Origin of the sequence: Acetobacter papayae (assembly GCF_047721125.1) — a bacterium.
Taxonomy (GTDB): domain Bacteria; phylum Pseudomonadota; class Alphaproteobacteria; order Acetobacterales; family Acetobacteraceae; genus Acetobacter; species Acetobacter papayae.
Genome location: NZ_JBDNWF010000004.1, coordinates 1 through 57,671, shown reverse-complemented (window position 1 = coordinate 57,671; position 57,671 = coordinate 1). Strand labels below are relative to the sequence as shown.

Sequence of the window (57,671 nt, the reverse complement as noted above, 5' to 3'; positions counted from 1 at the left end):
CGCCCTGTTGTGGCCGCCGCCTCACAAGGCCCGACAGAGCTGATCGAACACGGGAAAAACGGCCTTCTGGCCCCGGTGGAAGACGCCACGGCACTCGCAACTGCCCTGAACGAAGTGCTGGAAAACCCCACGCTGGCGCATAATCTGGCGCAGGCCGGACGCGCAACCTACGAAAGCACCTTTGCACCAGCCCCCGTCCTGCACGCATGGCAGGACTTTCTCAGCACGGTGGAGAACTGATCGATGTGCGGCATTGCCGGGCTGGCCCATGACGCCGCATCCCCCCCCTGCCCGCTACCTGTGCTGGACGCTCTGGCAGAAGCACTGAGCCACCGGGGGCCAGACGGCGCGCATATCCGCCGCGAAAGCGGGGCCGATCTTGTCCATACCCGCCTGTCCATCATCGACCTTGCGGGCGGCGACCAGCCACTGAGCAACTCTGCCGCAACACTCATCGCCAATGGCGAAATCTATAACGACCCGCAAATCCGCCACACCCTCGGCCCCGCCGCATTCACAACCGGCAGCGACTGCGAATCCGCTCTGGCCCTATTTACCCGCGAGGGGGTGGAGTATCCCCGCCACCTGCGCGGCATGTACGCCATAGCCCTGCACGATACCGGCACGGGCGAGGTGGTACTCTCACGCGATCCGTTTGGCATCAAACCGCTTTACATGGCTGAAACCGCCTATGGTCTGGCCTTTGCCTCAGAGCCCGCAGCTCTGCTCCGGGCCGGACTGGTGCAGCGCACCCTATGCCCCACAGCGCGTGAAACAATGCTGCAACTGCGTTTCGTGCCCGGTGAAAAAACCATTTTCCCCGGTATCCGGCGCGTTCTGCCCGGCGAAACCCTGCGTATCATCAATGGACATATAACCGCACGTTACCGCCAGCCCGCCCTACCTGTAACACACCGGAGCGACCTGCTGCCCCGCACCCAAGGCAGCACGACGGAAGACAGGGCTCTGGCCCTGCTCGATACCGCGCTGATGAACAGTGTGTCCGCGCATGAACGGGCCGATGTACCGTTCGGGCTTTTCCTGTCCGGCGGTATAGACAGTGCCTGCGTGCTGACCGCCATGAGCCGCCTGAAACGCGCCGCCACACACCCCACGCCCCCTTTGCATACATGGACCGCGAGTTTCGACGTGCCGGGGGCCGCCAACGAAGCCGAAGCCGCCCGCGCACTGGCACAGGCAGCAGGGGCCGAGCATGAAACACTTATGGTCACGCGCGCCATGGTGTGGCGGCACCTGCCTGAAATCGTCGCGTGTATGGACGACCCAGCAACCGATTACGCCATTATCCCCACATGGTTTCTGGCCCGCCGCGCCGCGCAAGATGTCCGGGTTATTCTTTCGGGTGAAGGCGGGGATGAACTGTTCTGCGGTTACGGGCGCTACCGTGCCGCCACCCGCCCGTGGTGGGCAGGCCGCAAACGCCCATGGCGGCGCGGCGTGTTTGACGGGCTCGACATCCTGCGGGCCGACCGCCCCGGTGCCGACACGGACTGGCGGGCGGGTATTGCAGCGGCTGAACAGGCTTGCGCCCACGCGGCCACGCCGCTGGCGCGAGCACAGGCCGTAGATATAGCTGAATGGCTGCCCAATGATCTGCTACTCAAGCTCGACCGCTGCCTGATGGCCCACGGGCTGGAAGGTCGTACCCCCCTGCTTGACCCGGTAGTGGCTGATGTAGCCCGCCGCCTGCCTGACAACCTGCGTGTGCACAATGGTCAGGGCAAATGGCTCCTGCGCCGCTGGCTGGCGCAACACGCCCCGGCGGCACGCCCTTTCGCCCCCAAGCAGGGGTTTACGGTGCCAATTGGCTCATGGATTGCACAGGACGGGCAGACACTGGGCGCACTGGTGGCCAAACAGGACTGCATTGCCGAAATCGCCCACCCCGAGCGGGTGCGGGCTCTCTTCATGGCGGCGGACAAAACCCGCGAGGGCACCGCCGCATGGGGGCTGCTGTTCTACGCCCTGTGGCATCGCGCACATGTGCGCGCGCAACCAGTTACAGGCGATGTCTTTGAAACATTGGCGGTTTGAAACCCCAGCCCGCAGGCTGTAGGGTGTTCTCCCATTCAGCCCAACCGCCCGGACAGGAGCGCCCCATGTCCTCCCCAGCACACAGCACACCGCAGAGCGCCAGACTGTCAGACAGAACGGTTATCCGTATCAGCGGGGCAGATCGTATCCGCTTTTTGCAAGGGCTGGTAACGGCGGATATTGCAGCCCTTGGCCCAAACGATGCCGCATGGGGTGCCTGCCTTACCCCTCAAGGCCGCTGGCAGGCAGATTTTTTCGTGCTGGCCCACCCTGAAGACGACTGCCTGCTGCTGGACTGCGCCGCCACACAGGCGGAAACCCTGCGCACCCAGTTGCTGCGCTTTCGCCTGCGCGCGGATGTAACGATAGACCTGACCGGCCTGAGCGTTCATGCCCTGTGGGGCGCTGCGACAGAAACGCTAGCCGGAGAAACCCTGCTGGAAAACGCACTGAGCTACCGCGACCCACGGCTTGAAAACGCAGGCTGGCGGCTGATTGATGCTCCCCCCGCCACCAAGGCCAACGCCACGGAACAGGATTACGCCCTGCACCGGCTAGCACTGGGCCTACCCGATGGTGCACAGGATTGCGAAACCGGGCGCACACTGGCAGCGGAAGCCAATATGGACCTGCTAGGTGGCATTGCCTGGAGTAAAGGCTGTTACATGGGGCAGGAAATAACAGCCCGAATGCACTACCGCGCACTAGTTAAGCGCAGGCTTGTGCCTGTTGCCGCCACTACCCCGCTGCCTGCCCCCGGCACGCCTATCGAGCAGAATGGGGTGGAAGTGGGCACACTGCGTTCCTCACAGGATCATCTGGGGTTGGCCATGCTCAAAACAGGCCTGCCCGCGGCCCCTCTGCTCTGTGCTGGCCATACCCTGACACCCCGCCCGCCAGCATGGCTGGCCGAGGCCCTGCAGCCACCCGTTTCCTCCAACTCCACGCCGGACTAAACCCCATGCCCTATACCGCCCCCGACACCACCACGCTGGACAGCATGCTGGACACGATGCGTTTTGATGCAGCCGGTCTTGTTGCCGCCATTGCCCAGCAGCATGACACGGGCGAGGTGCTGATGATCGCATGGATGAACCGCGAGGCCCTGCGTGAAACCCTGCAAACGGGCCGGGTGTGCTATTATTCGCGCAGCCGCAAGGGGCTGTGGCGCAAGGGCGAAACCTCCGGCCAGACCCAAACCCTGATCGAAGCGCGCATAGACTGCGATGCCGATGCCGTGCTGCTGCTGGTCGATCAGATAGGTGTAGCGTGCCATACCGGTCGCCGGAGTTGCTTCTACCGCGCGGCCACGTCCGAAGGTCTGATTGAGTTGACCAAGCCCGAAATCGACCCGGCAGAACTCTACCACACCCACGCCTGAACACGCCTGCCCTGCACCCTTCATGGGCAGCAGGGCTTCAGCGCCCTAAGCGGTTTCAGGCTGACGGGCGGCGGGCTAGCAAATCAAGAATGGCTTCCGCAGCCGCATCGGCTGGCTGGGTATCCCCCGGCCCTTCCAGCCCGTGCAGCACTTCGGCAAAAGCCTGTTTCTGCCCGGCGGCGTATGCCTTGTCCTCAAACAACCGGCATACTGCACGGGCCAGCACATCTGCCCGGCAGTTCTCCTGCAACAGTTCAGGCACAACTTCCCGCCCTGCCAACAGATTGACCATGGCGACATGCGGCACGCGGATCAGCCTGCGCGCAAAAAACGCCGTGATGGGGTTAACCCGGTACGTCACCGCCATAGGCACACCTGCCAGAGCCAGTTCCAGCGTGGAGGTGCCGGATTTTGTCAGCGCGGCTCCCGCTGCGGCAAAGGCATCGTGCTTGTCCTGCAGGCTGGTGACAATAACCGGCCGCACGGGCCAGCGGGCTGTAGCCTGCTCCACCACCGGAGCCACGACAGCGGATACAGGCACAACCGGCACAACATCAGGCAAAAGCGTGCGCAACTGGGCCAGCATGCTGCCAAAAACCGGCAGCAGACGCGGCACCTCGGAGCGGCGACTACCGGGCATAAGAATCAGCACCCGCGCACCTTGGGGCAGGTTATGCGTGCGGTAAAAGCGAGCAGCATCTCCCTGATCGGCTCCGGACTGCAACACCGGATGACCGACAAAACGGGCCGCCAGCCCGTGCTTACTGAAAAACGCTGGCTCAAATGGTAGCAGGCAGAGCAGTTCATCCCACAGGCCGGGGAATTCCCGCACCCGTTTCTGCCGCCATGCCCAGACCTGTGGCGCCACATAATGCACGCGCGCAATCCCCAGCCCGGCTATGCGGCGCAAAAGCCGCAGGGCAAAACCGGGGCTGTCGATCGTCACCACCAGATCTGGGCGGGTGGCGGTAATATCGGCCACGGCTTCATCCAGCCTACGTGAAAGCTGGCGCAGGCGGGGCAGAATTTCCACCAGCCCCATAACGGCCAGATCACGCAAAGGGAAAAGACTGTGCAACCCCTGCTCGGTCATGCGCTGCCCGCCCACACCGGCAAAACGCGCACCCGGCACCCGCGCGCGGATAGCCTGCATCAGACGTGCGCCCAGCACGTCACCACTGGCCTCACCAGCCAGAATCCAGATCAGGGGAGAGGTATTGGCAGCTACATCCATACTCCAAGCCATAAAGGGCGCAGGCGCGCGGCACAATCGCTCCCGCGCCGTCCTCGCTGACGGGGCGGTGTTTTCCCGGCACAGAAAAGCCTTTCATGCCGGGGCATGGCGGTTTATCCCGGCAACACGCCACCCTTTCCTTGAGACAGACACCGGAACCGCCAACCCGTGACAGTGCAGAACTACCTCCGCGAATGGACAGGCCAGCCTGTCCGCGACATCCTTTCGGGCATGGTGGGCACGTTCGCCCTTATTCCCGAGGTGATCGCCTTTTCCTATGTCGCGGGGGTAGCGCCCGAAGTCGGGCTGTTTGCGTCCTTTGTCATTAGTGTTGTGATTGCCATAACCGGCGGCAGACCGGGTATGATTTCAGGGGCTGCGGGTTCGGTGGCTCTGGTGGCGGCCAGTCTGGTACATACGCACGGGCTGCAATACCTGCTGCTGGCAACTCTGATGGCGGGCGGCATACAGATCGTGTTCGGGCTGCTGCGTCTGCAATCCATCATGTGCTTTGTCTCGCGGGAAGTGGAGACAGGCTTTGTCAACGCGCTGGCTATTCTGATTTTTTCAGCCCAGCTTCCGCAAATGCTGCATGTAAGCTGGCACACCTACGCCCTGATCGCGCTCGGGCTGGCCATTGTGTACCTTCTACCCCGGCTGAGTGCGGCCATTCCCTCCCCCCTTGTCTGTATCGTGGTGCTGACAGCTCTTTGCGCCGTCGTGCCCATGCCGGTGCGGGTTGTGGCGGATTTGGGCGCATTGCCCACGGGGCTGCCGCATTTTACGCTGCCTGCCGTGCCGCTGAGCACCGATGCGCTTCTGACCGTGCTGCCCTATGCCTTTGCCATGGCCATGGTGGGGCTGCTGGAATCCCTGATGACAGCGGCCGTGGTGGACGAAATGACCGACACCCATAGCAGCAAGCGCATGGAGTGCACCGGGCTGGGCCTGTCCAATATCATGGCCGGGCTGTTCGGCGGCATTGCGGGCTGCGGTATGATCGGGCAGACGGTTGGCAACCTGCGCTATGGCGGGCGCGGACGCCTGTCCACCTTTACCGCCGGGGCCTTTCTGCTCCTGCTGCTGGTGGCATTACACCCGCTGGTGGCACGCGTGCCGGTAGCCGCCCTTGTGGCAATCATGATCATGGTGTCCATCAGCACGTTTTCATGGTCTTCCCTACGTGATCTGCTGCGCCATCCGCGCCTGTCCTCCGCAGTCATGCTCGTAACTGTGGCCGTTGTGGTGGCCACGCATGATCTGGCGGCGGGCGTTGCCTGCGGTGTGCTGCTTAATGGCCTGTTTTTTTCCTTTCAGGTCATGCGGCTGGTTACGGTCAGCACACAGGACAGCGCCGATGGCCAGACCCGCACCTACCATGTCCGGGGAGAGCTTTTTTTCGCCTCCGCCTCGCTCTTGCCTGATGCCGTGGATTTTCAGGACAACGCGCCAGACGTGATCATTGATCTGGCCGATGCCCGGCTATGGGACCTGAGTGCCGCTGCCACACTGGAAAAAACCGTCAACCGCCTGCGCGCACGTCACAAGCAGGTGCGTATCCTCAATGCCGCATCACGCACTACCAGCCTGCTGACAAAACTGGGACACGAAAGCCTGCTCGGCTAAACCGATACCGCCTTAAACGCCCCGGCGTGGCGGTAGCCACCGCAGGGCCAGTATGGCCATGGTCACGCCAGCGTAAATAAACGCCTCCACATGCCATGTGCGAAACGCCAGACAGAAATGCACACTGGCCAGCACCGCCGCCACATAAACAAGCCTATGCAACCGCGCCCACCGCCACCCCATATGCCTGATGGCCCCACGGGTAGAGGTGACCGCCAGCACCGATAAAAGCAGCAGCGCCAGCAGCCCGAACACAAATAGCGGATGTGTCATAAAATCATGCCGCAACCGCTCGGTGTTCAGATGCGTTATGTCGACCAAGTAAAACGCCGCATGTATCAGGGCATATGTAAACGCCAGCAGCCCCAGAGGCCGCCGGTACACCATGAAATCCACCCGCGCAAAACGCCTGAGTGGCGAGACAAGCAGAGAGCTCAAGAGAAAGCGGAAGGCATAGAGCCCGAGCTTATGCTGCTGCTCCACCACCGCTCGGGCATGGTCGGGACTGTGTGCCATTTCCAGCAGGTCTGAAACAAGCGGCATCATGAACAGGGCGTAAAACAGCACCTGTTTCTGGAATGGCGACAATCTGGCTTTCCTGCGTGGCCTACCCGGTGCGGGTGGCTCCTTCACGCTCAGCATGCGTATGCTCCCTGCCGGTTTGCACCCCTTTGGTGGAATCGCTACGCTGTGTGACGCCATACGGGAAGACGCACATTTTTTCCGGCCTATGATAGCAGAAAAATTTCGGAGTCACGGAAAATCATGACAGCAGCACAGACCATCGGCTTTATCGGCCTGGGTGCCATGGCCAGCCGCATGGCGGTCAATCTAGGCAAAACAGGCTACAAGACCGTTGCCTACACGCCCTCCGGCAAGGGGGGAAATGGCGATACACCCTTTCTCGCCACGGCAGCCGAAGTCGCCCGCGCCGCAGATATCATTCTGGTATGCGTGCCCGATGATGAAGCCCTTGAAACCTGTATGTATGGTGAGCAGGGCACATTCGCGGGCATGAAATCCGGCGGGCTTGTGCTCAATACAAGCTCCGTTTCCCCCGAAGCTACGCAGGCACTGTTCGAAGCGGGACAAAGGCTCGGCATTACCGTGATTGACTGCCCGGTTTCAGGCAGCACGCCCGAAGCTGAGGCCGCAGCGCTGGTAGTGCTGGCTGGTGGCGACGACGCCGCCATGCAGCGCGCCAAGCCCGTTTTTGACGCTATCGGCCGGTTGACCTTACATGCAGGCCCGGCTGGCAGCGGTGCCCGGCTGAAGCTCGTTATCAACGCCATTATGGGGGCGGGTCTGGCTGCCGTGGCCGAGGCCATCGCTTACGGACTGGCTGCCGGGCTCGACCGCTCCATGCTTTTTGATGCACTGGATGAAATGGCCGTGATATCCCCCCATCACAAACGCAAGATCCGCATGGCCAAAACCGGTGATTTCGCGCCGCAGTTCCCTACCCGGCTGATGCAGAAAGACATGCGCCTGTTCATGGACGCGGCAGCCCGGCTGGCCGTGCCAGTACCTACACTGGCCGCCACCACACAGCAGCTTTCACTCACCCGCCGCGCGGCGGAAGATGCCGATTATTCGGCCCTGATCGGCATTATGGAAAAAATCGTCGCCAACGACGCCTGATTACGAAACTTGAGGCCGCGCGTGCTTTGATAGCCCACGCGCGGCTTTCCACCCGGCCAGCATGACGGCCAGCCTGTCGGCCACGCCGCGCGGCCGCCCGGCCTGTGCCGCTCCCTGCCCAGTTGAGGCATAACGGGCCAGATCGCGCCGGGCCAGCACCAACGGCAAAGCTGCCAAACGCCAGTCAGCCCCCTGCCCCCCCGCCTGCCGCCGGAATGCTTCGGCCTGTGCGGCCCATGCACTGCCTGCCTGATGCAACGCTGACAACGCACCGGGGAACAAAAAACGCCCACTGCCTTCCAGCACGCTCCAGTGCCGCAGCATAGCCCCTGCGCCATAGGCCATGCCGCACCATTCCAACGCCCGCAGGCTTTCGGCTTCCCCAACACCCAGAATTTCGCCCATGCCCACGCCCAGTGCCCCTGCGCCATCACGCAGCATCTGCTCCCATGTCTCAGGTGTTGCCACGCTGTCCGGGCTGGCCTGCCTGTCCAGCTCCATTTCCACTGACTGCACGAGCCTGAGCACTGTTTCCCGGCTGAGACGCTTATCCGCCACGGCCTGAAGCAGCACAGGGGCAAGGCCATGTTCTGGCGGGCGGGTGCCCTCCATTACCTCACGCCACCATTGCAGCCGCACCATGCCCGCCAGCGGCCCCGCAACCGCACTGGAGCGTGCGGGCTGGAGTGCACGCAAGAGTTCGTTATGGAAAGCCAGCAGGGTGCACGCCAGTTCACGTGCGGGCGGCGGCATGAAAGCCGCACACAGCATCCTGTCCGGATCACTGCCCGCCATGCCCATGATGGACGCCGTATCCGCTGCCTGTATGGGTGCCGTCATTATGTTTTCCGTAATCCCAAATGCGTGGGCCGCGTCCTGCCGGGTTGCAACGCGATCCTTTTTCATGCGTAATACCGCCACAGCATTCCTGACGGAATGCCTGACCACAAGCCCCCACCAGCAGGGCGTATTCCCTGCGCCTGAACCCGGTAAAGCTCCTGCACGCGCCTTTGTCATGGAGCGTTCCCTTGACGCATGGCGCATGTGCCCATAGCTGTTGCCGGATCAGGCGCCCCCTCACGCCCTGCACTTGATACGGAGTTGACCATGGCTTTCGAACTGCCATCCCTTCCCTACACCACCAATGCTCTTGCCGCGCGCGGCATGTGCCAGGAAACGCTTGAGTTCCATCATGGCAAGCACCATCAGGCTTATGTCACCACGCTGAACACCCTGCTGGAAGGCAAGCCGGAACTGGCTGGCAAGTCTCTGGAAGACATCATCCTCGCCGCGCATGGCAAGGCTGACCTGACCGGCCTGTTCAACAATGCTGGCCAGCATTGGAACCACTCCTTCTTCTGGAACAGCCTGTCCGCCACGGGTGGCGCCATGCCCGAAAAGCTGGGAGCCAAGATCACGGCTGATTTCGGCAGCATCGACACCTTCAAGGACGAGTTCCGCAAGGCCGCCATTTCGCAGTTCGGTTCAGGCTGGGCCTGGCTGGTTCTGGGCAAGGACGGCAAGCTGGCCATCGCCAAGACCCCCAACGGCACCAACCCGCTGGCCGAAGGCCAGGGCACCGCGCTGCTGACCGCCGATGTGTGGGAACACTCCTACTACATCGACTTCCGCAACCGTCGTCCTGACTACATCACCAACTTCCTCGACAAGCTGGCGAACTACGAATTTGCGGAAGCACAGCTCAACGCCGCGTAAGCCGCGCTGACAGCAACGCGAAACGGGGCGGAACCTTGCACAAGGTTCCGCCCTTTTTCTTTTTACAGGGGTTATTTGCATCGGCCCCAGCCTGCATGCCTGCTGCCCCCTTGACTGTCCGCCATGGCCTTCCAATCTTATGAAAAGAAACAAAAGACCCTGACCCGTTGCCTTGAACTAGGGACGGCAGCAGGGCCTTCGGTCGCCTCATTCAAAGGGACAAGAGGGCTATTATGGATATTGCAAAATTTACCGAACGTTCACGCGGTTTTCTTCAGGCAGCGCAAACGATCGCTCTGCGTGACTTCAATCAGCAACTCACACCTGAGCACCTGCTCAAAGCCATGCTGGATGACCCCGAAGGGGCTGCATCCTCGCTGATCCGTGCTGCGGGCGGCACCCCCGAAGCCGTCAAGGCTGCAACCGAGCAGGCGCTGGCCAAGCTGCCTAAGGTACAGGGCGGTGGCGCTGGCCAGCCTGCAGCAACCCCTGACCTTGTGCGTGCGCTCGACTTTGCCGAGCAGAGTGCGCAAAAAGCGGGTGACAGCTTTGTAGCGCAGGACCGCCTGCTGGCAGCGCTCGCAGCCTCCGACACGGCGGCTGGCAACGCACTGAAAAACAACGGTGCTTCCGTAGAAGCGCTGGAAAAAGCCATCACCACCATTCGCAAGGGCCGTACCGTCACCAGCGAAGGGGCGGAAGCCAATTTCGACGCGCTCAAGAAATATGCCCGTGATGTCACGGAAGTCGCACAGGCGGGCAAGCTTGATCCGGTTATCGGGCGTGATGAGGAAATTCGCCGGGCCATTCAGGTTCTGGCACGGCGCAGCAAGAACAACCCCGTCCTGATCGGTGAGCCGGGCGTGGGCAAGACCGCCATTGTGGAAGGACTGGCCCAGCGTATTGTCAATGGCGATGTGCCCGAAGCCCTGCGGAACAAAAAGCTGCTCTCGCTCGATATGGGCGCGCTGGTGGCGGGTGCGAAATATCGCGGTGAGTTCGAAGAACGTCTAAAAGCCGTGCTGAAAGAGATTGAATCCGCCGAAGGGCAGGTCATTCTCTTTATTGATGAAATGCACACGCTGGTTGGCGCGGGCCGGACAGATGGCGCGATGGATGCCTCCAACCTGATCAAGCCCGAACTGGCACGCGGCACGCTGCACTGCATTGGCGCGACCACGCTGGATGAATACCGCAAATACATCGAAAAAGATGCCGCTCTCGCCCGGCGTTTCCAGCCGGTTTTCGTGGGTGAACCCAGTGTTGCGGACACGATTTCGATCCTGCGTGGCATCAAGGAAAAATACGAACTGCACCATGGCGTGCGGATTACCGATGGGGCGCTGGTGGCTGCGGCCACGCTGTCCAACCGTTACATCACCGACCGCTTCCTGCCTGATAAAGCCATTGATCTGATTGACGAGGCGGCCAGCCGCCTGCGTATGCAGATCGACAGCAAGCCGGAGGAACTGGACGAACTCGACCGCCGGATCATCCAGCTCAAGATCGAGCGTGAAGCGCTCCGCAAGGAAGATGACACCGCCAGCAAGGACAGGTTGGAGGCGGTGGAAGTCGAGCTAGCGGAACTGGAAGAAAAATCCGACACGCTCAGTGCTGCCTGGCATGCGGAAAAAGACCGCGTGCACGCTACCCAGAAGTTGCAGGAGCAACTTGATCAGGCCCGTTCCGATGTGGAAGTGGCCCAGCGCCGGGGTGATCTGGGCCGTGCCTCCGAGTTGATGTATGGCGTGATCCCCAATCTGGAAAGCCAGATTGCCCAGACCCGCAAGACGGAAGAAGAACCCGCCAAGCAGAATGATCTGGTGTCAGAAGCCGTAACGGATCAGGGGGTTGCCGCCGTAGTCTCGCGCTGGACCGGTGTTCCGGTTGACCGCATGCTCGAAGGCGAACGCGCCAAACTGCTGCGCATGGAAGACGAACTGCGTCGCTCCGTTGTCGGGCAGGAACCCGCACTCAAGGCCGTGGCCAATGCGGTGCGCCGTGCGCGTGCGGGCCTGCAGGATCCCAATCGCCCGATTGGCTCCTTCCTGTTCCTTGGCCCGACGGGTGTTGGCAAGACCGAGCTGACCAAGGCTCTTGCCCGCTTCCTGTTCGATGATGACAAGGCCCTGCTGCGTATCGACATGAGCGAGTTCATGGAAAAGCACGCCGTGGCCCGCCTGATTGGCGCCCCTCCCGGTTATGTGGGGTATGAGGAAGGCGGTGTGCTGACCGAAGCCGTGCGGCGCAGGCCCTATCAGGTGATCCTGTTTGATGAAGTTGAAAAAGCCCATGAGGATGTCTTCAACATTCTTCTACAGGTGCTTGACGATGGCAGGCTGACGGATGGTCAGGGCAGGACGGTAGATTTCCGCAATACGCTCATTATCCTGACCAGCAACCTCGGTTCGGAATATCTGGCCAACCAGCCTGATGGCGAAACAACCGATATGGTGCAGGCACAGGTAATGAAGGTGGTGCGCGAACACTTCCGCCCTGAGTTCCTCAACCGTCTGGATGAAATTATCCTGTTCGCACGGCTGCAGAAAGCCGACATGAGCCAGATCGTGGATATCCAGATCAAACGCCTGCAAAAACTGCTGGATGACCGCAAGATCACCCTCACGCTGGATCCGCTGGCGGATTCTTGGCTGGCCAATGAAGGCTACGACCCGGTTTATGGCGCCCGCCCGCTCAAGAGGGTTATCCAGCGCAACCTGCAGAACCAGTTGGCGGAACTGCTGCTTGAAGGCCGTATCCACGATGGAGAGACCGTAACCGTCTCTGCCAATGGCGATGGTCTGCTGATAAACGGCACAACCACGGCCGAGACCGCGGATGCCAGTCTCTAAACCCGTCTGTCTGATGGGGTGTTTTTGACATAAAACAGAAACGGGAGGGCTAAGGCCTTCCCGTTTTTTGTGACACGCACACGGGAGAACACGCCATGGCAAACCCTGACTGGCTGATCTGGGCACGGGAAATACAGGCCATTGCCCAAACCGGCCTGCATTACGTCAAGGACCCGTTCGACCGCGAACGCTATGAGCAGCTTCAGACACTGGCCGCGCAGATCATGGCGACCGAAAGCCGGGCCGACAGCACCGTTATAGAAAACCTGTTCCGCCAGCAAAGCGGTTACGCCACCCCCAAGCTAGAAGTGCGCGTGGCCGCTTTTGATGAGCAGAACCGGCTCCTGATGGTGCGAGAAGTGCTGGATGAGGATCGCTGGACCCTGCCGGGTGGCTGGGCTGACGTGAACCTGACCCCGGCGGAAAACGCCGCCAAGGAGGTTCTGGAAGAAACTGGATATATCGTGCGGATTACCAAGCTGGCCATGGCGTTCGACCGTGACCATCAGGGCCATACCCCGCCGGAACCGTTTTCCATTACCAAGCTGTTTTTCACTGCCGATGTCATCGGCGGTGAGGCCAGAACCAGTGTAGAAACCAGTGCTGTCAGTTTTTTCGAGAGAAGCGCAATACCGGCTGACCTTTCAACCGGCCGCATACTCCCGCATGAAATAGACCTGCTTTTTGCCCACCGGGCTGACCCGAACCGTCCGGCTGAATTTGACTGACCCCCTCCCCCAGTTGGGGGAAGGGAATCACATCAGGCCAGAATGGCCGTTACATGCGTAAACTGGCGTTCAAACCGCGCGCGGTCTTCGGCGGCAAGGCGCACGGTAATATCGGTCTGTTCTTCCTCATCAGCACGGTGCAAAACCTCGCCGTGCTGATAAAGCCAGGCCGAAGCCGCGCCATCTGAGAGGGCCAACCGGTAGCGCACCATTTCCATGCCGGTGGTGATACGCTCATCAATCCGCGCCAGCAGGTTGCCCAGCCCATCGCCGGTTATGGCTGAAATTGCCACGGTATCATCCGTACCGGGCAGGGCATCCGCCCCACCCAGCAGGTCGACCTTGTTCAGCACTTCAACAACACGACCAGACCAATCTGGCTCCAGCATGTTGTCACGGGCCATGCCCTGCAACACACCCAGCACATCCTTTTTCTGCGCAGCACTATCGGGGTGGGCCACATCGCGCACATGCAGGATGATGTCGGCCTCCGCCACCTCTTCAAGCGTTGCACGGAAAGCGGCAATCAACTCAGTCGGCAACTCGCTGATGAACCCCACCGTATCGGACAGGATTACCTGCCGCCCGGATGGCAGGGTAATGGCCCGCATGGTGGGGTCGAGCGTTGCAAAAAGCTGATCCTGCGCATAGACGGTCGCCCCTGTCAGAGCATTGAACAGGGTGGACTTGCCCGCATTGGTATAGCCAACCAGCGCCACAACCGGAAACGGAACCCGCTTACGGGCCTGACGATGCAGCCCACGGGTACGGCGCACCTGTTCCAGATCCTTCTTGAGCCTGACAATCCGCTCGCTGATCATACGGCGGTCGGCTTCGATCTGGGTTTCACCGGGACCACCGAGGAAGCCAAACCCGCCGCGCTGGCGTTCAAGATGTGTCCACAGCCTTACAAGGCGCGAGCGCTGGTATTCCAGATGCGCAAGCTCAACCTGCAACGTACCTTCACGCGTGGCGGCACGGGCACCGAAGATATCGAGAATAAGGCCCGTACGGTCTATGACCTTGCAGCCCAGTTCCGTTTCAAGGTTACGCTGCTGAGCGGGTGTCAGGCGGGAATCCACCACCACCACGTCAACCCGATCGGCCTTAACGGCGGCGGCCAGCGCATCCACCTGCCCTTTGCCCAGCAAGGTTGCAGAGCGGCGCATGCGCAGCAGCACAACGGCCTTGCGGACAATAATCAGGCCGATAGAAGCGGTAAGCCCCACGGCTTCTTCCAGCCGGGCTTCGGCAGCGCGTACGTCCTGCCCATGTGCCGCGCGCTCCCACGGCAGGATAACAGCCGCGCGCGTGGCAACGACTTTTTTCTGTTCAGATAAACTCGTCGCCAAGACCGGTTTCCCTGTCGGCTGGCGAAGCAGCCCCTGCATTGTCGGAAAGATTGACGGCGATACTGGGCATCACTGTGCTTATGGCGTGCTTGTAAATAAGCTGGGTCTGATCATCCCGACGCAGCAACATGACCTGATCGTCAAACCAGGTGATAAACCCCTGCAGCTTGACGCCATTGACCAAAAATACGGTCACCGCCGCACGGGAGCGGCGAATCTGGTTTAGAAACGCTTCCTGTACATTCTGGACACTCTCTTTTTCCACAGTGTGAACCCTACTCATTCTCTTTATTGTTCTGCCATGCGCCGTGGTCGCGTATGACCCTTTTCATGTCTGACGCATCAGCCAGCACTTCGTTCCTCTGATGTTACACCAAGCTGCTTGAGTTTACGATGCAAAGCACTGCGTTCCATCCCCACAAACAGTGCGGTGCGGCTGATATTGCCGCCAAAACGCAAAAGCTGGGCTTGCAGATACTGGGTTTCAAACAGGTCACGGGCATCGCGCAGGGGCAGGCTCATGACATCGGTCGAGGCATCGAACTTCAGCAGGGCTGGAGCACTTTCGCCCACGGTGGAGGGCAGCATTTCGGCCCGAATGGGCTCATTGCTGCCACCGGGCTGCATAATCAGCACCCGTTCCATAAGGTTACGCAGTTCGCGCACGTTGCCCGGCCAGTCATAGGCCTGCAACACGGCCACCGCATCCGCCGAGAGTTCACGTGCGGGCAGGCCCGCCATTTCGGCGGCACGGCGCAGGAACAGGGCCGCAAGCCCCGGAATATCGTCACGCCGCTCCTTGAGCGCAGGCATGCGCAACGGCACCACAGCCAGCCGGTAGTACAGATCCTCACGGAACCGCCCGGCCATGATCTCGGCCTGAAGGTCGCGGTTGGTGGTGGCCAGCACGCGGATATCGACCTTCACCCGCGTATCTCCCCCCAGCCGCTCGAAGGTCTGGTCCTGCAGGGCGCGTACGATCTTGCCCTGCGTTTCCATGGGCATGTCGGCCACTTCATCCAGCAGCAGGGTGCCACCATGCGCACGCTCCAGCACGCCAGTGCGCCGCCCGGCCCCATCCGGCCCGCCTTCGATCCCGAACAGTTCTTCCTCAAAACGGTTGGGAGCCAGAATGGCGCAGTTGAGGGCCACAAACGGGCCATCTGCCCGGCGTGAGCGCGCATGCAGCGTGCGGGCAGCCACTTCCTTACCCGTACCCGGCCCTCCGCTGATCAGGACGCGAGAACCCGTAGGCGCTACCTTGTCGACCTGATTGCGGATGGCCGATATCTGCGCACTGGAGCCGAACAGCTCCATGTCCTGCCCCGCACGCAGGCGCAGTTCCTCATTCTCGCGCGCCAGACGCGAGGCCTCGAGCGCACGCCGCACCACCACAAGCAGGCGATCAGCCTGAAACGGCTTTTCGATAAAATCATATGCGCCGTGATGCAGCGCCGCGACGGCGGTTTCAATCGTGCCATGGCCCGAAATCATGACCACAGGCACGGAGGGTTCCTCCGCCTTCAGGGCCTGAAGAATTTCCAGACCGTCCATGCCTGAGCCCTGTAGCCAGACATCCAGAATGACAAGGGCCGGTCTACGCACCCGAAACGCCGCGAGAGCCGCCTCGGCACCATCAGCCGCCCGTGTCTCGTATCCCTCGTCGCTCAGAATGCCTTCTATCAGCAGCCTGATATCAGGTTCATCGTCAACAATCAGGATTTCATGCGCCATGATCGTCCTTTACCGGCAAAATCAGAATCGCCATGGTTCCCCTTTCTTCCGCCCGATCGTCCAGACGTAGGGTTCCACCATGATCTTCCATGATTTTTTTCACAATAGCCAATCCCAATCCGGTGCCCTTGACCTTATGCGTCACGTAAGGTTCCGTCAGCCGGTGCCGGTCATCGGCAGGTAGACCCACGCCGTTATCCGCCACGCTCAGCGCGATGGTGTGATCATCCTGTGTGATGCGGAGCATGACCTCCCCTTTCACCTCTGGTTGACCCTCAGCGCGACTGACCATGCCAATGGCATCCGCCGCGTTCTGCAAAAGATTGATCAGCGCCTGACTGATCAGCCTTCTGTCGCACCGCACAATCGGCCCTTCACCCTCAACCTCGAAATGATAATAAATTTCCGGGTGAGCATTCCGCTGGAGCACCAGCACCTCGCGCACGATACGCGAGAGAACCTCATCCTTCATAACCGGCTGGGGCATGCGCGCAAAGGCCGAAAACTCATCAACCATGCGCCCGATATCCCCCACCTGCCGCACGATCGTATCTGCACACTGGACGAAGGTTTCGGGGTCGGAGGTGATTTCCTTGAGAAAACGACGCTTCAGCCGCTCCGCAGCAAGCTGGATAGGGGTAAGTGGATTCTTGATCTCATGGGCGATACGCCGCGCCACATCCGCCCATGCGGCTTTGCGCTGAGCCTGCTGCAAGGCTGTTATGTCGTCAAAGGTCATCACATACCCCGCGACCTCACTGCCGCGCAGTTCCGCCCCGATACGCACCAGCAGTGTGCGCTGGCTCGTAACCGGGCCTGTCTGGACTTCCTGTGTCAGCACCTGATCAGGCGTTGCACGGGCGGCCATGAGCAGGCTGGCGAATTCCGGCACACGTTGTGCCAGCAACTCGCCCGTAGCATCCAGCAGGCTGGTCTGGAGCAGCACACTGGCCGCCCGGTTGGGCAGTTCGATACGCTGCTCCGCATCAAGCCCGATCACCCCGGCGGAAACGCCAGACAGCACAGCCTCGGTAAAACGACGGCGCTCATTGATCTGGCTGTACGCCGCCATCAGTTCCGTACGCTGGCTGGAGAGTTCCTCCGTCATGCTGTTAAAGGCGCGTGAGAGGGTGGCCACTTCGTCATCACGCTTGATGTCTGGCACATGCACATCCAGATCACCCTCGCTGACCCGCCGTGCCGCAACACTCAGCAGCCCCAGCGGCCGGGCGATCTGGTTGGCCAGCGCCAGGCCGATCAGCACCGCCGCCACCAGAACCAGCAGAGCCACCAGCACAAAAATCATGACGAAGGTGAGCTGGATCTTCGCCTTATTGCTGTTCAGGTGCCGGTAATCTGCCACCACATTTTCCGTGCGGTGCATGTGCTCGAGAATACCGGGGTCCACCAGCCGCGTGATCACAAGCATGAGAGCGGGGGTCTGGGACAGTTCCACCACCGCGCGCACGGTCCGCTCGTCTGGCGAGTCCAGAATGGCCACATCATTCGAACGGGCCATGACCGTGGCAGCAGGCGGTGGCAGTTCCTGAAGAAAATTGCCCGTACGGCTCATCAGCCCGCCCGCCGCCACCACCTTGTTGGTAATGGGGTCATAGACCAGCGCCTCGGTCAGCCCGCGCATGGTGGCCTGACTGTCGAGCATCTGGCTCAGGGCCTCATGGTCCTGAAACAGGTCCATACCACTGGCGGACAGTTCGTTCTGTGCCCCCATGATGTAGCTGGCCATGGAAAACGCATCGGTACGGATATTGGCGTTATGTTCGGTCAGATACCCGCGTGATGCCTCCAGCGCCTCGTTGAGCGCGGTATTCACCCGGTCGGAAAACCATATCTGGATACCAAAATGAAAAAACAGAGTTGCGAACACGCCCACAACCAGCGTGGGCGCCACCGCCACAATGCCAAACAGCGTCACCAGCCGCACATGTAGCCGGGCACCAACCAGCCCCTTGCGGTGTTCAACCAGCATGGGCCAAACCCTGATAACCAGCGCCAGCACAAGCAGGAGCAACACAAGCCCATTCAGAAACAGCACCAGAGGTTCGATCAGTGCATAACGCCCGAACGACATGCCTGCCGACAGCACGACAAAGGTTGCAAAACCCAGACACAGCGCGAGTGTAGCCAGCGTTATGGCCACACTGCGCCGCTCCAGCGCGCGCAGCAGCCAGCGTACGCGGGCCTTGGTAAACAAGCCCGGTTTTATGCCTGCACTCACCCTGCACCCCGCACGACCGGAATATCCAGCTCACGAATTTTCTTGCGTAACGTATTGCGGTTCAGCCCCAGCATGGCCGCAGCCTTGATCTGGTTGCCGCGTGTTTCCACCAGCGTCATCTGAATAAGCGGGCGCTCCACCTCGGCCACAAGCTGTGCATGCAGATCGTGTAGGGGCGTGCCTTCGCGGCCCGCGGCCAGATAGCGCGCGATATGGCGTGAAACGGCCTCCGACAGGGGCTCTCCGGCGTCTTCGCTGCTCTCTCCCTCATGCCAGACCGCACCGACCGAGGCTGTATCGAACAGTTCAGCCTCGATCAGCTCACGGGTGATCGTCTCCTGCGAATGTAGCGCCACCACACGGCGGATCAGGTTTTCGAGTTCGCGCACATTACCCGGCCAGCGCCATGCCTGAAGGCTGGTCAGGGCGGCCTCGTCTATCTGGCGCAGGCGTCCGTCTTCCTCGCGGCACTGGTTGAGGAAGTGCCGTGCCAGCAGGGGAATATCCTCCACCCGCTCGCGCAGGGGCGGCAAGCGTAAAGGCACCACGTTCAGGCGGTAATACAGGTCCTCACGAAAAGTCCCGGCCTGAATGGCCTGTCGCAGGTCACGATGCGTAGCCGCGACAATCCGCACATCTGCCCGCAGGGGCTGGTTGCCACCCACCGTGGTAAACTCGCCTTCCTGCAAAACGCGCAGCAGACGGGTCTGGGCTTCCTGCGGCATATCACCGATTTCATCGAGAAACAGCGTGCCGCCTGTGGCCTGCTCGAAGCGGCCCGGCATGCGCCCCTGTGCCCCCGTACGTTCGAAGCCGAACAGTTCGCTTTCAATCTGCTCGCGCGGCAGGGCCGCCATATTGACCGCTACAAACGGGCCGTTACGCCTGCGGCCATATTCATGCAGCGCACGGGCGACCAGCTCCTTGCCGGTGCCACTTTCCCCCGAGATCATGACCGTCAGGTCCGATGTCGTCAGGCGGGCGATGCTACGGTAAATCCCCTGCATGACCACGGACTGCCCGATCAGTGCCAGCCGTTCTTCCGGCAGGCCATCAGGGCTGTCTTTTTCCGCATCGGGGGCCGAGGCCGTAAGGGCGCGTGCAACAACCGCCAGCAGCGCCTTGAGGTCAAACGGTTTGGCCAGATATTCAAACGCGCCACGCTGGGTGGCTTTGACCGCCGTGGTCAAGGTGGACTGCGCGCTCATGACGATAATCCGCAGGTCAGGCCGTACCTGCTTGATGCGCGGAATAAGGTCGAGCCCGCTGCCATCGGGCATGATCACATCGGTAATGACCAGATCGCCCTCGCCTTCTTCCACCCACTGCCACAAGGTGGAGGCATACGGCGTGCTGCGCACCTGATAACCCGCGCGCCCCAGAGCCTGCCCCAGCACGGTACGGATGGAGCGGTCATCATCAGCAACAAGAATGGTGGGCGGTGGCGTCATGGCTGGGCGGTCTCCTGTCCGCCTTCGGCCTGCGTTTCCTGTGCTACAGGCAGATACAGGCTGATTTCTGTGCGCCCCGGGCGGCTTTCAACATCAATGGCGCCGCCGTGGTCATCCATGATCTTGCCCACCAGCGCAAGGCCCAGCCCGCGGCCATTGGCCTTGGTGGAAATAAACGGCTCGAACAGATGCGGCCTGACCGTATCATCAATACCCGGCCCCGTATCACGCACCGTCACTACCAGTGGCAGGTGCCGCCATTCATCCGTACCCGGAACCGCCACACGAATACCGGGGCGGTAGCGGGTAATCAGGCTGATCTGCCCTTCCCGCCCGCTTTCGCGCATGGCTTCGGCGGCGTTTTTCACCAGATTGATCAGAACCTGCACAAGCTGATCGCGGTCGCCCCACACGGGAGGCAATGACGGATCATAACGCTCGAGAATCTGCAAACCGCGCGCAAAGCCGTTCATGGCCAGCAGGCGGACATGCTCCAGAATCCGGTGGATATTGAAAGGCCGCAGGTCAAGCTGGGCCTCGCCAAACATACCCATGCGCTCCACCAGCGCATCGATCCGGTCAACCTCTTCACAGATCAGCGTTGCCAGTTCGCGGTCTCCGGCTGTCACAGCCTGTTCCAGCAGTTGCGCCGCTCCCTTGATGCCGGAAAGCGGGTTACGGATTTCATGCGCCAGCATGGCCGCCATGCCCGACACACTGCGCGCCGCCGAGCGATGTGCCATTTGCTGGTCCAGCGCGCGCGGGGCCGCCGTGACATGGAATGTCAGCAAGATAATACCGGGGTGATCAGGCACATCCGCAGCCTGAACACTCACGTTATCATGGTGAAACCGCGCCGAGCTGAATGCGACCCCATGCTCGGTCACGCTACCGCCGCGCTGGCGCAGATGTTCGAGCAGCACAAAAACCGGGTGGTCTGGCGGGGCCAGCCCTTTCAGGCCCGCATGCATCAACTGCTGGCGTGATGTAGCGAAAAACTCCTCCGCCGCGACATTGGCCGCCAGCACGCCATCATCCGCCCCGATTTCCAGAAACGGCACAGGCAGAAAGTCCAGCAGGCTTTCCGCCCCCGGCCCGGCTGGCCCGCCCTGTTCCGCCCTCTCGCTGCGCAGGGTCACGCAGCGTCCGCCTGAGCGGCGCTGTCATGTCGGGACTGGCGGGGGTCACGCACCGCGCCATGGGCGATCTGGGTATCGTAAAAAGCGGTAATGGCCGCGACTGCCTCATCCACCGTTTCAATACGGTTGAATGCCGCGCGAAACGCCGCGGATTCCCGCAATCCGGCGGAATACCAGGAGACATGTTTGCGCGCCAGACGCAGGCCCGGCCTTGGGCCGAAATGCTCCTGCATCATGCTGTAATGCTCCAGCACAATAGCTTTTTCGCTCTCAAGATCCGGGTCAGGCACCTCCGTGCCATGGCATAGAGCCTGCGCCACCTGTGCCAGAAACCACGGCCTGCCGTAACAGCCACGCCCGATCATGACCCCATCAGCCCCGGACTGGCTCAGAGCCATGCGCGCATCCGCCACGGTCAGGATATCGCCATTGACGATCACGGGCAGGTCCACCGCGTCCTTGACGGTTCTGACAAATGCCCAGTCTGCAATGCCATTATAAAACTGCTGGCGGGTACGGCCATGCACCGTAATCATGCGGATACCCACATCCTGCGCAATACGGGCCAGCACAGGCGCGTTCAGGTGCTGATGATCCCACCCCATACGCATCTTGAGCGTGACCGGCACAGGCACGGCTTCCACCACCGCCTTGAGCAGACGGGCTGCCCCGATTTCATCACGCATAAGGGCGGAACCGGCCATCTGCCCCACGGCGACCTTACGCACCGGGCAGCCGAAATTGATGTCGATCATGTCCGCGCCACGCCGGACGGCTATGCGCGCGGCCTCAGCCATGGCCTCCGGGTCGCACCCGGCAAGCTGGACAGCATTGGGGCCACCGGCATCGGCCACTTCGGCCATGCGCAGGGTGGTGTCGTTTTCACGCACCATGGCCCAGGAGGCAATCATTTCCGAGACAACAAGCCCCGCCCCCAGCCTGCGCGCCAGACGGCGGAAAGGAAGGTCCGTAACCCCCGACATGGGAGCAAGGATCACAGGGGTATCGAGAACGACACCGCCCAGATCAATCGGGCGCAGTGTAGATTGCGGTTGCACGGTCATGTCCATATGCCTACAGATTAGGCAGAAATAGCCACCCCGTGCACCCTGCGCAATCCTTTTAATCCACCCCCGGCTTTCCACCGGGAGAGCAATGGATCAGGGTACGAGCACGGATACGGTCGCGGCGCAGGCAATCCCTTCCTCACGCCCGGTAAAGCCCAGACGCTCGGATGTGGTGGCCTTGACCGAAATCCGCTCCACATCCACTTCCAGCAGCGCCGCCAGACGCTCGCGCATGGCCTGCGCATGCGGGCCAATCTTGGGGCGTTCGCAGATCAGGGTCAGGTCGGCATTGACCAGCATACCCCCACGCTCACGGATACGCTGCCCGGCATGCACCAGAAAGCGCGCACTATCGGCGTCTTTCCACTCGTTCTGGCTGGGGGGGAAATGACGGCCAATATCCCCTTCCGCCAGCGCGCCGTAAATGGCATCGCACAGGGCGTGGATACCCACATCGGCATCGGAATGACCAGCCAGCCCCAGCGTATGCGGCACCGTAATGCCACACAGGATCAGCGGGCGACCTTCCTCGAAGGCATGCACATCGTATCCGAGCCCCACGCGCGGCAGCAGTGTCGGGCCAATCAGCCTTTCCAGACGCACCAGATCATCCTCGTAAGTCAGCTTGATGTTATCGTCATCACCGGGCACCAGCGCCACGCTGAAACCGGCATCTTCCAGCAGTTTCGCATCATCCGTGGCGGATAGCGATGCACTGGCCCGGTGCAGTTCCAGAAACAGCGGAAAACGGAAGCCCTGCGGTGTCTGCGCGCGGTAAAGATGATCGCGCGACACGGTGCCATCGATCACACCATCCTTGCCACGCTTGAGCGTGTCGGCCACAGGCACAGCGGGAATGGCACCGGGGTGAGCGTCCAGCGCCTCCACCACGTTGCGGATCAGGGCAGGTGTCAGGTAAGGGCGCGCGCCATCATGCACCAGCACCAGATCCGGTTTCTGCTCAGGAGGCAGGCGATCAAGCGCCTCCAGCCCGGCACGGACACTGGCCTGACGGGTGTCACCCCCCGCTACCGGAGCCAGAACGGCAAGGCCATCCAGCGCTTCGGACAGGGAGAGGGTATCACCAACCGGCTGAATGCAGGCAACATGGGGCATCAGAGCCTCGGCCGCGTGACGGATCACGGGACGCCCGGCCAACAGCACATACTGCTTGGGAATGGGGGAGCCAGTTGTGGCGGCATAGCGGCTGCCTGTACCGGCAGCCAGAAGAATGGCAGCTACTCGCATGGGCAAGCAATGCGGTGGGGTGCGGGTGCCGTCAAGAGCGAAAATGCAGCCCGCCTACCCGGAACGCCTCAAGCCGCTCAGGGCTGAGAGAGCAGACACCGCACCGTATCAGCCGTCGAGGCCTGCCATTGTGGAAAACGGACACCGTGCAGGGCAGCCAGCCTGTCCGTTACAAGGCGTGAATTCGCCGGGCGGCGGGCGGGCGTGGGATATTCGCTCGCCGGGATATCGGTCACTTCGGCCCACGGCCCACCCAGCGCTTTGGACGCGGCAAAAATTTCACGCGCGAACCCCGCCCAACTGGTCTCCCCCGCACCAACGGCGTGGAAAATGCCCCGAAGGGCAACATCATCCGGCGCGGCCAGCAGGTTAGCCGCTACACGCAACACCGCATCGGCCAGATCAACCGCCGATGTCGGGTTACCAACCTGATCCCCCACCACACGCAATTGCGGACGATCACCCGCGAGCCGCAGCATGGTTTTGAGGAAATTGCCGCCAAAAGGCGAATAAACCCACGCCGTGCGCAAAATCGCATGGTTGGGCGTGGCCGCCGCAACCACATGCTCCCCTTCCAGCTTGGTGCTGCCATAAACACCAAGCGGGTCAGTCGGGTCTGTTTCCACGTAAGGTGTCGGCTTGGTGCCGTTAAAAACATAATCCGTGGAGATATGAATAACCGGCACACCCAGTTGCGCAGCACACTGCGCCACAATACCCGGCGCCACACCATTAATGGCCCGAGCCAGTTCTGGCTCGCTCTCCGCCTTGTCCACCGCAGTATAGGCCGCAGCGGACACGATAATATCCGGTTGGGTTGCGGCAAGAGCCGCTATACCGCTGGCCGCATCGGCCAGATCAAGTTCGGGGCGGCCGACAGGCACAACCTCGACGCCATGACCAGCGCCCCGTTCAATCAGCGCGCTTACCAGTTGCCCGGCGCGCCCGGTCACGGCCATCCGCATTAGACAGCCGCCGCAGGCTGCGCCTGTGTGGGGATAATACCCAGACGCTCGCCGCCATACTGCTTGCGCAGGGGCCGCCACCACCAGTCGTTATCCAGATACCACGCTACGGTTTTTTCAAGACCGCTTTCGAAATTCTCCTGCGCTTTCCAGCCCAGTTCCGTTTCCAGCTTAGTTGCATCGATCGCGTAGCGCGCATCATGACCCGGCCGGTCCGTAACAAAGCGGATCAGTTCATGCCTTGGCTGTTCAACGGGTACCAGCGCATCCAGCACGGTGCAGATACGGCGCACGACATCGATATTGGTGCGCTCATTCCCGCCCCCTACATTGTAGGTCTCTCCAATGCGTCCACGCTCGATAATGGTGTCGAGTGCGCGGGCGTGGTCTTCGACAAACAGCCAGTCACGAATGTTGTCGCCCTTGCCGTAAATCGGCAGGCTAACCCCATCAAGCGCATTGAGAATGGTCAGAGGGATGAGCTTTTCGGGGAAATGGTACGGCCCATAATTGTTGGAACAGTTGGACACCACCACAGGCAGCCCATAGGTGCGCGCCCATGCCTTGGCCAGATGATCCGACGCAGCCTTGGAAGCGGAATAGGGAGAACTGGGGTCATACGCCGTCTGCTCGGTAAACAGGCCGGTATCGCCCAGAGAGCCGTAAACCTCGTCCGTTGAAACATGCAGGAAACGGAAGTCTGCCTGCTCCTCAGGCGTCAGACCCGCATAATAGGCGCGCGCCACTTCCAGCAGGGTGAATGTGCCGATCACATTGGTCTGCACAAAGTCCTCGGCACCGCTGATCGAGCGATCGACATGGCTTTCAGCCGCCAGATGCATGATCCGCTGCGGGCGGAAGCTGGCAAATGCCTCGCTCATGGCACGGCGGTCGCAGATATCGGCATGCAGAAAACGATGGTTGGCGGAATTTTCAACCAGCTTGAGCGATGCCAGATTGCCGGCATAGGTCAGCTTGTCCACGGTCAGCACCTCGTAGCCTTTTTCAAGCACGAGGTAGCGCACCAGCGCCGAACCAATAAAACCTGCTCCGCCCGTTACAAGGACACGCATCTCAACCCCTCCGGTCCATACTTAGAAATAAGCGGGCAAATCCGCCAGTTTTGGCTGCACCTGATCCTTGGCAGACAGGCTCGCCGGATCGGCGATGTCGGGCCACTGGATACCAATCTGCGGATCGTTCCACAGCACGCCCTTGTCACTCGCCTTGTCGTAGTAGTTCGTAACCTTGTACGACACCTGCGTATCGGGCGTAAGCGTGCAAAAGCCGTGCAGAAAGCCCTCAGGAATCCAGAGCTGGTTGCCCTTCTCGGCTGTCAGGGTTGTTGCCACCCATTTGCCAAAGCTGGGGGACTCACGACGGATATCAACCGCCACATCGAAAATCGCACCGGCCACACACCGCACCAGCTTGCCCTGTGCAAAGGGGGCCGCCTGAAAATGCAGGCCACGCACCACGCCCACACTGCGGCTGAGCGACTGGTTTTCCTGCACGAAGGGAACATCGGCAACATTGGCCGCGAACCAGTCGCTGCGAAATGTCTCCGCAAAATAGCCGCGCTCATCCTGATGCCGTGTCGGCAGGATTTCGAACACGCCATCAATGGCCAGTTCTGTCAGTTGCATGCTTAAAATCCAGACTTATTGCGCCGTTACCGCATGTTCGCAGCATTACCTGCCGCGATAACACCAACCGCCTGCCAGAGCAATTGAGCGGCTTTGCCTACCCTCCTGCCAGCAACGTCTTGTAAACTTCTCCACACCGGGAAGGGCTGTACTGCGCAATGGTTTTACGGGCCGCGGCAATCTTGGCGGCGCGCATAACAGGATTATCCGCGCATTCCCGCAAGGCGCGCGCTGCAATGGCAATATCAGGCTCCATCCAGCGCTGCCCCGAATAAAAAGCATAATCACCGGCAAAAACCGGAACCATGTCTCCGCCCACCAGCCAGCTATTCTCTTCCGTCATGAAGTCCATATTGCCGGAATAAGCAGTGGCGATCACCGGTATGCCCAGCCCCATCGCTTCGGCCATCAACCGGCCAAACCCCTCGGCACGATGCAGCGAAATCACCGCATCACAGGCCTTGAGCAACTCGTAATAACGGGCGCGATCCATGACTTCGTTGCGAATAAGAATACGGGGATCGATCACCGCCTTACGCAGGCATTCATGCCACAACGAATCCGGCAGCGTATTCATGGCCTTGATAACCAACCGGGCCTGCGGGTGCTCATGGGCAGGAAAGGCACGCTGGAACGCCAAAATCGCCCCCAGCGGATTCTTGCGCGAAATCGAGGAGGCCCCGTCAAAGCTCGTAAAAACCACGAATCCGTCATCCGGGAGATCGAACTCGGCCCGATCGACCGAGCACACTTCCGGCACGGCAACCGGTAGCGGTACCTTGATAACCGGCTTGTCTGTAGCCTCACGGAAGGCCCGGGCAGAATGTTCCGAATGGCACCAGATTTCGTCCACCAGTTCCATGGCGACCTTGGCGGGTTCAGGAAAATGCTCCAGCTCCCACTGCCAGAACCCTATCCTGCGCCGCGCTGAAAACGCCCGCACACCCACCTTGGCCAGCAAAGTGGCCGTATCAAACGCAGGCATGACATAGAACATGACATCGGTGCCGAACTCGGCCAAAGCCGCCTCTATCGAAGGCTCATCCGCCCCTTGCCGCGCTATGATCGTCCATGGTGCCCGCACAACGGTGGGATTGAGCTCCACACTCTGCATCGAAGCACGCAGCAGGCGGATATCTTCCCCCAGCCCGAACTCCCCACGCGGATAACCGACCAGCGAAATTGCCAGATCGCTCTCTGCCTCTGCCGAGGCTACCCCGCCCTGCGGAGCAAGAGCAGACTTCTCCCCAACTGGCATGAGAACATCAGCCGGAATCGTACGGTATTTCGCCTTCCCCGCCCTGTTCCACCAGGCTTCCTGCGCTGGGGCATCATCCGCCCCCTGCACAACCGGATCTCCAGCGGCACGGGACAGGGCAAACAGCCATCCGATAGCGGGGATATCCAGCACCGCATGACTACCGGGCATAGGCCGGCCAAGTGCTACGCGTGGGCCAGCACCCAACGGGTCGGCCAGACGCGGATACTCCTGAATGGCAAATTGCAGATACCAGTCTATGAGCCCACGCAGGCCATCGGGCTGCGTCAGATCGAAGGCCTGAGCGATATCGGAGCGCACCATGTAAATGATCGCTGCAAAATCCGCGAACAGGGGCTCAAAGCCCTGAGCCGCCCCAAATTTCAACCCTGACGCCACCGAAGAATTGAAATACGGCATCCCATGATTTGGTAACCCCAGTGTTTCCGCATACTGAATGATTGCAGACCACAGAACTTTTGGGGAACAGACACCTCCTGTTCCAGACGCCGGCACAACATCAGCCACAACACTCATTAAAAGAGTTGGCAAGATCACTTTTGTCTCGCCAAATTTATTCCCCTCGCAGCAGTGCAGCCACCGCCCCTGAGCGCTAACAAGCCAATCAGGAGCTCCTAGATAGCTAACTTGCCCCTCAGTCAGCCACCACCACCACAACTTCTTGACATTGTACCCCCCCTCACCTTCCACAACCGCCAGCAAATCTGGCCGCCTCAGCAGGATAATACGCAACAAGGGGGTCACACCTAACACCCCGTCAGCAGCCATAGAAGGAAGCCACTTAAGATGCAGAATTTCCGCTAGAGTTCGCCTTGCTAAATCAGCAACTACGGGATAAAGGCGCCACCCACACACCAACCACCAGTAAACCAATTCTTCGCACCCAACTTGGGTGTGAATGTCGGGCAAACACAAATCAGGCCTCTGCTTCACAATCAGAGACAACAAAGGAATAAGGGTAGCATTATTCCCCTTCAAGGGCTCAAACAGCCACGCGAGGCATGCTAGGGAGTAATCCCAAAGGTCTGGATAAACAAACCCGTGCTGCACCCACCAGTGCATTAGGCCGTCAACACCATCCTTGTTTCCTATATCGAAGGCACACCTCAAATCCGCACGAACTGAATATACTAGAAGAACGGGAGTTGGAACTTGAGGGGAATGCAGGTTGGGCAGGAATGGCATCCCAGCGCGAGGAAGCGAAAAAATACCAGCCTCAGCAGTAAAAAAATGCTGCCAAAGAGCCTCTCGTCCCGCGAGCGTATCGAGAGATATGCGCGCATTAATATCTGTATTGTGAAGCCAGAGCAATTTTAATAGCGGCGTAATACTTAACCCATCATTTATATGCTCTAGGTCAATATCACACCTATGCAATATATCCAATTGCTCACACTCAAACCACTTAGGGGATTCTAAATATTCGCTCTGCCCATAATTCAGCCACCAAAACCAAAGTGCAGCAACTCCTTTTTCTGTCTGGGTATCAAACATATTTTTTAAATCAGATCGATTTTCCAATATCAAACCCAACAATGGCGTCACTAGCAAACCAATCTCACACCCATTATACTCCCGAAGATATTTAAAATGTAAATTTTCCAGAAAAATACGATCTATATACTCATCAATACTAGACAATTCAGAGCGGCCAACAGAAAGCCACCAATAGAAAAAATCGCTAAAAGATTTTTTTTCATATATATTGTAACTAAAAAAGATACCTATTTGCTCTTGCATAAACCACTTTGATTCTACTAGGTATTGAATCTGTCCATCTTTAAGCCACCAGCGCCAGAGAGCACAAACTCCATCTTGAGTCGAAATATCAAAAAAATCATGCAAATCGTTACGGTGGCGCATGATCAGTTGCAACAGAGGTGTAACCATCACCTCGCCGCAACCGGCACCATCTCGCAACAATTTTAAGTGCATTGATTCGAATAGTTCTCTATTTATATTATCAGATAGGCCTAAAAAAACTGATTGGCCTTCAGAAAGCCACCAGTATACAAGCCTATCCAAACCATCATCGGTTTTAAGGTCGTGAGATAACTGAAAGTCTGAACCACAAGCTAACCACACAGCGATTAGAGCCTTCGGAACATCGTAATTAAATTCAACGTTCCTACAGTACGAACCTGCGAGATTGTCCGCAAGACACTCCATTATCACCAAACCTCCGAAAAAAAACTCGCACATCTGACTAAAGAATTTCAATAAAATCTTTGAAATACTAAAGAATATTTCTATCCGTCGACTTCATTAGGCGTAGATTCTGCAAATTCGTACAATTTAGCTCCAGAAAAAATTAACTCTCCACTAACTTTATCAGACAACGCACCAACTTTAAGACCAATGCTCAACGCACTATAAGAAAATGCCCGCTCCATTGCATGAGCAAGCGTCCCATCTACCTCTCCATTTTCAGTTGAAAAATCATCTACACCAATACCCAATGCCACTATTGGCATTAGCGCTTCGACACGAGCAAGAAACATTGTTCCCGCTATAAAAGTATCTTCTTCTCGAATTTCATCAATCCCTAGACGCTGTGCAATTCGTTTTATTGCCCTAGCATTAGAACTGAAAAATGAGGACATAGACAATAAGTGCTTTTCTGGCCCAAGAATACCCAAACTATTATTACTATCAAACATAGAGAGCATTTCCGTTATTTTTAACGGATCAGTAAGATAGTGAACCAACTCATTCCTCCAAGAGGAACCATCTTCACGATGAAGGGATTTTTTAGTATGCAACTTAAGTACGTGACTATACTTTGAAAGCTCAATTGCTCTCATAACTTCGAGGAATGGCGCAACATCGCGTCCACGATTCTGAACTTCTAGAACCACCCCCTTTAGCCCCATGCCGCTAAGATGCTCCGTCACTTGCTCAACTTGATTAGAGCCTGTTGTCACAAAAAGATCGAACGGAACCGGCAACTGAACCAAACGCTGTGTAATTTCTGAAAGAATTTCTGGATAGAACGCATGAATAATTACAGCTACCTTACGTTCACTTGAAAAGTTTTTCCTTTTTAGCGCGGCCTTCAACATAGCAATACGGGTGGCCTCTAAAAAGGCATAACCATGCCTATTATCAGGCTCAAGATGAGCCCCTTCTGCCCATTCATTCCAAGCATTGATAAAAATCAATCTTTTATCCAATTGCTTCTCTCGCTCAAGCGTCTCCTCTATGACAATATTAAGAAACTCTTGGTAACGTGACGGACTAGAACCCAAAAATATAGTTCCTCGACCTGGACGACGAGCCTCATTATCCCACGACGGGCAAACACTCCTGAAAATTGTATAATCTGGAGGAATATAAGCAGCAGCCTTGTTAATCAGATCATCATATTCATATAAATTTCCTTGGTAGTCCGAATTAAACCAATTCAAATGCTCTTTATCCTCATTGGAAACTTGAGTTGGACGACAATCATTAGGAGAGAACTGGACTGCACCATCAAGACCATATGCAGCAGGGTCAACAGGTTCAAACGATTGCGTGCACGCTATAAAAATCTCACCGATACCGTTATCTCTACACCATTGACGCCATTTTTCAGCCGTCTCCGCCATATTAGGCAAAAGTGACGGCCTGTAAACTATCAGTAACGGCTTTCCATCAACCCTAAGATACTTCTTATTCGTCAGATATCTAGAGAGATAGGAAATAAATTCCACACCGTCCTGCTCGCTATAGTTTTGGGCTATAAGTATATCTTCATCCGCCCCATCCCAACGCCGCGTCCAGTTCTCATTTGCCCAGCAAAGACAAAATTCGAAATCAATCGCGTCATTCTCAGCAAAGCTTTTAATCGGGTCTTCTAGAAGACGAACCCCATTAAACCAATAAAAATAAAAACAAAAGGCTGACAACCCGGCAGCACGAGCTAAATCCACTTGCCGTTCCTGCACGCACGGAAGGCGAAGATCGTAAAAACCGAGCTCCCCCGGCAGATGCGGTTGGTAATGCCCCTCAAATTGAGGAACAGCACGCGTCACATTTCGCCACTCAGTAAACCCCTTCCCCCACCATCTGTCATTTTCAGGTATAGGATGGAACTGCGGAAGATAAAATGCCACAAGCTTTACATTAGGCTCAAGCATATCCAGAGCAGGAAGACACTTCACCGCGTCATTACACGCAACACCATATGAAAAATAGGCATCTTGAGCAGCATACTTCGATGAGAATTTATCAGACATTTTCTTGGTCACTTGACAGTGGGAGCTCAGAAATAGGTTTTGATCCTAAATTAGAACACTCGCAGACCGGATGTCAAGAACTATAAATATTACGCACCAATAAAAACCACACAAATAACAAATAAACCATTGAAAAAAATCTAATACAAAAAACTAAACACTCACCACTCAAGTATATCACCGCCCTCCACACAGATCTCCAACAAGTTCGAGCAACTGTTGCGTTGGTTTGGGCTGGACATGCAGCGCCTTCATGCGCTCGACCAGTTCCCCAGCGCCCTTTCCGGCGAGTGCCTGCTTCATGGCAGCACGGATTGCCTGCGGTGTGTCGCTTTCGACATAAACCGGAGCATTACCCAGCACTTCACGCGACCATGGGTGATCGTTCAACACCATAGGCCGCCCCGCCAGAGCCACCTCCAGCGACGAAAAGCCCGGATAGTCGAGCCCCAGTTCGATATAGGCATCGCAACTCTGCACGGCTGAGCGCAGTATCTCGGAATTGGGCTGCACATAGGGCAGAAAGCGCACATTTTCCCCGGCAGCGGCTCGGCAGCGATCATAATAAGCCTTGTCGCGATGGCCGCCGATAAACACCAGAGGGATATCACCATCCTGAAGGGCCTCAATGGCCCGCAACTGCTGTTTACCTTCCTCAATCTGCCCAACCCACAGGATAAACTGCTCAAGCCCATAGGCTGATTTGAACAGGTTTTCTTCCACAGGCCTGCCGAAAGCAGCCGAAATGCCCGCAGGCACCACGGCAGTCCGTTCAGGCGCAATAGCAAAATGCTCAACGCATAGTGCCCGCTCCTGCTCTGTACGCAGGATAACCAGATCCGCCAGATCAAGGTGCCGCTGCACAACCCCACGCGCGGTGTGCTGAAGATCAAAAAAATTGAAATTGGGCAGCAGAATGACAGGAGTTCCTGCAGCCTTGACCTCGGCCAGCAACTGCTCCCCCCCACCATGAGCGGAAAAATGGATCACCGCATCGTAAAAGCTGAGCCGCTTTGACGATGGACCATAGATATCGGCCCTAACCCCAAGATCGTTGATAAGTTCGGCCAACTGCCGCAGCTCGGTCTCGCCGCCGCCATGGGTCAGAAACGCCTGATGATAGGTCGTGAGGAGAAGTCGCAAGCGAACACCTATGATTTTACTGCCGCGTCCACACCAGAGGCTAGCACGGGCCCGTTCACCGGACCAGCGCGATCATGAAACCGGCAGAGGCCTCAACAGACGGAGTTAGTGACCACTCTGCCGATTATGCAGCAGGCCAAGCAGATATTTACCATAACCGCTTGCGACCAGCGGGTGCGCCAGTTGCTCTAGCTGCTCATCGTCAATAAAGCCCATGCGCCAGGCGATCTCTTCAATACACGCGATCTTCTGGCCCTGCCGTTTTTCAATAGTCTGCACGAACTGGCTGGATTCCAGCAGGCTGTCATGGGTTCCGGTGTCAAACCACGCATTGCCGCGGCCAAGCCGTTCAACATTGAGCTTACCTGCCTGTAGGTAAACCTCGTTCACAGTCGTGATTTCAAGCTCACCGCGCGCTGAAGGCTTGATACCCTTGGAAATCTCAATGACATCGTTGTCGTAGAAATACAGCCCGGTTACGGCATAATTGCTTTTGGGGTGCTTGGGCTTTTCCACGATCGAGACTGGGTTAACGTCATCGGCATCGAACTCGACAATACCATAACGCTCAGGGTCGCTAACGGTACAGGCAAAGACCGTTGCTCCTTCCCTACGCTCACCCGCACGGCGCACGCTATCGCCAACACCCGTCCCGTAAAAAATATTATCACCCAGCGCCAGAGCGGCATTGGATGAGCCGATGAAGCGCTCACCAATAATGAAGGCTTCCGCCAACCCACGCGCCTCAGCCTGAATGGCGTATTCAAACCGCATGCCAAGGTCTTCACCAGTGCGGAGCAGCTCCTGATAAAGCGGCAAGGCACTTGGCGTCGAAATGATCAGCACTTCAGTAATACCCGCCAGCATCAGCGTGCTCAGCGGGTAATAGACCATCGGCTTGTCATAAACCGGGAGCAACTGCTTGCTAATGGAAAGGGTCGCAGGGTAAAGGCGCGTCCCGCGTCCACCTGCCAATATTATGCCTTTGTATTTAGACTTGAGCATGTATCTGATAGCATTCCCAAATGCAGTTGCTGGCTGACAAACATCGACTGACGGCAAACAAGCGATTAACCAGTATCCCTCGCCCACGCAAGAAGACCGTGTTTTCCTGACACCTTTTAGGCTCAAATCAAAGACAAGAGCCCTGTTAGGTAGCAACTATGCCATGCACCAGATCGTCCGACAATCCAAGATGCAACAGGCTCAAAATCAAGCACATCCATCGGTCTTCAAGCTTTACACATTGCAACACAACCGACCGTCATTAGGATACTACCTGTCCTGCAAGCACACCTGCTATCAAAACCCAATGAATACTGCCAACTTTGATCAGTTTTTTAAGACAACCCTGCATATTCAAGAATGATTTTTCTCGAATTTTTATCTTTTCGAAATAATGTCAGCGATGCGTTTGGCACCAGAACATTCGGAAACATCGACAAGGGTATATTCAATAAATACTGGCTGATGACAGCAATGGGACCGGCATGGCAAACCGCCGCCAGAAGGCCGGGAGCATCCAAGCGGGCAAGAAACTCCTGCTCCAGCCAGTCAATGGAACGCGCAGCCAGTTCTAGATGCGATTCACCTTCACTATAGCGATCCGAGAGTTTTTCGCCGAATTGAGGGAATTTTACTTTAAAATCCTCGGCACGCCATGACGCAAATTTTCCGGGATCCGTTTCGCCCAGCCTCGCATCAATCGACCAGTTTTTCTGATCAGAAAAAATAATCTCGGTGGTCTGGAGAGCCCGTTTCCACGGACTGGAATACACAATATCAGGGATCAATCCGCGCTGCTGCATCAATCCACGCAGGCTTCCCGCTTGCTCCATTCCATGCTGCGTAAGTTCATCGTGCACTGTCGCATTCAACAAGCCTGCGACATTCCCATGTGACTGACCATGGCGGATAAGAAGAAGGTCCATGCTCAGCTTTAACCTTGCGAGATATTTTGCGGCAACGCGCGCAGAAACATTTTGGAAATATGCTCAACCGTAAAACGCTTATGCACATCTTCGAAGGCGTTTTTGCGTATCGTATTGCGCAATTGGGAACTGGTCAGCATTTCATCAAACGCCTGCGCCCATGCCTGCGCGTTATTCTGCGCAATATAACCGGTTACGCGGTGCGAAATGGTGCCGCGATATGTCGGGCAATCCGAATATATTGCCGGAATCCCTAGGCTCCCGTAATCAACATATTTGATGGCCGACTTGCATGAGTTGAAGAAAAACGTGTCCGGATCTTCTTCCGCACCGAGCGGAACAATCCCAAACAAATACCCTTCATCCCGAATGGCCTTCTTATATTCAATATTCGCAAGACTACCGCGATGAACAAGATTGGGAAGATCGTGCATTTCGGGAAAAGCATCGCCCCAAAAGTCAATTTTCAGCTGAGGGTTTTTCTCAACAACCTGCGACAGACCTGAAAAAAACTGAGCTCTGAAATTTATGAGCTTAACACCATCCAGATTGGAAAAAATTATTTTAGGCGGTGTCTTTTCCTGCCAATGCCCCGGCGACAGATCAAACGACTGATGATCAAAACCGTTAGGGACAATGACAACACTGGAGTGACGCAACTGCCGCATCTTCTCCTCCAGAATATGATTGGAGGCCGTGGCAACGCTCGCCTCGCGGATCATCGATGACACGTTGTCAACGAAGCCCGCGTTCATTTCGAGCACACTCCACGACGGCAGATCCAGCAGCCAGTCATCTAAATCGTAGATCGTGTGCAGCCCCAGCTCGTTTGCCAACCGCATGATACTGAGCGACTGGTTAGAGACATGCTTGTTAAACAGCACGGCATCAAAGCGCCTGAGCGAATCGCTATCAATAGCGGTTTCGGAAAGCTGCTCCCACACCAGAAGATTGTGTCTTTGCATATAGGTGAGCAACGGCACAAATCTGGCACCTATCGTGCGAGATTCCATGTGACCGTCCGTCATGGACTGCCGCTGCACGACCAACAAACGTGGAACTTTGGAAGTGTCTGGAATCCGCATCAATCACAATCTTAATCAGGCCATTCGCCGTAACAGCACAGTCATATGTTTCGCCTCACGGAAAATATAGCCACACCGGCGGCCTGCCTCAAGACACGCGCCCTGCCGCCCGTGCATTCCAGATCATAACACAGGCACACCTCTATACCGGCATCATGCTGCAACCAGAATGGCGTCAGAAATCTTACGAGACGGTATGGAACGCGAACCGCTGGATTATCTGGGGCAGGCAAAAACATCCAGTGAAGGCTGTCCAACAATGTGGACAAAGCTTAGCTTGCCGCGCCGACATACTCTGCACAGAGAGACAGAACGCCACAACCCATTAATTTTAAAAAGAAAATATGGCGCGCCCTGCTGGATTCGAACCAGCGACCCACAGCTTAGAAGGCTGTTGCTCTATCCAACTGAGCTAAGGGCGCCCTGTTGGTTTTCACGCATAAAGGCGAAGGCGCTTAAAATCAATGCGTCCAGTTCTGGATTCGGTCAGAACGGAAGTTATCGGCATAAACCTTGGGCCGCCGCAGACGCTCGGCTGGCGTTTCAACCTCAACGTCAATCCGTTCGCGCTTGGCGTAGGCCAAGGCCTCATCAAGCGTGTCAAACGCGAGTTTGATCTGGGAGCGGGAATCCGTGCTGCCTGTCCAGCCCATAAGGCTGTCCTGCTGCCTGGGGGCACCCTGCCCGTATTCGAGAACCCAGCGGCGCGTACCTGCGAGACCGGACTGACCGGCTGGTTTGGACTGTTTATAAACACGAGCTGGCATATCGGGGCTCCCCGCTTTTGCAGTGGTCGGGGCGCCCGGACTCGAACCGGGGGCCTCGTGTACCCAAAACACGCGCGCTACCAGGCTGCGCCACGCCCCGAACGAGGCAGAACCTAAGCGCACCGCCGCCCGCTGGCAAGAGCTGTAACATCAAAAAACCGATAAAATTTCAGCCAGCACATCGGGTTAGGCCGCCGTGCCGCCATCTCGACCGCCATCGACCAAAGGTGGCACGAAAAGTGGCGCCGTATCCCATGGGAACAGCACCCATGTATCCTGCGAGACTTCCGTCACGAAATGGTCGGTCAGCTCGCGCCCCATGGGTTTGGCATACAAGCATGCAAACACCGCCTTTGGCAGACGCTCACGCACAAGCCGCGCGGTCACGCCAGAATCCACCAGATCATCCACCACCAGAAACCCCTCGCCATCACCTGCCGCATCCGGCTGCTTGACGATCACGGGCTCTCCCTGCTGCTCCTCATCGTAAGACACCACGGAAATGGTTTCCATCACGCGGCAGCCGAGTTCACGGGCAATAATAGCCGCAGGGATCATGCCGCCGCGCGTAATGGCCACCACACCTTTAAACGGCATGAGCGGCATAAGCTGGCGCGCCAGCGTGCGGGCATCCCTGTGCAGTTGGTCCCATGTCACGGTTGCGTAGTGCGTGGCCATTCCGTTTTCCATGTCGTGTGTCGTTCCATCAGGGAAACAGACATGCTCCGCAATCGGGCATCATGCAACGCATTAAAGGGGGAATATTCCAACGCATGGCCATGCCAGACTGGGTGTTGTCTTTCCTAATTTGCCTGTTCCATAATGAAACATGGCTTTTTCCCTCACGCTCCACAGCACCCTCGCCCCATGATAACGCCTGCCCCCCCCGGCGCGCCCGTAAAGCCGGTCCGGCTGCTGCATACATCGGACTGGCATCTGGGCCATGAACTGTTCGGCCACACGCGCGAGGCCGAGCATGATACTTTTCTGGCATGGCTGTCAGACACGCTGGAACAGACACAGGCCGATGCCCTGCTGGTTACGGGGGATATCTACGATGTGGCCAATCCATCCGTGCCCGCACAGCAACGGCTCTACCGGTTTATAGCCCAAATCCGCCAGCGCCTGCCGCGGCTACAGATCATTATCATCGGCGGCAATCATGATAGCGCGTTGCGGATCGACCTGCCGGGTGCACTGGTCGATACAGATGTGCATTTCATCGGGGGGCTACCCCGCCATGAACGCACGCCAGATATGGAGCGTATCTGTATCCCCCTGAAAAACGCTGATGGCATGACTGCTGCATGGCTGGCTGCTGTTCCCTTCTGCCGCCCTTCTGACCTTGAGGCCGATGGGCTTGCCGGGTTGTATGCCCGGATCATAACGGCACTAGCGCAAAAAGCGCATGGCCTGCCTATGGTGCTGAGCGGCCACCTGCACGTAGCAGGGGGCGAGGTTTCCGAACTCTCCGAGCGCCGCCTTGTTATCGGGGGGGAGGAAGCCGCTGCCACCGACCTGTTCGACCCCCGCGCCGCTTATGTCGCCCTTGGCCACTTGCACCGCCCCCAAACGCTCAACGCCGCCATGCCCATTCGCTACGCAGGCTCCCCTTTCCCGCTTTCCGCCACGGAACGCACCTATCGCCACTCCGTAACGCTGGCCATCCTGCAGCCGACAGGCACCATACTGGATATCCTGCCCATTCCACGCCCGGTGGCTTTCCTGCGTATTCCCGAGCGAGGCGCGCTCCCGCTTGAGGACGCCGTAAAGGCTATACAAGCACTTGATCTGCCAGACCTGCCCCGCAGACTGCGGCCTTTTATTGAAATCGCCATTCTGGTCGATGGCCCTGAGCCACACCTGCAGGCCCGTATTCTGGCGGCTTTGGAAGACAAGCCCGTGCGCCTGACGCGCATCCGTCGCGTTGCACCCCAAAGTGGGCAGAACGCCGCCCCGAGTGAGCGCGGCCGGGATCTGGCCGACCTGCAGGCGAAAGATGTCTTTATCGCCCTGCATCAGCACAAACACCACAAACCACCGAGCGATGCCTTGAGCCGCGCCTTTGCCGAGCTGGCTCTGGCCGCCTCGCGCGAGGATGATAGCGGCCAGATGGATGGGAACAACTGATGCGGATCCTGTCCATCCATGGCAAGAACCTTGCCAGCCTTGCCGGAGAATTCTCGCTCGATTTTCGTGAAGGGCCACTGGCCAATGCAGGTATTTTCGCCATAACCGGGCCAACGGGTGCGGGTAAATCCACCCTGCTGGACGCCATGTGTCTGGCATTGTTCGACAGCCTGCCCCGCCTTGATAGCGCCCCCCGTAGCGGTGAAAGCACACAGGATGGCCTGTCACCCAGCGACCCGCGCGGTATCCTGCGCCATGGCACGGGCGATGGCTATGCCGCACTTGAATTCGTAGGCCGTGATGGGCACAGCTACCGCAGTCAGTGGAGCGTGCAACGCGCACGCAAGCGCCCCGATGGTGCCCTTCAGGCTTCCAAAATGGAGCTGACCTGTCTGGACGCGCATCCGGCGCTGCCAGACAAAAAGAAGGAAATCAAAGAGTATATTCTCAACCAGATCGGGCTGAACGCACAGCAGTTCGGCCGCGCCGTAGTGCTGGCGCAAGGAGAGTTCGAGGCTTTTATCAAGGCGCCGGGCGATGAGCGCGCCCTGTTGCTCGAAAAGCTGACCGGCACGGCCCTCTACACCCGTATTGGCCAGCTTGCTTTTGAAAAAGCGAGTGCTGTCAAAAAAGCCTATCAGGCCATAGAGCAGCAGATCGCGGCAAAAAGCTGCCTCGCCCCCACGGCCCGTGCGGAGTTGGAGGCACACCATAAAACCGCGCAAGACAGCCTCACTACTAGTGAAGTCCATCTGAAAAACCTGCAAACCCAGCAAGAGTGGCACACAAACCGTATCCTGCACGCCACACGGCTGGAAGAAGCCCACAAGACCCTGACCGCCGCCAAAATCGAGCAGGACAATGCCGCCCCCCGCCGCGATGCTCTGGCCCGTAACCAGCAAGCCTTAGCTCTGGCCGAAATCTGGCGGAATAGCCTTGCCGCGAAACAGACACACGAAGAGGCCAAAACAGCCGCCGAACAGGCCCGCATAGCGGAACAAGCTGCCCGCAACACTGTGCAGGCCGCCCGGCAAACGCTAACCGAGGCCGAAAACCACCTGACACAGGCCCAGCAACGGCAGACAGAAGCGGCTCCCCAACTGGCAGCCGCCCGCGCGGTCGATCAGGCACTGGCAACCGCCAGACAAGCTAACACCACAGCACGCGAAAAACATACTGCCTGCGAAGCTGAAAGCAGAGACACACACCAGCAGGCCGAACAGGCCACAGCAGCACTCACCAACGCCACGAACCTGAAAGCTGATTTGCAAGCATGGCTGAATGAACATCAGCCCCTTGAACGGCTCACGCATGATGAGCACGATATTACCGACAGGCTGACCGCCCGCCATGAGTTGGAACAGGGCATCCTGCCCCTGCAACACACTCTGGCAACACAGGAAAAAGAACTGGACCTTGCGCAGGCGGCCATGAAGACCGCCCAACAGGACTGCACAGCCGCTCAAACCTCTCTGCAGCAGGCCACCCAAGTCCTGCACGCGGCAAGAGAGTGCGCCCCCACCACGCAGCAAAGTGACGCACTGCAGGCGGAATATAACGCATTATCAAAAATAGAGCAGGATAATGCATCATTACAAAAAGACCTCTCGTTACTCCACCAGAGCAGGCAGGAATATAAGAACATTCTTGCTGACCTTGCCCGCCTGACGCAGGAACAACAAACACGCCAGAAAGCCAAAGAAAATGCCGAACAGGCTTTGCCTGAACAACGGCTCCGGGCAGAAGAAAAACGTAAGGCAGCCACACGGCTTTCCGCCGCGACAGATGGCACGGCACGCCTGCTGCGCGAGGCACTGACACCGGGGGAGCCCTGCCCTGTCTGCGGAGCTACGGAACATCGCCTTGCCTCTCTCACAACCGTGTTGGATGAGGCCGTGGAACAGGCGCGTGCGGAGGCCACAGCCGCCGAGCAGGCTCTGCGCACCACCGAACAAACACTGACCGACCTGACAGCAGCCGATAAGGCCGCCCAACTGCCACTTGCCCGGCTGGAGCAGCAACAAAAAAGCCTCAAGCAAAAACTGAGTGAATACGAAACTCACTGCGCACAGGCCACTACCACCCTGCATCAGGCCCTACATACACAGGGTGAAACACCAGACCCCGATACCGAGGCACTGGCCCGCCGCCTCCACATCCGACTGGACAGCCTGACCCAGCAAAAAACGGCCATGGCCCGAGCACAGGAAAAGGCGGAAGAGGCAGACAAAGCCGAACGGCAGGCCCGTATCAGCTATGAGGAACAGCGCAGGCTCTCAGACAACGCCGCTGAACGCCTACGCATGGCCCAGACTGCCCACAGCACCACGCAAAGCGACCTGACAGCCGCCACACACAAACAGGAAGAACTGACCCGCTTTCTGGCAAACCGGCTGGATAGAATTGGACCGGACTGGCAAAACCAGCCCAACCCCGGCCAGTGGCTGGCGCACAAAACAGCCGAGTGGCGGGATAAAAACACCCGCTTGCGTGCAAACGAGACCGCCTTGCCCGAACTAAGCGCGCGGGCGGCTGAGGCCAGACAGGCCGACAAAACCGCACAGCAGCAGCTAGAAGCCGCACAACAGGCCCTGAACCTGGCTGAAACACAGTGTTCAGACCTTGAGCAGGAGCGTGCAACCCTGCTGGACGGGCAATCCGTGCAGGCCGTTGAAACCACGCTGGCTACCACCATACAGACAGCCAGCACACAGGAAAAAATCGCCCGCAATGCGCATGAAAATGCAAACCTATTCGCCGCAAAAGCCAGCACACAGAAGCAGGATTGTGAACACGCGGTTGTAACCACGCAAGAAAAATACACAGAGAGCCAGTGCCACCTTGATGAACGTCTAGCAGAGGCCTCACTGAGTATCGCGGATGTGGAACGTGCCAACAACCTTGGCGCAACGGCTCTGGCAATTGAAGCCGACGCCCTACGCGCGCTGGAAACAGCCATAGCCACGACGCAGGCAACTGTTGCCACCCATCAGCACCTATTGAACCAGCACGATACCACGCGCCCGACCGACCCCACGCCGGAAGGGACGTCGCTTGAGCAGGCGATAAAGCTTGCGACAGCCGAGACAGAACAGGCAAAAACGACTGTGCAGGACATCCTGTTTCGCCTGCGGCAGGATGATGAGGCCCGCAGCCAGACAGAAAAACTGCATGCTGATCTGGAACAGGCCCAACAGCAAGGCAAGGTCTGGGAAGACCTCAACGATCTTCTGGGCGATGCCAAAGGCAAGATCCTGCGCGGTTTTGCCCAGAACCTGACCCTTGACCGCCTGCTGGGCTTTGCCAACGAAAAGCTGGCTGACCTCAAACCCCGCTACACGCTCCAGCGCGCCGGGGGTGAAACGGCGGACAGCGCAATGCTGATCGAGGTGGTAGACAACGACATGGCGGGCCAGACCCGTGGCCTGCACAATCTTTCTGGCGGCGAGCGCTTTCTGGTCAGCCTGTCGCTGGCACTGGGTCTGTCGGAAATGTCATGCGGGCATGGTGTGCGGATTGAAAGCCTGTTCATAGATGAAGGCTTCGGCTCACTGGACTCCGCCAGCCTAGGGCAGGCCATTGCCGTGCTGGAGCATCTGCACGCACAAGGCCGCCGGGTTGGGGTGATCAGCCATGTCGAGGAACTGAAGGAACGTATTCCCGTCAAAGTCGAGATCACACCCGGTGCCAGCGGTCGCAGCACGCTCAGCATCATGACTGACTGAACCGAGGCAGCTTGTCCGCCCCTTTCCAGCCAACGATTCGCAGCACCACAAAAGCGGCCTCGAAGCAGCATAAAACTGCCCTTAATATAAGGGACGAACGAGGGAGGCATTTTTATAGCCATCCCTGCATTTTTTTATGCTCTGACCGCATTAGAGGGCTGAAAGTGCTGGCACTGTGGCGTTCTGGCCAATGCAGAACGAATAGAAGTTGCGGTTAAGAACCTGTCGCAATACACCAAAAGCACGCGAGCCCGCACAGCCCGGTCTGGCATGTTTTTTTGACCCCTTACCCACGGCAGGACCTTGAGCACGGTGAAGGATTCAGAACCCATTCTGAACGTCTATCTCAGCCATCGCCTGCATTTTGTAGACGTGGCGGCAAGCATTGTCGGCTGCCGTGCCCGGGCTGAGGACATCGTGCAGGATGCCTTTATCAAGGCTTCGCTGGTGCATGGAAAAGGCACAGAAATACAAAGCCCAGTGCCTTATCTGCTGCAGGTTATCCGCAGGCTGGCCATCGATTTCCTGCGCTTTGGCCGTGTCCGCAATGAAACCGACATAGCGGATAGCGCCATTCAGAACCTGCTGAGCGACCCGCGTTCACCCGAAACCTATCTGAGTAACTGTGAGGAGCTAGCAATTATCGAAACCGCGCTGGCCACCCTGCCTGAACGCGTGCGCCTTGCTTTTGAAATGAAGCGCTTCGGCGGCTGTAAACTGCGCGAAATTGCCGTGGCACTGGATATTTCAACCGCGCGGGCCGCACAACTGGTGACAGAAGCCATGACAGCCTGTCAGGCGGCTCTTGACCAAGCCGCACCTAGAAACTGAACTGACTGCCTTTAAAAATGCACGCACGCCCCCTCTCTTTCATAAGACCGCTTTTGGTCTGCTGCCCGGTTGATGGAGCGTGGAGTGTCATGCCGTGCCTATGACAGATAACCCTTCCACTTCGCACGACCCACTGGGTAGCGAAGCCAGTCTGTGGATCATCCACCTGACGGAAAACCCGCATGATCCGGCCCTGCGTAGGGAGTTTTCTGTCTGGTTTGGCCGCTCCCCCGCGCATGCCCATGCCTGGGCGCGCGCACTGCATGTCTGGCGGCTGTCCGGTGCTATCGAACCGGTTCTGTTCCCTCACCCCAGTTCAGCCAAGACACATAACAAGCCTGCCCTTTTCGCTGGCATGTCTGCTGCTTTTGCACGCGCTCCCTCGCCGGCTACCGTGCGGCGGACAGCCGTGGCCTGCGCTCTCAGCGTCGCATTCTGTGCGGCGGGAGCACTTGTCCTGCCCGATATCCGTATTGCCCTGCAGGCCGACTACAGGACTTCAACCGGCAAAAACCAGACCATCACCCTCGCGGATGGCAGCATCGTCACGCTCGGCGCACGCTCGGCCATAGCCGTGCATTATCGCCCTCAGGCACGTGACATTACCCTGCTGGCCGGTGAGGCTTTTTTTCAGGTTCGGCATAATGCGGAGCGGCCTTTCCGCGTTACGGCCGGAGCCACGCAGGCACGTGATATCGGCACACGCTTTGATATCGGGCTGGATTCAACAGAAGTGCGGATCAGCGTGCAGGAAGGTCTTGTGGGCGTATCCAATACCCCACAGGGGCAGGAACTCGTGCTGGGAGCGGGAGAAGAAATCCGGGTGGACCGCGCAACCGGCGGCATGACGCGCGAAACCGTTGTGCCGGACACCATTGGTTCATGGCAGACTGGCATGCTCGTTGTCAGCAACGATACGGTCGGGCATGTAACCAACACACTCAGGCGCTATTATTCCGGCTATATCGTAAGCTGGAACCCGGCCCTTCTCTCTCGGCATGTTGGGGGGGTGTATGATCTGGGCAACATCCCCGCCGCCATCAGGGCGGCGGTTGTGCCATCCGGTGGGCGTGTGCGCGAAGTAGCGGATCATATGCTGATTGCAACCGCTGCCCCTCACCCCCGTAAACCCTGACCGCTTCAGGCGCCATACCCTCCCGGTTTTCTGACTCATCCTGCTTTATGAAAATAATTTGACAACCCACCCTATAAAAAGGCCTCAGCTTCCCGTCCCTATTTCAAATGCGATTCATTCTCATAGTTTGACAAGGCGACACATATGGAACCTGAACTTGCACCCCGCATCATGAGCCACCCAAGAAAACCCGGCCTGCGTCAGGCATGGCTCAACCGCCCGGTTATTCTGGCCATTCCAGCCGGCCTGCTTTTTGCCCTGACCAGCCTGAATACACTGCCCGCCCGAGCGGCAGACGCCTCCGTTGTGCAAGCTGCACAAACAGCAGCCCATGCGTATGACATCCCCTCCCAGCCATTAGGGCAGGCTCTGGCGGCTTATGGCAAGCAAACCGGTATTCAGATCACCTATGATCCGGCCCTGCTGGCAGGCAAGACATCCGCGCCGGTTACTGGCTCCATGTCCGCGCAGGAGGCCTTGCAAAAACTGCTTTCCCGATCGGGTCTTTCCTATCGTTATGCGGGCCGGGATACGATTGTTATCCAGAATGCAGCCACCAGCATCATGCTTGGCCCCGTGCGTGTTGCAGGTTCGGAACTACCCTCCTCCGCCATGATCGGCAATCTGCCCGCCGCCCTGCCCGGCGGGCAGAACGCACGCGGCGGGCAGCTTGGCATATTCGGCAACCGCGATGTCATGGACACACCGTTTAATACCACCATCTATACTGAAGACTTTATAGAAAAACGCCAGATCAGGACTATACGCGATGCCCTGAAGGACGACCCTTCCGTGCGCGCAGGCTTTGCTACCGGCACCGCCGGGGTCGAACGTATACAGATCCGCGGTTTCAATATCGACAACCAGGATATGGCTCTGGGCGGCATTTACGGCATGTTGCCTTTTAACGGCATTACATCCGAACTGGCCGAGCGGGTTGAAGTGCTGCGTGGCCCCGCCGCCCTGCTGAACGGCATGACACCCGGCGGCAGTGTTGGTGGTGTGGTCAACATCATTCCCAAACGCGCACATGACAAGCCTATCACCAAAATCGAAGCGGATTACACATCCAACACGCAGTTTGGTGGCCATGCCGATCTGGGCAGGCGCTTTGGCAAGGAGAAACAGCTTGGCGTGCGGCTGAACGGCATGATCCGCTCCGGCTCTAGCCCTATTGATTACAACGACATGAAAACCGCTCTGGTCGCCTCAGGCATAGACTTGCGCCTGCATCATGTGCGCTTTTCCACCGATTTTGGCTATCAGGTGCGCGATATCAACGGTGTTCTGCCGTATTATGATCTAGCAACCGGCATTGCCGTGCCAGATGCGGGGCGGGTGAAAAGAAACTTCAACCTGCCATGGAGCTACCTGAACGCGCAGGATTTCTTTGGCGTTTTCCGCAGTGAGGTCGATCTTTTCCGTAATTTTACGGCATACGGCACCGTGGGCGTTCATGACTATCAGGTCAAAGGCGCTTACTACCAGCAGATGATCATCAATGATTCACAAGGCAATGCGACAGCCTCCACCCCTGTCGGCATTGCCCAGCATGGGCGCTACCTCAATGCTGAAGTCGGGGTGCGCGGCAAGATCGACAGTGGCCCGATTACGCAGGAACTCGCGTTTTCCGCCAACCGGCTTGATTACATGCTGGGGCGACAGTTCGCCAACAACAACGCGGTCTCACCCGACAAGATCAACATCTATTCCGGTCTGGGCACCTATTATTCGGGCGGCAATATTGCCATTCCGGCCTCGGCCCCCATTGCCAGCACGGTCACTCTGGAAAGCCTCGCTTTTGCAGACACGATTTCCGCACTAGACAAGCGCATACAGGTAACGGGCGGCCTGCGCGTGCAGCGCGTGGAAAGCTCCAACTACGGATCAGATCATGTTGGCGTCAAAACCAGCAGCTACGATCAAACCGCCATCAGCCCCGCCGTTCTAGCCGTATTCAAGCCGCTTAAGAATGTTTCCATTTATGGCAACTGGATTCAGGGGCTTCAGCAAGGTGGCACTGTTGCTTCCAACTATGCCAATGCGGGGCAGGTTTTCGCACCCTACAAATCCACGCAGTATGAAGTAGGCATAAAAGCAGACCTGAAAAAATTCATTGTCAGCTTTGATGTCTTCCAGATCACCCAGCCCAGCCTCACCTATGATGTCAAAACCAATATCCAGTCTGAAAATGGTGAGCAACGCAACCGGGGGCTGGAACTCAATATTGCGGGCGAAATCGTTCACGGATTACGGGCCACGGGCGGTGTCATGCTGATTGACGCCCGCATGAAGAAAACCCAAGGAGGCGCTTATGATGGCCAGCGTGCCCCCAATACCGCACCGGTTAACTTCAACATGGGGCTGGATTACGATATCCCGTTTGTGAAAAACCTCGCTGTGACCACGGATGTCATGTACACGGCCTTTGAATATATCGAAAACAGCACCTCTAACCGCAGGCGTATTCCCGGCTGGGTCAGACTGGACATGGGCGCGCGTTATTCCATGAAAAATCCTGCCTCGCAGGATGGAAAGCTGACCTTCATGCTCAATGTCGATAATGTCACCAACGAACGCTACTGGAACTCGGGTGGTTACAACTACCTTTCTCTCAGTGCGCCACGTACGTTCCGCTTCGGGGTAACGGCGGACTTCTGATGGCGCAATCAGGGCTGAAAACAACCGGACGCATCATACTGGCTCTGGGGGGCGGATACTGGGCTACATCCGCATCTTTCGTCCTGTTCGCCTTTCTGATGATCGCCTGCGGTCTACCGCGGGTAGAGGCCACAACACTCAGTATGATGCTGGCTTTTCTCCTGTATCCCTGCCTCATCCTGTGGGTTTTTGGCGCACGCAGGATCGGGAATCCTTTTGTGGTGTTCTGCGCGCTGATCGTGGCCGGACACATCGCGCCCTTCTTTTTCTCGCAGGGGCACTGACATGGAACCCGATTTCCGCCGCGCCATGGGCTGGCTGCACACATGGTCTGGTGTGGTGCTGGGCTGCATTCTGTTTGCCATTTTCTGGATGGGAACACTCTCGGTTTTCGATATCGAGATAGACCAGTGGATGAAACCCGCCACACGCCTGCCCCCAGCGGCGCAGGCACTCCCTCTGGAGAGTTTCCGCCCATCGCTGAACGAGGCCATTGCGGCGCGAGCACCTTTCTGGAACGTGGAACTACCCAATGATCGCCAATCGGTTGCAAGCGTGCATTACCGGAGCAAAAGCGGGGCTGTCAGCCACGATATCGACCCGGTATCCGGGCATGTGTTGCCTGATACAGGCACCCTTGGAGCCAGCGGGTTTATTTTTCCCTTTCATTACACGCTGCACATCAAGCTGATGAATTTGGGAGAGTGGCTGGTGGGGCTGGCCTCCATGGCTATGCTGGTTCTGTGCGTGAGCGGAGTTATCATTCACCGCAAGATTTTTGCGGAGTTTTTTACCTTCCGTCCGCGCAAGCAGTCCCGGCGGCTATTGCTGGACCTTCACAATCTCTCCGGTGTGCTGGGGTTGCCATTCCATATCATCCTGACCTTTTCGGGACTGACCATTCTGGGGGCTGCATTTTTCCCCACCGGCATCAAAACGCTTTATCCCTCCCCGCGCGGATATTTTTACGAGGCCAATAGCCTATCGTTCCTCAACACCAGGCCCGGACAGCCTGGTGCGCCTGTCGTCTCGCTAGATGAAACTTTCAAACAGGCCAATGCTCTCTGGGTAGGTGACAGGCCCGAGACCGTTCTGGTGTTCAATCCCGGCAAAACAACCGGCCGCATCGCGTTCTTTCGGAGCACAGAACAACAGGTTGTCATGAACAGAGATGTGGTGGCTTTCAGCAGCACAACCGGCGAACTGCTGTCGCACCCACCAGCGCCCCGCCCGATCATACGTGCCCAGCGCTTTCTAAGCGGCCTGCATTTCATCCATTTCCATCACTGGGTACTGCGCTGGCTGTATTTCGTGCTGGGGCTTGGTAGCTGCGGCATGATCGCTACGGGTTATCTGTTCTGGCAGGAATCCCGCCGCGCCAGACAGGCGGGCACATTCGGTTTCAGATTGGTGGAAGGACTGAGTGCGGGTTCGATTACCGGTATTATTATTGCAACACTGGCTTTTTTCATCAGTAACCGCCTTCTGCCACCCGGCGCACACATTCTGGGGGCTGAACGGGCCGCGCTGGAAGTCTGGTGCTTTTACCTTGTCTGGCTGGCCACTTTTTTGCACGGGTGGTTCTGGCCACGCGGGATGTGGGTTAGCCAGAGCGCAGCCATCAGCATGCTGGCTGCGCTGGCCGCAGTGCTGAACTGGCTGACAACGGGAGATCACCCGCTTCATACACTCTCCCACCGCTATCTTTGGCCTGTTGGCGGCATGGATCTGGTATTGCTTGCGGGCAGTGCGCTGGCTTTGCTGACAGCCATCAGACTGGCACGCAGGAAACAGAACGCCACCACCGCACCCCGCCAGCCTGCCGGAAAAACCGCATAATGGCTGCCTACCTGTTCTACCTGCCTCTTAGCCTATGCCTGTTCATGGCCTTTGCCCTGCTGGCCCTGACACAGTTCACCCACCGCCGCGCAACAGGCACGGCAGAACTTACCACCCAGCGGGCACGGCTGATCCGGCTCGTGGCCACAGCCCTGCTGCTGTTCGCCCTGACTGGCGCGATTAAGCATGAAAATAGTGGGTTCGGGGTGCTGCTCTGGGCCGGGCTGCTATCACTCTGCGCCTGCACAGTAGCCCTGCTACTAGGGTGGTGTCCGCAGATATTCAGCCCACTGGCACGGCTAATGGTAAAACCTTTACCGCCAGAACGGCCTACAGGAAAAACCGAAACAACACCGAGATAATCTGAGGGTTTTTATAAATAAACCCACCCCGGCAGTTTACGCGCCGGGGTGGGTTTGCAAGGCTACACTCAGCCTGCGGGATAAGTGCTGAGCGTGCGTTTGACCGCTTCATGCCATCCGGCAATCATGGTGCGGCGCTGCCCCTGTTCCATCTTGGGTTCAAACAGGGAGCCTCTGGCCCATTCCGTGGCGACAGTCTCTTCGTTTTCCCAGATACCTGTTGCCATACCGGCCAGAAAACCCGCCCCCATGGCTGTGGTTTCCACATTAAGCGGACGCTCGACCTTGGCCTGAAGCATATCGGCCAGAAACTGGCAGTACCAGTCATTGGCCGACATCCCGCCATCCACGCGAATGCTCTCGGCCGCAACAGCGCCATCCTGCTGCATGGCCGTAACCAGATCGAGGGTCTGGAACGCTACGGATTCCAACGCGGCACGGGCAATATGCGCTGCTGTCGCATCCAGCGTCAGCCCGCAGATCAGCCCACGGGCATCCGGGTCCCAGTGCGGAGCACCCAGCCCCACGAAACCGGGCACCATATACACACCGTGGCTATGGGGCACGCGAGTAGCCATGTCGTCGGTCTGGGAGGCATGGGTAATCAGGTGCAACCCGTCACGCAGCCATTTGATGGCCGCACCAGCCACAAAAATGGAACCTTCAAGCGCGTAGGTGGCCTTGCCATTCAGCCGGTAGGCAATGGTGGTCAGCATCCGGTTGCTCGAGATAACCGGCTTGTCGCCCGTATTGAGCAGAACAAAGCAACCGGTGCCATACGTGGCCTTGGCCATACCGGGCGTAAAGCACGCCTGCCCTACCACAGCGGCCTGCTGGTCGCCCGCGATACCGGCAATGGGAATGGCCCGCCCGAACAGAGCCGGATCAGTCTCGCCATACAGGGTGCTGCTGTCCTTGACTTCGGGCAGCAGGGCCGCAGGAATACGGAACAGGCGCAAAAGCTCCTCGTCCCAGATCTGGCGATGAATATCGAACAGCGATGTGCGCGCGGCGTTGGTGGCATCTGTTGCATGCACCTTTCCACCCGTCAGCCGCCACAGAATGAAGGAGTCGATCGTGCCAAAGGCTAGTTCACCCTTTTCGGCACGAGCGCGTGCGCCCTCAACATTGTCGAGTATCCATGCGAGCTTGGTGGCCGAAAAATACGGGTCCAGCAGCAGGCCGGTGCGCTCACGTACCAGATTTTCAGCCCCGTCCTCACGCAGTTTCTGGCAGATGGTGGCCGTGCGGCGGTCCTGCCAGACAATGGCGCGGTGGATCGGTTTACCCGTAGCGCGCTCCCATACCACGATGGTTTCGCGCTGGTTGGTAATGCCAATACCCGCCACCCGGTCGCGCGCACCGCTTTTTTCAAGGGCTTCGCGGGCCGTATTCAGCACATCGCGCCAGATATCTTCCGGGCAATGCTCCACCCATCCGGCATTCGGATAATGCTGGGGAAATTCCTGCCGTGCCGCCGCCAGTTCCTGCGCATTCCGGTCAAAGACGATACTACGGGTTGAGGTCGTTCCCTGATCAATGGCCAGGACACAGTCTTGCATGCTCATGTGGAATAGTCCTTCCGGGTCGAACGCTCAGTCAGCCGAAAAAGCGGAACTGGCTGATTTTGCGGGCATGAATGGGCGCAGCAGGCACTGATACAGCGTGGCACCGACAAGCCCGCCGCATAGTGGCCCGACAATGGGCACCCACCAGTAGTTTTGAGGTCCCGGCAGGGCGGAAGCCCCCCAGCCGGCAACATAGCAGAACAGGCGCGGCCCGAAGTCACGCGCCGGATTAAGCGCCCAGCCTTCCAGATTGCCGGACGCCGCCCCGATAATGGCCACTAGTAGACCAATGATCAGCGCGCCGGAATTGGCCTGCGGAGCTACCGTATTATATTCACAGGTAATGGCGAAAATGCCGAGCACCAGAAACGCCGTGAGAATGATCTCGTCAGTCAGCGCATGCAGGGGCGTTATCGCCTCGCCCGGCATGGTGAAGAACACGCCGCCAGCAGCACCATCATGAACAAAATCGAGTTGGTGCACCTGCGCGAAATGCACGATCACCGGCCCATACAGCGCATAAACCAATGCGGCACCGGCAAAGCCCCCCAGAATCTGGGCGGCCCAGTACGGCACGACTTTTTTCCATGAAAAGCCACGGTAACAGGCTAGTGCGAGTGTAACTGCCGGGTTGGCATGCGTGCCAGAAACAGCGCCAGTCACATAAATGGCGATGGTAACGCCAAGCCCCCACGTAATGGCTAGCCCCCAGTAGGAAAGCTTGTACGGGCTGGGGTCATACAGCGCGTACATGGCCACGGCGGAATCGCCAATCATGACGATAATTAGCGTGGCCAGCCATTCGGAGATCAATTCACCCAGCAGGGTAAATCTGGTTTTGTTCATGTCTTTCCTCTTTTTTATTCTTGTTTTTCAGGAAAGGGCTCAGGCGGTCTGGCCGGTTTTACCCGAGCTTCTGCCGCATATAGGCTTCCACTCCGGCTTTGGCTTCTTCATCCAGATGCAGGCCCAGCTTGCTACGCCGCCACAGAACATCCTCTGCTGTGCGGGCCCATTCATGGGTTATCAGATAATCGATCTCGCGTGTACCCAGATCACTCCCCGCCAGCAAGCCCATCTCGTCCAGAGATGTCGCATTGCCAATAATCTCGTACGCCCGACTGCCATAATTACGCATCAGACGCCAGGCAAGACCTTCGGGCAGCCACGGAGCCGCGTGGTTCAGCCGGTCCAGTGCGCCACCAAACCCACCTTCGCCAATGTCGCCACCGGGTAGAACCTCATTCGCGGTCCAGCTCTGGCCAGACACGGCGGGCAGAACCGGCGCCAGCTTTTCCAGCGCGTGTTCGGCCAGCTTGCGGTATGTCGTGATCTTGCCACCAAAAATGGACAGCAGCGGTGCACCACCCTGCGTATCCAGATCCAGCACGTAATCGCGCGTAACTGCCGAGGCATTGGCAGAGGCATCATCATACAGAGGACGCAGGCCCGCGTAGCTCCAGACCACATCGGACTCGCTAACCGTGGTGCGGAAATACCGGTTCACGCTTTCGCACAGATAGCTGATTTCTTCCGGGGCAATAGCAACCTTGCCCGGTTCCTGCTCCCACGGAATATCGGTGGTGCCGATCAGGGTGAAGTCCTGCTCGTAGGGAATGGCAAAAACGATACGCTTGTCCGGGTTCTGGAAAATATAGGCCTGCGGGCCTTCAAAGACACGCGGCACAATAATGTGGCTGCCCTTGACCAGACGGACAGACTTGGAATTAGGCACCTTGAGCGTATCTGCCAGCAGCCGCGCCACCCACGGCCCGGCCGCGTTGACCATAGCCCGCGCCCGCACGGTGGTGTGCGCACCCGTGGCGCGGTCTTCCAGCGTGGCTTCCCACACGCCATCCACACGGCTGGCGGCAATAAGCCGGGTGCGGGTGCGGATATCCGCACCGCGCTGCGCCGCGTCAATGGCGTTGAGCACAACCAGACGGCTGTCCTGCACCCAACCATCGGAATAGATAAAGCCCTTGGTGTATTCCGGCTTGAGAGCCCGGCCGGATGAATGCACCCGGAAATCCACTCCGTGCGACTTGGGCAGCGTCATGTTGGACGCCAGATGATCGTAAAGGAACAGCCCGGCCCGGAGCATCCATGCCGGACGCACCAGCTTGGAATGCGGCAGCACAAAGCGCATGGGCCAGATAATGTGCGGTGCAATTTTCAGCAGGCGCTCACGCTCCATGAGCGCTTCACGCACCAGCCGGAATTCATAATATTCCAGATACCGCAGGCCACCATGCACCAGCTTTGTGCTGGCCGATGAGGTATAGCTGGCCAGATCGTCCTGCTCCACCAGCAGGACAGAGGCACCGCGCCCGGTCGCATCGCGTGCGATACCCGCGCCGTTTACCCCACCGCCGACAACGAGCAGGTCATAAGGGACGTTGGTTGATACAGTCTGTGACATGATCCGGGCTGGTTCCATCAAAACGAAATTGTCCACAGCTTATTCGAAAACGAAAACAAAAAGCAAGATTTTCGCGCAAACCCACACCAGACTCCGCGCAAACGTGTTCGTTTACGAAAAAAACTACCCAGTCTGGCCCGCTCCATCGCTGGAAACGACGTGCAACCGCACATTCTTCTCCTGCAGGATAGTACGGATTCCCGCCGGGGGGGGCTGGTCGGTATAAAACGCGCTGACCTGCGCAATATGCCCCACACGCGCCATGGGCCTGCGGTGGAACTTGGTGTGATCCGCCAACAGAAACACCGTGCGCGCATTGCGCAGGATCGCTTGGGCCGCGTTGATTTCATCCGCATCGAAATCCAGCAGCGTGCCGTCCTCATCAATCCCGCTTATCCCGATCACCCCGAAATCGGCCCGGTACTGCTCGATCATGGCGGCTGCCGCCGGGCCGACAATCCCGCCATCGCGCAGGCGCACGCTGCCGCCTGCAATAATCAGGCTACAATCGGGAGCCGGGGCCAGAAGACTGGCGACATGGATATTGTTGGTAATGACCCTCAGCGCCCTGTGCCCACGCAGGCTACGGGCAAAGGCCTCGGTGGTGGTGCCGATATTGATGAATAGCGAGGCTCCATCCGGTATGGCGCGAGCGGCCTCGCGGCCTATGGCTTCCTTTTCGCGCAAGTGCAGGATCTGGCGGTCGGAATAATCGATATTCTCGGCCTGCGAGAGCGGACTGGCCCCACCATGATGCCGGGTCAGCCACCCTTGGGCATCCATGCAGTTTACATCGCGCCGGACTGTCTGCACCGTAACATCGAGCACACGGGCCAGTTCCTCGCTGCTCAGATATCCACGCTGGTTGACCAGTTCAAGAATACGCGCGCGGCGAATATCAACAGCGCTTGCCATGCGTCCTTTATGCCCCTGTAACAGCCGGGATCACCCCTGCGCGATACCGAAAACGCCCGCCCTTGGTGCCCCAGACCCGCTTGCGCCGTCAACACCGGGCAAAAGAACACAAAAAAACGCACAGGCCCGGATACCCGCTCAGCCATGCATGACGGCTGGGTGTTTTTGTTCTGGTATCAGAATGGTCTTGCACGGCAAAAATAATCAGTATACTGATATAAAAACGGCACGCCCCCCTAGCCATGGAGACATTGCATGTCTGTCAAAACCATCCTGTCCGAACTGGAAGGGTGCACGGATTCCGCCCTGCTGAACGACTGGCACGCTGTTGCCTATTCCACTGATCTGGAACAGGGCAAGCTGCTGCCCGTAACCCTTATGGAACGCGATCTGGTGCTCTGGCGCTCCACCTCGGGCGAAGTGCACGCATGGGACGATCTGTGCATCCACCGTGGTGCACGCCTGTCCAAAGGGTGTATCGAGCGCGATACCGTTGTCTGCCCCTATCATGGCTGGCGCTATAACGATCAGGGGAGTTGCGTGCTTATTCCCGCAGCCCCCAACGAGCCCCCCATGAAAAAGGCCCGAGCCATTACCCACCCCGTCAAGGAACGGTACGGTTTTATCTGGGTCAGCACCGGCACCCCGGAAAAGGACATTCCCGTTTTTCCCGAATGGGACGACGCCAGCTACCAGAAGGTGCATTGCGGCCCCTATACCTTCCGCTCCGGGTATCGCGCGGTCGAAAACTTCATGGACCCCAGCCATTTTCCGTTTGTGCATGCCGGGGTAAACGGCATTTACGACAACCCCGACCCCATCGCCCCCTATGATGTGGAACTGACAGAGGAAGGGCTGGTCACCAGCGAGGTGCGCGTAACCCAGCCTTATGGCGACCCGCGTCAGATCCCGGTCATTGCCTATTACGCTTACAAATGCTTTCGCCCGCTTGTGGCGTATTTCAAAAAGCGTCTGGTTATCCAGAACCCCGAAGACCAGCATCTGGGCAATGAGGATGACCGTTTCTGCACGTTCCTGACCACGCAGATGGTCGATCAGCAGACCAGCATCGTGCGTATCTGCTGCGCCATGAACTTCAACCCGCAACCGACGGTTGAAGATGTGCGCCGCCGTCAGGACATTGTCTATGCGCAGGATGCGGGCATTGTCGATACACAGCGCCCCGAACGTATCCCGGTTGATCTGCGGCTGGAACTGCACCACCGCAGCGACCTGCTGGGGCAGAAATACCGCAAATGGATCCAGACCATGGGAATTACCTACGGTGTCTTCTGAAGGTTCGGTCCTCTCCACCCGGCTGGCCGTCATTACCGCCCGGCAGGTTGCCGGGCGGGACATCTGCCTGCTGACCCTGCAGGCCGAGGATGGCACCCCCCTGCCCCCGGCAACACCGGGGGCCCATATCGACGTACACCTGCCCGATGGCCGGAGCCGACAATACTCCCTGCTGTCATCCGCTCCCTATACCATCGCCATCAAGGCCGTGCGGGACGGACGTGGAGCCTCGCAATGGCTGCATGATACGCTCAGCGTGGGCGATACCATCCGAATTGGCACGCCCAGAAACAATTTTAGCCTGCGCGAAGGGGCAACCGATAACGTGCTGCTGGCAGGCGGGATCGGGGTTACGGCCCTTTTGTGTATGCATGATGCGCTGGTGGCTGGTGGCCACACGGTCTGCTTGCATTACTGGGCCCGCTCGGTGGAGGAAACATTCCTGCATGCGCAGCTTTCCGGCAGGCCGGGGCTGCATATCCATGCATGCGGTGGCCGTGTCACCTCAATGGCCGCAATCATAGCCGAACATGGACCGCAAGCTGACCTCTACTGCTGCGGCCCTACACGGATGCTGGCCGAATTTACGACTCTGACACAGGACCGTGACCCCAGCACAGTCCATATCGAACGCTTTGAGGCTGACAGTGCCGCCATGCCTATAGCGGCGGATGAGGGGTTCAGTGTCAGGCTGGCACGCAGCGGCACCACCATTGCTGTTGGCAAGGATCAGTCCATTCTCGAAGCCCTGACGGATGCCGGGGTCGATATCGAATATTCCTGCGAGGAAGGGCTATGCGGTGCGTGTGAAGTGCGCCTGCTGGAAGGCGATCCCCTGCACCGCGACAGCGTGCGCACACCAAACGAGCATGACCAGCGCCGCACTATCATGCTGTGCGTAAGCCGAGCACGTTCGGGCACACTGGTGCTGGACCTGTAAACAGACACAAAAAACGCCCCCTTACGCCGGGGCGAATGGATCGGCAGTATAGCAGGAGGCGTCTTTTCATGAGCACATCAGCACCTTTCCCGAGTGAGGAAGACGTGCAGGCACTGGCCCGGCTGGTAAGGCTTGAACTCGCTACCGACCACCTGCCGGGCATTGTGCAAAATATGCGCATCCTCCAGCATTATTCTGATCTGATTGAAGACTTCCCTCTTTCGGACCATTGCGCACCCGCTTTTGGATATGTGCCATGACAGCGGGCGTGCAGACACTGGCAGAGAGTGTGCGCGCTGGAAAGGCGCGGGTAAGCGACATTATCCGAACAACCGTGGAAGACATCACCCGGCGGGACAATGGCCTGAATGCCGTAACAAACGTTCTGGCAACACGCGCCATGAATGCTGCGGCGGCACAGGACGCGTATCTGGATGCCGGGGGCACACCCGGTCCTCTGGCTGGTGTACCCTTCGGGGTGAAGGATCTTTTCGATCTGGAAGGCATGACCACCACCGCAGGGTCCATGGCGCTGGCGGATACACCGCCCGCCACACAGGACGCGCTGGTCATTACCCGGCTGATCCGGGCCGGGGCCATTCCTGTCGCAACACTGAACATGGATGAATTCGCCTACGGGTTTGTAACCGAAAACGCCCATTACGGCCGCACCGCCAACCCGCATGACCCAGCCAAACTGGCTGGAGGCTCCTCGGGCGGTTCGGCTGCCAGTGTAGCGGCGGGTCTGCTGCCTTTCTCCCTTGGTTCGGACACAAATGGTTCCATCCGGGTTCCTGCCTCTCTGTGCGGCGTGTGGGGACTGCGCCCCACTTATGGACAGCTGCCGCTCGACGGGGTTTATCCCTTTGCCGCCAGCCTTGACACAATCGGACCGTTTACCCGCAATGCCGCCGACCTGCGGCTTGTCTTTTCTGCCCTGACCTCAGAAACTCCACCCAGCGTGGCCGAAACAGTAGCGGACAGCCAGACCGGCACCCTGCGGGTAGCCCGCCTAGGTGGGTGGTTTGCCAAAAATCTTGCTCCCGAGCTTGAACATGGCATTACCCGTATCATGAACCATCTGGGCACCCGGCATGTAGTAGAACTGCCCGAAGTGGAACGCGCACGGGCCGCTGCTTTTCTCATGACCGCTGCCGAGGGCGGCAACCTGCATCTGCCCCGCCTGCGTACCAACCCGCAGGCCTATGACCCGGCCACACGCGACCGCCTGCTGGCCGGAGCCCTGTTACAGGCTGGGCCGGTGATACAGGCACACAGGTTCCGCACATGGTTTCGTGAGGCAATACAGGCCATTTTCAACAAGCAAGACATTCTCATAGCCCCGGCA

The 57,671-nt window shown here is 58.3% G+C and carries 47 protein-coding genes and 2 tRNA genes (1 of these 49 running past the window's edge); 21 read left to right on the top strand and 28 right to left on the bottom strand.

What is annotated here, in order from left to right; all coding sequences use genetic code 11:
* The 4 genes from ABF757_RS02530 to hisI all read left to right on the top strand — a co-directional run.
* On the top strand, positions 1-240 hold the final stretch of the coding sequence (locus ABF757_RS02530) for a glycosyltransferase (protein ID WP_415480796.1). 801 nt of this gene lie to the left of the window's left edge; the window shows 240 of its 1,041 coding nt (coding positions 802-1,041); its start codon lies beyond the left edge, outside the window; its stop codon occupies positions 238-240.
* Between the two features lie 3 nt (positions 241-243).
* On the top strand, positions 244-2,055 hold the full coding sequence (gene asnB, locus ABF757_RS02525; RefSeq protein WP_415480795.1) for an asparagine synthase (glutamine-hydrolyzing): 1,812 nt from the start codon (positions 244-246) through the stop codon (positions 2,053-2,055).
* 65 nt (positions 2,056-2,120) lie between these two features.
* Positions 2,121-3,011 (top strand): CAF17-like 4Fe-4S cluster assembly/insertion protein YgfZ, encoded by an 891-nt coding sequence (gene ygfZ / locus ABF757_RS02520; RefSeq protein WP_415480794.1) that lies wholly within the window; start codon positions 2,121-2,123, stop codon positions 3,009-3,011.
* A gap of 5 nt (positions 3,012-3,016) precedes the next feature.
* Positions 3,017-3,436: a phosphoribosyl-AMP cyclohydrolase gene (gene hisI / locus ABF757_RS02515; RefSeq protein WP_415480793.1), complete on the top strand. Its 420-nt coding sequence runs from the start codon at positions 3,017-3,019 to the stop codon at positions 3,434-3,436.
* A 55-nt stretch (positions 3,437-3,491) separates the two neighbouring features.
* Here the strand turns inward: hisI and lpxB are convergent, their stop codons facing one another.
* Positions 3,492-4,670 (bottom strand): lipid-A-disaccharide synthase, encoded by a 1,179-nt coding sequence (gene lpxB, locus ABF757_RS02510; RefSeq protein WP_025861590.1) that lies wholly within the window; start codon positions 4,668-4,670, stop codon positions 3,492-3,494.
* 168 nt (positions 4,671-4,838) lie between these two features.
* Between lpxB and ABF757_RS02505 the strand changes: the two genes are divergently transcribed.
* Positions 4,839-6,296 carry a SulP family inorganic anion transporter gene (locus ABF757_RS02505; RefSeq protein WP_415480792.1) on the top strand — a complete coding sequence of 486 codons (1,458 nt, stop codon included), beginning with the start codon at positions 4,839-4,841 and terminating at the stop codon, positions 6,294-6,296.
* A gap of 12 nt (positions 6,297-6,308) precedes the next feature.
* Here the strand turns inward: ABF757_RS02505 and ABF757_RS02500 are convergent, their stop codons facing one another.
* The gene (locus ABF757_RS02500) at positions 6,309-6,938 is read right to left on the bottom strand and encodes a ferric reductase-like transmembrane domain-containing protein (RefSeq protein ID WP_415480791.1); all 630 of its coding nucleotides are present in this window, start codon (positions 6,936-6,938) and stop codon (positions 6,309-6,311) included.
* Between the two features lie 123 nt (positions 6,939-7,061).
* On the opposite strand from ABF757_RS02500, the gene ABF757_RS02495 reads away from it, so the two are divergent.
* Positions 7,062-7,937 (top strand): NAD(P)-dependent oxidoreductase, encoded by an 876-nt coding sequence (locus ABF757_RS02495; RefSeq protein WP_415480790.1) that lies wholly within the window; start codon positions 7,062-7,064, stop codon positions 7,935-7,937.
* Here the strand turns inward: ABF757_RS02495 and ABF757_RS02490 are convergent, their stop codons facing one another.
* A complete protein-coding gene (locus tag ABF757_RS02490) occupies positions 7,938-8,777 on the bottom strand; it encodes a squalene/phytoene synthase family protein (protein WP_415480789.1) in 840 nt (279 codons plus the stop codon).
* A gap of 267 nt (positions 8,778-9,044) precedes the next feature.
* On the opposite strand from ABF757_RS02490, the gene ABF757_RS02485 reads away from it, so the two are divergent.
* The 3 genes from ABF757_RS02485 to ABF757_RS02475 all read left to right on the top strand — a co-directional run bounded on the left by ABF757_RS02485 (position 9,045) and on the right by ABF757_RS02475 (position 13,233).
* Positions 9,045-9,653, top strand: coding sequence for a superoxide dismutase (locus tag ABF757_RS02485; RefSeq protein WP_025860543.1), 609 nt, complete (start codon positions 9,045-9,047; stop codon positions 9,651-9,653).
* 233 nt (positions 9,654-9,886) lie between these two features.
* The gene (gene clpB, locus ABF757_RS02480) at positions 9,887-12,505 is read left to right on the top strand and encodes an ATP-dependent chaperone ClpB (RefSeq protein WP_415480788.1); all 2,619 of its coding nucleotides are present in this window, start codon (positions 9,887-9,889) and stop codon (positions 12,503-12,505) included.
* A 95-nt stretch (positions 12,506-12,600) separates the two neighbouring features.
* The gene (locus ABF757_RS02475; RefSeq protein ID WP_081773512.1) at positions 12,601-13,233 is read left to right on the top strand and encodes an NUDIX hydrolase; all 633 of its coding nucleotides are present in this window, start codon (positions 12,601-12,603) and stop codon (positions 13,231-13,233) included.
* Positions 13,234-13,265: 32 nt separating this feature from the next.
* On the opposite strand, the gene hflX is transcribed toward ABF757_RS02475, so the two are convergent.
* The 21 genes from hflX to gpt all read right to left on the bottom strand — a co-directional run bounded on the left by hflX (position 13,266) and on the right by gpt (position 37,177).
* Positions 13,266-14,624, bottom strand: coding sequence for a GTPase HflX (gene hflX / locus ABF757_RS02470; protein WP_415480787.1), 1,359 nt, complete (start codon positions 14,622-14,624; stop codon positions 13,266-13,268).
* A complete protein-coding gene (gene hfq, locus ABF757_RS02465) occupies positions 14,566-14,850 on the bottom strand; it encodes an RNA chaperone Hfq (RefSeq protein WP_025860538.1) in 285 nt (94 codons plus the stop codon). Before hfq ends, hflX begins: the two co-directional genes overlap by 59 nt.
* Before the next feature lie 77 nt (positions 14,851-14,927).
* On the bottom strand, positions 14,928-16,319 hold the full coding sequence (gene ntrX, locus ABF757_RS02460; protein ID WP_415480786.1) for a nitrogen assimilation response regulator NtrX: 1,392 nt from the start codon (positions 16,317-16,319) through the stop codon (positions 14,928-14,930).
* Positions 16,309-18,558, bottom strand: coding sequence for a sensor histidine kinase NtrY-like (locus tag ABF757_RS02455; protein ID WP_415480785.1), 2,250 nt, complete (start codon positions 18,556-18,558; stop codon positions 16,309-16,311). The genes ntrX and ABF757_RS02455 overlap by 11 nt, the downstream gene beginning before the upstream one ends.
* On the bottom strand, positions 18,555-20,009 hold the full coding sequence (gene ntrC / locus ABF757_RS02450; RefSeq protein ID WP_415480784.1) for a nitrogen regulation protein NR(I): 1,455 nt from the start codon (positions 20,007-20,009) through the stop codon (positions 18,555-18,557). Before ntrC ends, ABF757_RS02455 begins: the two co-directional genes overlap by 4 nt.
* Positions 20,006-21,148 (bottom strand): two-component system sensor histidine kinase NtrB, encoded by a 1,143-nt coding sequence (locus tag ABF757_RS02445; protein ID WP_415480783.1) that lies wholly within the window; start codon positions 21,146-21,148, stop codon positions 20,006-20,008. Before ABF757_RS02445 ends, ntrC begins: the two co-directional genes overlap by 4 nt.
* Positions 21,145-22,206: a tRNA dihydrouridine synthase DusB gene (gene dusB, locus ABF757_RS02440; protein ID WP_199897847.1), complete on the bottom strand. Its 1,062-nt coding sequence runs from the start codon at positions 22,204-22,206 to the stop codon at positions 21,145-21,147. The genes ABF757_RS02445 and dusB overlap by 4 nt, the downstream gene beginning before the upstream one ends.
* 102 nt (positions 22,207-22,308) lie before the next feature.
* On the bottom strand, positions 22,309-23,463 hold the full coding sequence (gene ispF / locus ABF757_RS02435; RefSeq protein WP_415480782.1) for a 2-C-methyl-D-erythritol 2,4-cyclodiphosphate synthase: 1,155 nt from the start codon (positions 23,461-23,463) through the stop codon (positions 22,309-22,311).
* 77 nt (positions 23,464-23,540) lie between these two features.
* Positions 23,541-24,428 (bottom strand): dTDP-4-dehydrorhamnose reductase, encoded by an 888-nt coding sequence (gene rfbD, locus ABF757_RS02430; RefSeq protein WP_415480781.1) that lies wholly within the window; start codon positions 24,426-24,428, stop codon positions 23,541-23,543.
* The gene (rfbB, locus tag ABF757_RS02425) at positions 24,428-25,501 is read right to left on the bottom strand and encodes a dTDP-glucose 4,6-dehydratase (RefSeq protein WP_415480780.1); all 1,074 of its coding nucleotides are present in this window, start codon (positions 25,499-25,501) and stop codon (positions 24,428-24,430) included. The genes rfbD and rfbB overlap by 1 nt, the downstream gene beginning before the upstream one ends.
* Before the next feature lie 21 nt (positions 25,502-25,522).
* Positions 25,523-26,074, bottom strand: a complete 552-nt coding sequence (gene rfbC / locus ABF757_RS02420; protein ID WP_415480779.1) for a dTDP-4-dehydrorhamnose 3,5-epimerase — start codon at positions 26,072-26,074, stop codon at positions 25,523-25,525.
* 97 nt (positions 26,075-26,171) lie between these two features.
* Positions 26,172-29,573: a glycosyltransferase gene (locus ABF757_RS02415; protein ID WP_415480778.1), complete on the bottom strand. Its 3,402-nt coding sequence runs from the start codon at positions 29,571-29,573 to the stop codon at positions 26,172-26,174.
* Positions 29,574-29,602: 29 nt separating this feature from the next.
* Complete coding sequence (locus ABF757_RS02410) at positions 29,603-31,573, bottom strand: glycoside hydrolase family 99-like domain-containing protein (protein WP_415480777.1); 1,971 nt, start codon at positions 31,571-31,573, stop codon at positions 29,603-29,605.
* A gap of 177 nt (positions 31,574-31,750) precedes the next feature.
* Entirely contained in the window at positions 31,751-32,716 is a 966-nt protein-coding gene (locus ABF757_RS02405) for a glycosyltransferase (protein ID WP_415480776.1), read from the bottom strand.
* 105 nt (positions 32,717-32,821) lie between these two features.
* On the bottom strand, positions 32,822-33,721 hold the full coding sequence (rfbA, locus tag ABF757_RS02400; protein ID WP_025860525.1) for a glucose-1-phosphate thymidylyltransferase RfbA: 900 nt from the start codon (positions 33,719-33,721) through the stop codon (positions 32,822-32,824).
* A gap of 335 nt (positions 33,722-34,056) precedes the next feature.
* The gene (locus ABF757_RS02395) at positions 34,057-34,647 is read right to left on the bottom strand and encodes a histidine phosphatase family protein (RefSeq protein ID WP_415480775.1); all 591 of its coding nucleotides are present in this window, start codon (positions 34,645-34,647) and stop codon (positions 34,057-34,059) included.
* 8 nt (positions 34,648-34,655) lie between these two features.
* The gene (locus ABF757_RS02390) at positions 34,656-35,660 is read right to left on the bottom strand and encodes a glycosyltransferase (RefSeq protein WP_415480774.1); all 1,005 of its coding nucleotides are present in this window, start codon (positions 35,658-35,660) and stop codon (positions 34,656-34,658) included.
* Positions 35,661-36,077: 417 nt separating this feature from the next.
* Positions 36,078-36,154, bottom strand: a tRNA-Arg gene (locus tag ABF757_RS02385).
* A gap of 39 nt (positions 36,155-36,193) precedes the next feature.
* Positions 36,194-36,499, bottom strand: coding sequence for an ETC complex I subunit (locus ABF757_RS02380; protein ID WP_025860521.1), 306 nt, complete (start codon positions 36,497-36,499; stop codon positions 36,194-36,196).
* A gap of 23 nt (positions 36,500-36,522) precedes the next feature.
* Positions 36,523-36,599, bottom strand: a tRNA-Pro gene (locus tag ABF757_RS02375).
* 86 nt (positions 36,600-36,685) lie between these two features.
* Positions 36,686-37,177, bottom strand: a complete 492-nt coding sequence (gene gpt, locus ABF757_RS02370) for a xanthine phosphoribosyltransferase (RefSeq protein ID WP_415480834.1) — start codon at positions 37,175-37,177, stop codon at positions 36,686-36,688.
* Between the two features lie 189 nt (positions 37,178-37,366).
* Between gpt and ABF757_RS02365 the strand changes: the two genes are divergently transcribed.
* The 8 genes from ABF757_RS02365 to ABF757_RS02330 all read left to right on the top strand — a co-directional run bounded on the left by ABF757_RS02365 (position 37,367) and on the right by ABF757_RS02330 (position 49,182).
* Positions 37,367-38,629, top strand: a complete 1,263-nt coding sequence (locus ABF757_RS02365) for an exonuclease SbcCD subunit D C-terminal domain-containing protein (protein WP_415480773.1) — start codon at positions 37,367-37,369, stop codon at positions 38,627-38,629.
* Positions 38,629-42,354 carry an AAA family ATPase gene (locus ABF757_RS02360; protein ID WP_415480772.1) on the top strand — a complete coding sequence of 1,242 codons (3,726 nt, stop codon included), beginning with the start codon at positions 38,629-38,631 and terminating at the stop codon, positions 42,352-42,354. Before ABF757_RS02365 ends, ABF757_RS02360 begins: the two co-directional genes overlap by 1 nt.
* 312 nt (positions 42,355-42,666) lie before the next feature.
* On the top strand, positions 42,667-43,185 hold the full coding sequence (locus tag ABF757_RS02355) for a sigma-70 family RNA polymerase sigma factor (RefSeq protein ID WP_415480771.1): 519 nt from the start codon (positions 42,667-42,669) through the stop codon (positions 43,183-43,185).
* A gap of 100 nt (positions 43,186-43,285) precedes the next feature.
* A complete protein-coding gene (locus tag ABF757_RS02350) occupies positions 43,286-44,320 on the top strand; it encodes a FecR family protein (protein WP_415480833.1) in 1,035 nt (344 codons plus the stop codon).
* Between the two features lie 144 nt (positions 44,321-44,464).
* Entirely contained in the window at positions 44,465-46,981 is a 2,517-nt protein-coding gene (locus tag ABF757_RS02345) for a TonB-dependent siderophore receptor (RefSeq protein ID WP_415480770.1), read from the top strand.
* Positions 46,981-47,265 carry a hypothetical protein gene (locus ABF757_RS02340; protein ID WP_415480769.1) on the top strand — a complete coding sequence of 95 codons (285 nt, stop codon included), beginning with the start codon at positions 46,981-46,983 and terminating at the stop codon, positions 47,263-47,265. Before ABF757_RS02345 ends, ABF757_RS02340 begins: the two co-directional genes overlap by 1 nt.
* Before the next feature lies 1 nt (position 47,266).
* On the top strand, positions 47,267-48,820 hold the full coding sequence (locus ABF757_RS02335; RefSeq protein ID WP_415480768.1) for a PepSY-associated TM helix domain-containing protein: 1,554 nt from the start codon (positions 47,267-47,269) through the stop codon (positions 48,818-48,820).
* Positions 48,820-49,182, top strand: coding sequence for a DUF3325 domain-containing protein (locus ABF757_RS02330; RefSeq protein WP_415480767.1), 363 nt, complete (start codon positions 48,820-48,822; stop codon positions 49,180-49,182). Before ABF757_RS02335 ends, ABF757_RS02330 begins: the two co-directional genes overlap by 1 nt.
* A gap of 68 nt (positions 49,183-49,250) precedes the next feature.
* On the opposite strand, the gene glpK is transcribed toward ABF757_RS02330, so the two are convergent.
* From glpK to ABF757_RS02310, 4 genes are all read right to left on the bottom strand, one after another.
* The gene (gene glpK, locus ABF757_RS02325) at positions 49,251-50,750 is read right to left on the bottom strand and encodes a glycerol kinase GlpK (protein WP_025860465.1); all 1,500 of its coding nucleotides are present in this window, start codon (positions 50,748-50,750) and stop codon (positions 49,251-49,253) included.
* Between the two features lie 27 nt (positions 50,751-50,777).
* Positions 50,778-51,596: an MIP/aquaporin family protein gene (locus tag ABF757_RS02320; protein ID WP_415480766.1), complete on the bottom strand. Its 819-nt coding sequence runs from the start codon at positions 51,594-51,596 to the stop codon at positions 50,778-50,780.
* Between the two features lie 58 nt (positions 51,597-51,654).
* Positions 51,655-53,190 (bottom strand): glycerol-3-phosphate dehydrogenase, encoded by a 1,536-nt coding sequence (glpD, locus tag ABF757_RS02315; protein ID WP_081773499.1) that lies wholly within the window; start codon positions 53,188-53,190, stop codon positions 51,655-51,657.
* A 105-nt stretch (positions 53,191-53,295) separates the two neighbouring features.
* Positions 53,296-54,087, bottom strand: a complete 792-nt coding sequence (locus ABF757_RS02310; protein WP_415480765.1) for a DeoR/GlpR family DNA-binding transcription regulator — start codon at positions 54,085-54,087, stop codon at positions 53,296-53,298.
* Positions 54,088-54,342: 255 nt separating this feature from the next.
* Between ABF757_RS02310 and ABF757_RS02305 the strand changes: the two genes are divergently transcribed.
* From ABF757_RS02305 to ABF757_RS02290, 4 genes are all read left to right on the top strand, one after another.
* Positions 54,343-55,383 (top strand): Rieske 2Fe-2S domain-containing protein, encoded by a 1,041-nt coding sequence (locus ABF757_RS02305; RefSeq protein WP_415480764.1) that lies wholly within the window; start codon positions 54,343-54,345, stop codon positions 55,381-55,383.
* A complete protein-coding gene (locus ABF757_RS02300) occupies positions 55,373-56,323 on the top strand; it encodes a PDR/VanB family oxidoreductase (RefSeq protein WP_415480763.1) in 951 nt (316 codons plus the stop codon). The genes ABF757_RS02305 and ABF757_RS02300 overlap by 11 nt, the downstream gene beginning before the upstream one ends.
* Positions 56,324-56,391: 68 nt before the next feature.
* Positions 56,392-56,583, top strand: a complete 192-nt coding sequence (locus ABF757_RS02295) for a DUF4089 domain-containing protein (protein WP_415480762.1) — start codon at positions 56,392-56,394, stop codon at positions 56,581-56,583.
* Positions 56,580-57,671: AtzE family amidohydrolase (locus tag ABF757_RS02290; protein WP_415480761.1), on the top strand; the 1,092-nt coding region annotated here is incomplete at its 3' end. The genes ABF757_RS02295 and ABF757_RS02290, both read left to right, overlap by 4 nt.

Bases quoted from the DNA above. Each gene is read 5' to 3' on its own strand.
- rfbB (WP_415480780.1), bottom strand. From the start codon at position 25,501: ATGCGTGTCCTTGTAACGGGCGGAGCAGGTTTTATTGGTTCGGCGCTG.
- ABF757_RS02380 (WP_025860521.1), bottom strand. From the start codon at position 36,499: ATGCCAGCTCGTGTTTATAAACAGTCCAAACCAGCCGGTCAGTCCGGT.
- gpt (WP_415480834.1), bottom strand. From the start codon at position 37,177: ATGGCCACGCACTACGCAACCGTGACATGGGACCAACTGCACAGGGAT.
- ABF757_RS02345 (WP_415480770.1), top strand. From the start codon at position 44,465: ATGGAACCTGAACTTGCACCCCGCATCATGAGCCACCCAAGAAAACCC.
- glpD (WP_081773499.1), bottom strand. From the start codon at position 53,190: ATGGAACCAGCCCGGATCATGTCACAGACTGTATCAACCAACGTCCCT.
- asnB (WP_415480795.1), top strand. From the start codon at position 244: ATGTGCGGCATTGCCGGGCTGGCCCATGACGCCGCATCCCCCCCCTGC.
- ABF757_RS02305 (WP_415480764.1), top strand. From the start codon at position 54,343: ATGTCTGTCAAAACCATCCTGTCCGAACTGGAAGGGTGCACGGATTCC.
- ntrC (WP_415480784.1), bottom strand. From the start codon at position 20,009: ATGACGCCACCGCCCACCATTCTTGTTGCTGATGATGACCGCTCCATC.
- ABF757_RS02410 (WP_415480777.1), bottom strand. From the start codon at position 31,573: ATGTCTGATAAATTCTCATCGAAGTATGCTGCTCAAGATGCCTATTTT.
- ABF757_RS02340 (WP_415480769.1), top strand. From the start codon at position 46,981: ATGGCGCAATCAGGGCTGAAAACAACCGGACGCATCATACTGGCTCTG.
- ABF757_RS02320 (WP_415480766.1), bottom strand. From the start codon at position 51,596: ATGAACAAAACCAGATTTACCCTGCTGGGTGAATTGATCTCCGAATGG.
- ABF757_RS02295 (WP_415480762.1), top strand. From the start codon at position 56,392: ATGAGCACATCAGCACCTTTCCCGAGTGAGGAAGACGTGCAGGCACTG.
- hisI (WP_415480793.1), top strand. From the start codon at position 3,017: ATGCCCTATACCGCCCCCGACACCACCACGCTGGACAGCATGCTGGAC.
- ABF757_RS02475 (WP_081773512.1), top strand. From the start codon at position 12,601: ATGGCAAACCCTGACTGGCTGATCTGGGCACGGGAAATACAGGCCATT.
- ABF757_RS02310 (WP_415480765.1), bottom strand. From the start codon at position 54,087: ATGGCAAGCGCTGTTGATATTCGCCGCGCGCGTATTCTTGAACTGGTC.
- ABF757_RS02335 (WP_415480768.1), top strand. From the start codon at position 47,267: ATGGAACCCGATTTCCGCCGCGCCATGGGCTGGCTGCACACATGGTCT.
- ABF757_RS02360 (WP_415480772.1), top strand. From the start codon at position 38,629: ATGCGGATCCTGTCCATCCATGGCAAGAACCTTGCCAGCCTTGCCGGA.
- rfbA (WP_025860525.1), bottom strand. From the start codon at position 33,721: ATGCTCAAGTCTAAATACAAAGGCATAATATTGGCAGGTGGACGCGGG.
- ABF757_RS02495 (WP_415480790.1), top strand. From the start codon at position 7,062: ATGACAGCAGCACAGACCATCGGCTTTATCGGCCTGGGTGCCATGGCC.
- ABF757_RS02390 (WP_415480774.1), bottom strand. From the start codon at position 35,660: ATGGAATCTCGCACGATAGGTGCCAGATTTGTGCCGTTGCTCACCTAT.
- ABF757_RS02330 (WP_415480767.1), top strand. From the start codon at position 48,820: ATGGCTGCCTACCTGTTCTACCTGCCTCTTAGCCTATGCCTGTTCATG.
- ABF757_RS02500 (WP_415480791.1), bottom strand. From the start codon at position 6,938: ATGCTGAGCGTGAAGGAGCCACCCGCACCGGGTAGGCCACGCAGGAAA.
- clpB (WP_415480788.1), top strand. From the start codon at position 9,887: ATGGATATTGCAAAATTTACCGAACGTTCACGCGGTTTTCTTCAGGCA.
- lpxB (WP_025861590.1), bottom strand. From the start codon at position 4,670: ATGGATGTAGCTGCCAATACCTCTCCCCTGATCTGGATTCTGGCTGGT.
- ABF757_RS02485 (WP_025860543.1), top strand. From the start codon at position 9,045: ATGGCTTTCGAACTGCCATCCCTTCCCTACACCACCAATGCTCTTGCC.
- ABF757_RS02490 (WP_415480789.1), bottom strand. From the start codon at position 8,777: ATGACGGCACCCATACAGGCAGCGGATACGGCGTCCATCATGGGCATG.
- ntrX (WP_415480786.1), bottom strand. From the start codon at position 16,319: ATGGCGCATGAAATCCTGATTGTTGACGATGAACCTGATATCAGGCTG.
- ispF (WP_415480782.1), bottom strand. From the start codon at position 23,463: ATGCGAGTAGCTGCCATTCTTCTGGCTGCCGGTACAGGCAGCCGCTAT.
- rfbD (WP_415480781.1), bottom strand. From the start codon at position 24,428: ATGCGGATGGCCGTGACCGGGCGCGCCGGGCAACTGGTAAGCGCGCTG.
- rfbC (WP_415480779.1), bottom strand. From the start codon at position 26,074: ATGCAACTGACAGAACTGGCCATTGATGGCGTGTTCGAAATCCTGCCG.
- ABF757_RS02395 (WP_415480775.1), bottom strand. From the start codon at position 34,647: ATGGACCTTCTTCTTATCCGCCATGGTCAGTCACATGGGAATGTCGCA.
- ygfZ (WP_415480794.1), top strand. From the start codon at position 2,121: ATGTCCTCCCCAGCACACAGCACACCGCAGAGCGCCAGACTGTCAGAC.
- ABF757_RS02365 (WP_415480773.1), top strand. From the start codon at position 37,367: ATGATAACGCCTGCCCCCCCCGGCGCGCCCGTAAAGCCGGTCCGGCTG.
- ABF757_RS02350 (WP_415480833.1), top strand. From the start codon at position 43,286: ATGACAGATAACCCTTCCACTTCGCACGACCCACTGGGTAGCGAAGCC.
- hflX (WP_415480787.1), bottom strand. From the start codon at position 14,624: ATGCAGGGGCTGCTTCGCCAGCCGACAGGGAAACCGGTCTTGGCGACG.
- glpK (WP_025860465.1), bottom strand. From the start codon at position 50,750: ATGAGCATGCAAGACTGTGTCCTGGCCATTGATCAGGGAACGACCTCA.